This is a genomic window from Bartonella sp. AA78NXGY, assembly GCF_042197005.1.
Lineage (GTDB): Bacteria > Pseudomonadota > Alphaproteobacteria > Rhizobiales > Rhizobiaceae > Bartonella.
In genome coordinates, this window is the sequence record NZ_JBHIRI010000010.1 from 1 (window position 1) to 57,671 (window position 57,671).

Below are 57,671 nucleotides of genomic sequence, written 5' to 3' on the forward strand. Positions count from 1 at the left end.
ACTTTCCATGGTTGAACGCAATGAGAAAGGACGTCAAGCACGCCGTTACTTTATTGAATGTGAAAAGAAACTGAGAAACCAAGCTGTTGATTATGATAATGATACACGCTTTGATGATTTTAACTATCTTCGCCAATATGTTTTGACAAATTATCCTAAAATCATGGGTATCATCTTTGGTTATCTTTTGAAAATAGATGAAATCGAAAAAGAACTTGATCATTACAAATCAGTTACAAAAGAAGCTAAGCGCGTTTTAGCAAGATCTGTCGTAAAAGCTGCTTAGATTTAAAACACATCTCCCCTCCCCGTTCTCAAAATGGGGAGGTGGTTTAAAGATCAAGTTTTGAATGGGAGCCCAGACGCGCTAAAATCAATCGATCTTGACCAATCAAGCGATAAATCAACACTAGGTAAGGTCGAATATGGCAATCTCGATAATTGCTCCAATTCCCAGTCAATGCATGATCATGATATCGAGGTTCTAAGGGTTGATCATTTGCTAATGCTGCAATGATTTGGCGCAAATCAGTATCTAAAAGATGCCGATACCGTCCTTTCATTTCACGCTTGAAATCACATTTGAAGATAGTGGTACGTTCAATCGTCCGCATAGAGATCATCAAATAATTCGTCTACGGAATGAAACTTTTTTAAGTTACCTTCCTCTAGTTCTGCAAAAGCCGCTATAGTTTCTGCATTAGGTTGAAACAAGAAGGACGGAATAGCTTTATCTTGTGCAATACGCGTCATCAACACTCTCACAACATCACTTACTGATAAACCTGAAGCTTGAATAACTTGACTAGCGATATTTTGAATTTCTTCTGGTACACGCGCTTGAACCATGCGACTGGCAGCCATAATGAGCTCTCCTCTTGTAATTGTACTTCAATGTAATACAATTGAAGTTTAATTTCAACTGTAAAGCACATTTTTTAGAGTGGCGAGATCGTTTGGCTTAACAACCACTTGCTTTTTTTAAGACTTCACCCATACGTGTTCGCCAGTCTTTTCCTTGTTTTTTAAAAGAGGCAATAACATTTGGGTCAAGGCGTAGAGTAACCGCTTGTTTGGGAGATTCAACCGGTGGACGCCCACGTTTACGGCGTTCTTCTGTTACATATTTAAAAAAGGAGGCTGGTAAAACATCTTTAGCTGGCTTTAAGCGTGCAAGTTCTTCATCTGTCAATGGTGGGGAATCCACAGCGTCCCAATCTTCTTTTGTGTAGCCACATCCTGTTTCAAAGTTTTTTTTGATAATCATTGAAAACCTCTCTTTCTTTTTTATTCGCTTGACGAAAACTGATAATGGATATCGCTTCATTGCCAAGCTTTGCAAAAACAATAACTGTTGTGCCATCAGCAAAATGTCCAATAGCCTTCATGCGGTTTGAATGTGTTGCATCAATAAGAGCATGTTCCCAGTCAAAGTAAATAACATCAGCAAAATCAAGCTTATGTTTATCAATGTTTAAAGCTCTTTTTGGTTCATCCCACACTATCTTCATATATTTTATGTACACGAAAAATAAAACCTTGTCAACAATTAAAGTGTACAATAATTCGTATATACCATTCAAAATGGAGCAACTATGAATAAGAAAACGCGTAAGGGTTTATCGGTTCGTGCGTTTGCGAAGAAGATGGGTGTTTCACATAATGCGGTGGTTTCTCGGATAAAGACAGGTAAATTTGATAAGGCTCTTTTTGAAGATGGTTCTGTCAATGAAGCCGTTGCAACAGCCATCTGGAATGAGAATCCAACAAAGCGCCCTGCTCCATTTTTAGCGCCTGATGGTCAACCGCGGACAAAGATCAAACAAGCCTCTACAGATGGAGCCAATGAATACAAGATAAAACTGGAGCGAATGCAAGTTGCCCTTGAAAGCGAAAAGATTGCACTTGAACGATTGCGCGAAACCACTGTTGATCGAGAAGAAATGAAAAAGGCAGCTCGTGAGTTTGGAAGAACGCACCGTGATGCTATGTTGAATTTTCCTCATCGTTTTGGTGCAAGCATTGCTGCACAAGTTGGATGTGATGCGGCCAGCCTTATTGGTGCTATTGATTACACTATGAGAACCGCTTTGCTTGAGGCGGTTAATATTCCAGTGCCTTTTCATGATCCTCATTCTCCAGAGTTAGAGAACTTGCAAGAAACGAATAATGGATGACAATGCAGTCGAAGAATTTTTCGCCCATGCCAATAATGCAAGACAACCGGACCCACCGTATACGGTTTCGCAATGGGCGGATAAGAATAGATACCTTAGCACCGTAGCAAGTGCTGAATCTGGATTGTGGAGAACAAAGCGGACCCCCTATTTGCGCGAAATCATGGATAATCTTTCCTCTCACAAACCGATTGAAACAACTATTGTCATGAAAGGGGCGCAGGTTGGCATGTCAGAGGCAGGATTAAATTTCTGCGGTTATGCTATTCATTATAGTCCAGGACCTGCCCTTTATGTGATGCCAACGGTTGAGACAGCCAAAAAGCTTTCAAAGACGCGGCTTGATCCTATGATTATGGCAAGCCCTGCTTTAAGCGAACGCATTGCCCCAGCGCGGGCACGCGACAGCGGGAATACCATGTTTTCGAAAGAGTTTGATGGTGGTGCACTGATGCTTACAGGGGCAAACAGTGCTGCTGGTTTGCGTTCCATGCCTATTCGTTATCTGATTTTGGATGAAGTGGATGGTTATCCTCTCAGTGTCGATAACGAAGGTGATCCAGTGATGATTGCGGAAAAGCGCACATCAACCTTTGTACAACGAAAGATCTTTAAATTGTCCACACCCACCCACCGTGACACAAGCCGTATTGCCAAAGATTTTGTACTAGGAGACCAGCGATATTACAACGTGCCTTGTGATGCATGTGGTACACTCCAGCCGATTGTTTGGTCACAAATCAAATGGCCGAAAGGGGCTCCCGAAAAAGCTGTTTTTGTTTGTGCGCATTGTGGTCATGAACATGCCGAGCACCGAAAAACAGATCTCATGTGTGAAGAAAGAGGCGCATGCTGGGTCCCAACCAGTGAGTCAAGCAGACCCAATTTGCGTTCTTATCATATTTCGGCACTCTATTCTCCTTGGCTTACATGGGGGGAATGTGCAAGAGAGTTTTTAAATGCCAAAGAAGACCCTGCTCTTTTGCAAGTTTTTATTAATACAGTTCTTGGAGAGCCATGGGAGGACAGAACAGGCGAAGTTATTGATCCTGATAGCCTCTATGCAAAACGCGAAGATTATCCATTGGCACCAGAACAATCCGTCGTGTTGACAGCTGGTATTGATGTGCAAAATGACCGCTTGGAACTTGAAGTGGTGGGATGGGGGCGTAGTGAAGAAAGTTGGCATATTGATTATCAAGTGATCCTTGGTGATCCCTCTTCTTTTGAAGTATGGGACCAATTGGATGAATATCTTGCAAAACGCTGGCCACATCCAGGCTATAAAGAGGGGATTAGGATAACAGCTGCTTGTATTGATACCGGTGGTGGACATACACAGGCGGTTTATAATTACGTGCGCCCCTGTGAGGAGCGGCGTATCTGGGGGCATTAAGGGGCAAGCGAGATGGCGTGCAGTATGGCAAAGAAAATCTTTGGGGGTGTGCAATGAATACCAGTATCGATTTTTTGTGCGATTTATGAATAGCATTGTTTCAGTTTTCCAATCATCACAGCATTGGAGATGAGGATTGCACTGCCATAATTGAGATTATGGGCATGGTGGAAAAAGCTTTAGTTTTTAAACTTCAAGATGAAGTGCCTAATATTACAAAGATTTTGGCAGCTCTTACAGATTTTGGCGATTCAGAGTTTCCTACAGTTATGTTGCCTTTATTGCGAGCTTACGAACCAGATCTAGAAAACCCCATTAAAAAGGTTGCTTAAGTACCTCCCTTCCCCATCTTTAAAGGTGGGGAGAAGATCAAGAGGCTTCTTTAGGTAAGAATTCAAAATGAACAGATTTAAAATCAGTTAAGTCATAATCAGTAAGGTTGCAGTATCAACAAAGTTTTCTGCTTCTTCATCCGTCTTGAAAACGGGTATTTGTTTAATTTAGAGGTTTTCATAAGAATTAATTTTCTTTTAGTACGTATAGATTTTTAAAAGATTCAAAGCTTAGAAGAAATGTATCTGTTTAAACTAACACCATTTTCAGCGGCTTGTATTGAAAGTTTTCTATGGAGTTCTGGTGGTATTCTTAATTGAAACTTGCCACTATATTTACCATGAGACAAAAGCAGAGGAACTTCTTCTCCATTATGTTGCATGTCCTCAACAACTTCTGAAACAAGGTCCATAATACCTTTTAAAGCTTTCTCTGCTTGAGCATCTAACCATGAAAGGGATGGGAATTCTGCACACAATCCAACATATTCCTCATCTTCTTGCGACCACAAAACACGATATGTATAATGATTATTGTTCATGTTTCATCCTTTCTATCGCTTGTAAGACTTGTCTGACTTGATAAGCTTTTGCTTTGTTACCAGAATCTTTTTGAATATTCATACGGGGGTCACCAAGCCACGGGGTTTTAAAAACAAAGCGGCTTTTACCATTGTTCCGCGGTTCTCCAAAAAAAATGTACACACACACACAGCCAACAAATCTGAAAACTTGATGTTCTTTGGTGATGCTTTCATCAAGCTGATTATTTTTTCAACCTTATTGTTTATAACCAATAATAGTATCATTATTAATCCTAATCAATCATTTTTAGAAATAGCGTCAACTAACAAGAGCCTTTTGTAACTCGACACTGTTAAAAAAGCTCAATCAAGGTGAATATGAAGCTGTCCCTGCCGAGCTACAGAAATGGACCAAAGCAGGCGGTAAGCGTCTTGAAGGTCTCGCACACCGGCGTGCGGCAGAAACAGGCTTATGGGCGAAAGGGGCTTTTGTTTCCTCCAATTATCAAACAGTAGAAATGCAAGCATCAACGGGGGTTTTCAAAGCCGAAGCCCTTGCACCGATTATTGGTTCTTTTTCTGGGCTTGGAGGCTTATTAGCAGGAAATGGACCAATCCAATGGGCTTTGGCCACCATTATGATTTTAGCCGCATGTACTGGCATTTTCTTTGTTGCTAAACGCTTTCAGGAGCATCGTCTATGATCTTATGGATGAAAAGAAATCTGATGCTAACAGGTGCGGCTTTAGCCGCTTTTTTTATGATTTTAGCAAGAGCTTTTACTCTTGGGAAAAAAGCAGAGCAACAAAAGCAAACAGAAAAAGCTTTAAAAGCAGCCACAACACGGCTTGAGGTAGAAAATGAAATTAATCAAAAAAGTGATGCTGATGTGCGTGCTGCTCTCTCTGACTGGTTGCACGACAAATAAATATGCTTCTTCTTGTGTTGGCTGGTTGCCAATTTATTTAGACAAGAAAGATCTGAACGCCATCAGTTCCAATTTAGCAAGAGAGATCTTAAAGCACAATAATCTAGGTGAACGCTTGTGTGGGTGGAAACATGGTTAGAAAAAAAACACAAGACGATACAGAACTTACAGAAGCAGAAAAAAATGCTTCAAGAAATGATCATCACCTATCAAAGTGTGAAAATGATGTCTCGTTTGATGAAGTGGATAGCATTTTTTCTTTTTTGCTTATCCTTGATTTTGCACGCCTTATGGATGCGATAGACAATATCTTTGCACATTATAAAACAGTGGCTAACCAAAAACTGAAAGCTTTACCCCCTTCCCGCTTTTAAAGCGAGGAAAGAGAGATTATATCGTAATCTATCCGCTAATCGCTTAAATGTTTCTTAGACACCTGACGCGACAATAGACATAACAATTATCAAGCCTCTCCAGATATAAAAGACGCCCATTGTTCTGAGAGAACACGGCGCTATTCTAAAAAATCCGTCCGCATGTAAGCCTTTGTCACTGAGTTCCCAACTGAATACGCAAGAACAGATTCTGCAATTTCAAATGGTGTTGACGTTGTCTCTGCTATACAGTCCCGCAGAATCGATCTGAAACCATGAAGTCTATAATTAAAACCTTTGTTTTTCATGAATTTAGAAAGTGCTACATCAGATATAGGCTTTCCAAAACTCTCAACAAATAAAAAACCATTTTTTGCTTTTTCAATAACAGCAAGCGCTTCAGCTGTAAGCGGCACATGAAAATCAGAAACCTTTCCAACAATTCTCTTCATATTTTCTTTTGGGATAATCCATATTGATCCATAAATCTCTGAATATGCCTGATTGGTATAAAAAAACCGTCAAAATAAGAAGTTTTAAAGCTAGATGTGATACAAGCTCATCATTTTAAGATTGAAAAAACTTAGGCATTTCTTTCCATGGCATAGCTGGAATATTTTGGGTATTTTGAATAAACTTTTCTAATAAAGCTTTTGCTTTTAATTGCATATCCACATCTATACCAAATGCCACCGCATGTTTTATAGCTATATTCAAGCGGGATAGAGCTTTACTTGCTGTTTCGTTTTTTGTCTTCCAAATAGGAAAAATGCATCCTTTTATATCAATTTGCGTCAGTTCAATGATTGGCGTATCATCAAGTTTAGAAAAAACATGTAACTCAAGAGGTGTTAACCAGCTTGCTGCTTTTCCTTCATTTTTCAATTCGTTTTTTGGCTTCAAAAGCACTAGAGGCAATTTCTCGTAAAGAAATACCCCCTGCCCGACGCAAATTTTCTTTTTGTTTTCGGCGAATCGGGTCAATTCTTTGATCTAAACGATCACGACAAGCTAAAGCTTTGAACAGTGCTTCTTTTAAAGATACATTGCGACAAGAGCCTAATCCCATTTCTCGTCGTCTTTTATTGAGGTCAAACCTAAAAACCCATCATCCTTGATCTGGTGTAGTTTTGATAAGCCATAAACCAGCTCTGTCAGCATATTTTCCTTTAGATAGATTTTTTACAGATAAGATAGACAGTCTATCACGTTCTTCGAACCACCTTTTAAAAACCACCTTTTGAATTGCACTTGGAGCACTTTCATCTGGTACCAAGATTATATATAAAAGGCAATTTAATAAATAAAATAAAATAAAAACAATTAGTTATTAAACAGAAAAAAGATAAACTGTGCTATCAGGTGATATTGTAGAGAGTTCTAAGGGAAGAAAAAATTGTTGCACAAACGTACACGCCGTCCGCACCACTCTATGTAAATTTTCTTTATTTTCTCATTACTTAGATAGTAAAAACTCTCTTTAAGTTTACTGTTTGCAACTCTATAACGGTATTATAAAGTGATAACTGTAATAATATGAAAGACGAAGCAATCCTTCTTTGCCAACAAATGTTTCAACCACACCTCGTGAACTAAAAATTTTTTATTCTTAACAATTAAGAATCTGAGTAACTCTTCCTTACCTCCTCATTCTCACTCAAAGTCAAAGCCCCCTTTTTTTCACCATAAAATAGTGTTTACAATGCATAAAATTAAAAAATAAAGGCCCTATCAAAGAAATAGGACCTCTTAAATTTAAGCTCCTTTATCCTACAAAATTAGAATTTGTAAGCTATTCCTGCGCGAAAATCATTCGTCTTATACTTAACTTCAATCTCGTCTTTAAATTTCCTTTTACCAAAATCTGAGTAACGATATTCCGCACGCACAACAAGATGGTCTGTCATTGCAAAATCAACACCACCACCGAGAGTATAACCAATCATCGTTTTTGTTACATCCGATGTCCTATTAAATGGCTCACCTCCCGTAATTACTGTCGACAAAATATCCTGAAACTGTCCATAAGCAACACCACCAGCAATATAAGGCATCACACGCCCTGCAGAAAACCCAACACGCACCCGTGTAGCACCTGTCCATTTTTGTTTTAACGTATGATTAAACGTTAAACTGTCTTTCTCTTCTTTATCCTCTGCAGAAGAGCGAGAAAAGCCTCTGCCCTGTCTCCTGACAATTTTTGCCTTTTTTCGACTTTTTTCTTCTGTATCTAATTCCTCAGTATCACTACCCGATCCTTCAGTGCCCGATCCTTTAGTGCTGGATCCTTCAGTTCCACCAGCACTCGATTCATCTGCATGAAATCTTGTTTTTGTATCCTTTTTTTCCGTTAAAATGATATCCGTATCAATCCCCATAATAAAATTATTACCGAGATCAAAATTAACACCCGCATAAAAACCACCTATAAACCCAGAAAGATCGGGCATTTTCTGTTTCTCGACAGGTATCCATGGTTTACTTTTACTCCCCTCATCAGGATAGAGAGGAATATTAACATCAGGCACTGTTGCAGAAATCTTACTTGAAAAGCCACCAACTTGCCCCCCGAAATAAAAACCTGCCCAAGAAAAAGGTGAAGAAGCAACAACTTCTGAGGCAACATGTACTGGCTCTTCGTGAGCCACCACATCTGCAGCCTGTACTATAGAAGGTGAAATCAAAGAAAAAACAGATGCTGTTATAAATTTTGTATTCATAAAATTATACCCCATTGCTAAATTTAAATATAATCAAAAATCACATTTAGAAAAACAAAGTTTTATAAAATCTTATGCCGCAAAATCGCATGTACTCCTTTATAATTACATTTAAATCTATTACTATATTAATATATCATTACATCAAAATTTAATATTATCAAATAAATTTTAAAATGTTATAATAATGATTACTTCAAATAATAAATATTTAATAAAAATACCTATTATCTTGTCAAAAGGAGGAAATATAAAACATTTTGTATTAAAATTACCGCAAAAAAATCACAAAATAGTATATTTTATGCCTTTTTTCATGAAAAAATTCTAAAAATGATGTAATTATTTTTAGAAAATCGATGTTCATTAACAATACTATAAATACCTCAATATTCTTACATCCAAAATGCATACTGTAGATTCTACATAGTATAAAAAAACATCCATTTTATACTAAAATCATACTTTTTTTTTACCATTTTCTAAAGGATGAGATTATTAATTACACACAATATCATTATCCTTCTAAATCTTGTCCCAAAACAAAAATTCTCAATCATTTTATTTAAAAATTGCTCTTCCCCTACTGATTTCTATATTATCATCTGCCTTTATTGCAAAACGGTCTTTATTAGGAAAAGTTATAAAACATCCCTTCATACAAATTGTAATTGTTTGATGAGTATTTAAAGAAATTTTTGAAGGTATACTTCCTTCAACAACAATAAGAGATTGTATCTTTAAATCAGTATTCTTCACTGTTGCAGCAAAAGCTGTTATGGTAAAAATACTTAATAGAATAACTGTAATCAAAATATAAGTATATTTCAGCATTCTAAGATTCCTTCCTCAGAAAAACGCTTATATAGGCTAAATCGAAGAGCATTGGTTACATGAGAAGATGAGGTAATATTAGGCACATAAATAGCCAAATTAAAGGAAAAACTCTTACGATCAAATGCTGTAAAACTTACCTGTGGGATAGGATTTTTTAAAACGCCTTCTGTCGCAGAAGCAATCTCTAACAAAATTTTAGCAACATGCTCTGGAGCAACCTTAGATGATACAGTAACTGGTACATCAATTCGTCCTACTTTATTATGTCGTGTCCAATTACTAACGTTGTTATTAATAAGGCTTGAATTGGGAATAATAATCGTCTTACGCTGAATTGTCTCAAGTTCCGTTGCACGCACACTAATACGCTTAACAACACCCCCTACTGATCCAGATTCTATATAGTCCCCTATTTTAAATGGTCTTCCAACTAAAATAATAAGTCCAGAGACAAAGTTTTGGACAATATTCTGTAAACCAAAACCTATACCAAGTGAAAGTCCTCCAGCAATAAGAGCGAAATTTCTAAGATCCAAACCTGCCATTGATAATCCGGTCAAAGCAGATACAACAACGCCTCCATAACTTATCACTGTTTTGATAGAATTACGTATACCAGAATCGAACTCTCCATGAACCAACACCACATTATCTAACCAACCAATAAATCGGCGAATAAGAAACCAGCAAACACAAAAAGAAATAATTCCTGTTACAAGAGAAATCAAAGAAAGACTAATATTTCCAATCTGAAAACCGGTCACCGATTGCCACAAAACTGCTTTTAAATCAGAATAGGAAAATCCAAACTGGACAGCAATTGGCATTGCACAAAATATAACAACAAATAAATTGAGAAAAACGCTCACAAAAACTCCCAATTGATTCATCGTTTTTTCTTCTAAATGAAACCTCTGCATCAAAAGATGACCAACCGTTGTTTTCATAAATTGGTCTTTAGTTCCAAGTGCTTGAGCGCTTTGTATTCCTAAATACATGAGAACTAAAAATGCTCCATCAATCATAATTTGCTGCGTAATAAAACGTGCAAGTCCAACGTAACCTAAAAAATTCAATACAAAGAGCAGTAACCCCAAGCCAATAAGAGGAATGCGTATATAAAATGGCCAAAAGTATGGCTCTTTTTTTTCTTCTTGAACACGCCTACGTCTAAACCGCAAAGGTACAAATGATATTATAAATAGCAATATCGCTACAAGAAAAACAGCAATAAAACTTTTAGCAATTGTCAAAGATAGAGGCGCTGAAATGATTTGATAAATACTATCAAGAACAGCGTCAAATGCCAAAATACCCCCTAAAGAAGTGAGTAAAATCACTAATTGATAAGCAGACGATGGTGCAATACTGAGAAGACGCACATGGGGCCGATTCGATGATAGAAGAACAACAGCTAATCGATTGATTAAAAATAATAAAATAATTTGACAACCTATCATATCAAAAACTGTTGTAAGCTTACCTAGATCTAAGTTAAAACTACGAAACAAAAACAACACAAGGTAAACGCAAAAAATACAGATAAGTGAAGGTAAGAGAACTGAAATAAAGGCGATCAATAAGCGTTGTAAATAAGATATTTCCTCATTAGACTTCGTAAAGTGGCAATACACATGAACAAGAACTTTTTGAGAAAAATACGAAAGTCCCAAAGTAATAAAAAGTGGAATTAAAAAGCAAAGAAATAGTTGTAAAAACTTGAAGTAAAATATAAAATTCCACCAAGAATTTAACAACACAAGAAAATCTGATGAAGCCTCTTTTGTTTTTTGGGCGAGATGTTTAACCATCGGAATCGAAAACTCAAGCCTATACGTAAGCGTGCGTTTAAAAAGCTCCCGAGATTGAGAAATAGAAAGTTCAGCTATTCTATTTGCCGCTAAGAAAATTGCTTCAAAACGAAGCATGATACTGTTAATTTTAGCTTTTTGCTCTATCAAGTAGGAATATTCCTTCACTGAGCTTTTCAGTTTTTTCACGTCACGATGGAGCTCCATTAATTGATCAAGAAGTGTATTAATCTCATTAAGAGGAGGACGCAAAACAAATGCTGCCTCAATAGCACGTTCACTGATATCTTGTGCACGTAACCGTAATTCTTCTAAAGCACGCTCATCTTCTGGCTTTCTGTCAAAATCTCTTTTTAAAGTTTCAGTATTTTCTTCAAGAGTCTCAATAATCAACTGTTGTTGCTGAATAATTTCATCAACTGAATAAGAAGCTATCGTTTGTTCGACAATTGTATTTTGTGCCCCCCTATTACCCCATGCACCAGAATTAAATACAAAGATAATCCCCAAAAGAAGGAAAAGTATGTGGATGTTTTTTCTACAAAATGAATACATATCTACCTTATGAGCACAAAAGGGATTTTATTTTTCTCTTTTAAATATGGTATAAAGTAGATATTTTCAACTTTTATAGAATAATCTTATAAAAGCTTTCCCTTATCCTATAATACTGGTAATAAGATAAAAGAATGATAAATAAGCTGAACTCAATAAGTTTAAAGAAGGCACTCTAGCATGTTTTTTTTGCACCTTTATTGCAAAAAAGAAGATTTTCTTCCTTTGACAACCTGGATTTTTCTATCCAGTTTAGGTGTATTCTTGACGAGCAACCTAGAAACACGTGCTTATTTAATCAAACAATCACACATCAATAATGTCATTAAAACGAATAGACTTGATTTACATCATAAGTGTGACCATGTGAATGTTACCACAACTGAAAACAAAAAACTTGTAACACTCCATACAGAATCTATTTTTATCAGGACCTTTCAAAAAATCCTAACATTGGATTTCTTTTTAATAAAGCTTCCAGCTGTTGACACACGATTTCGTAACGTTAAAACACAATATTTCTCAAATAAACGCGCTCCTCCCAATGAACATACTTAATTCTCTTCCTTGAATATAAAAACGATCATCTTATTTTACTTGTGCTTTTAACTTTGAATAACTGTTAGATTGCCTATTTACGGAATATATCATGCGTACACCTGGTTGGTTAACTACCCTTTATTGTTTTATTCTTTTAAGCAGCATTTATGTTGCCTTACCCAATTTATTTTCACACGAACAAGTTAACAACTCGAAATTTTTACCCAATACCCGTGTGGCACTTGGTCTTGATCTTCAAGGAGGCTCTTCTCTTCTGCTCGAGGTTGATAGCAAAACGTTAAAACGCGATCAATTACACATCGTTTTAAGCAATGTGCGCAATGTATTGCGTGAAAAACAAATCCGTACATCAAATGTGCGTATTGTTGAAGATAGCGTTGTCGCGCTTATTTCTGATCCCTCACAAACTGAAAAAGCACTCTCTGCTTTGAAAACATTAATAATCCCCATACACAGTAGCTTTGGCACGACAGAACATAACATCACGATCAGTGCTCAAAATGAAATGTTTCGTATCACATTAACGGAAGCTGGTATAAAAGATCGTATAAGCAATGCTATTGAACAAAGCTTAGAAATCATCCGGCGCCGTATAGATCAAGTTGGTGTTTCAGAACCAGCCATCCAAAAGGTCGGAAATGACCGTATTATGGTCCAATTGCCTGGTTTACAAGATCCAAAACAATTACGTGATCTTTTAGGAACAACTGCCAAAATGAGTTTTCATCTTGTTCCTTCTAATGTGGATCCCAATAATCCACCGATAGGTGTTTCAATTCTTCCTGGATATACTGATGAAACGCAACGCTATGCAATTTATGATCAAATTGCTTTAGATGGAAATGTCCTGAAAGATGCCCGTGCAGGTTTTGACCCCCAAATACCAGGACGTTCCATTATTTCATTTACGCTAGATTCCGCTGGTGCAAAAATATTTGCCGATATAACACGACAAAATATTAACCGTCCTTTTGCCATTGTTCTGGATAATAAAGTTTTAACCGCTCCGACCATCAATAGTGTCATTCCCAATGGACAAGGTCAAATTACAGGAAACTTTGACTCCAAAGAAGCCTCAACTCTGGCTGCTCTGCTTCGTGCTGGTTCCCTCCCCGCACCACTCACGGTCATTGAAGAGAGAACCGTAGGTCCAAATCTTGGTGCTGATGCCATCCAAATGGGACTTTACACCGGCATAATTGGCTTTATTCTTGTTGCAATTTTTATTTTTCTTCTCTACCGTATTTGGGGATTAATTGCCAATATAGCACTAGCTCTGCACACGATTTTAACATTTGCTGCACTGAGTCTTTTGGGAGCTACGCTTACGCTGCCTGGTATTGCTGGTATTATTTTAGGCATCGGTATTGCCGTTGATGCTAATATCCTTATCAATGAACGTATCCGTGAAGAAAGTCGAAAAGGTGTGGGTGCTTTTGCAGCCCTAGATCGTGGATTTAAACACGCTTTTGCAACCATTGTTGATGCAAATGTTACGGCAATTATAGCGACTGTCTTACTATTTTGGTTCGGCACCGGTCCCGTTCGTGGTTTTGCCGTAACAATGTTGCTTGGTATTATCATCTCCATGTTTACAAATATCACCATTGTACGCATCATCATGATTTGGATCGTTCGTAAATGGAAAATTAAAAAGTTGCATATTCACTCTGCTTTCAACATCATGCCACAAAACACAACTTTCCACTTTATGAAAGCACGTTTCATTGGTATTGGCGTCTCAATTGTTTTATCAATGGCTTCAGTTTTTCTCTTTTTTAAGCCTGGATTGAATTTTGGTATTGATTTCATTGGCGGAAGCCAAATGAGTATTACCACGAAAGGACCAGCAGATCTAGCAACTCTGCGTTCCAAGCTTTCTACTCTTAATATTGGTGAAGTTACCTTGCAAAATATTGATAACGAAAATACCGTATTAATTCGCATGCAGAAACAAAGCGGTGGCGAAGCACAACAAACCACCGCCATTGATAAGGTCAAAACAGCTGTACAAAATATCTATCCCGATACCACATTCGATCAAATAGAAGTTGTTGGTCCCAAAATTTCAGGTGAGCTTGCCACAGCTGCTTTTACTGCTGTTATTCTTGCGGCTATTGCCATGTCTCTCTATATATGGTTACGCTTCGAGTGGTTCTTTGCCATTGGAGCAATTATCACTCTCATTCTAGACACCACAAAAATGATTGGCTTTTTTGCTTTATTTCAATTTGATTTTAATTTAACGGCTATCGCCGCACTCTTAACAATTGTTGGATATTCTATAAATGATAAAGTTGTCGTCTATGATAGGATGCGCGAAAATATGCGTCTTTATAAAAAAATGCCGTTGCGCGAGCTGATTGATCTGTCAATTAATCAGGTTCTTGTACGTTGTTTTTTTACATCAGCCACAACAATTCTTGCGATGCTCCCCATGGCGATATGGGGTGGAAGTGCTGTTCATAATTTTGCATTACCCATGGTCTTTGGGATTATTATTGCAACATCATCCTCTATCTTTATTGCTGCTCCTATTTTACTCCTGCTAGGAAATTGGTGGCGTGAGCGAAATAATCGTGCAAATATCAAAGTGAAATAAAAATGCCCTTTAATGCGTATGGTACATCTCGCCTCTCTTCTCATAGAAATATAGTCGTTTTCATTCATTCGCTTTTTGATCAAGAATAGTAAATAATCCATGCTCCACGACACACCACTTATCACAACTATTGTTGCAGGCTTATGTTTAGCATTTCTCTTGGGAATGATTGCTAGCCGTTTACGTATTTCACCCCTTGTAGGCTATTTGTTAGCTGGTGTTATTGTGGGACCCAATACAGGCGGATTTAAAATAGATTCCGTCATCATTAATCAACTTGCTGAAATTGGTATTATTTTGCTGATGTTTGGTGTTGGGCTCCACTTTTCATTAAAAGACCTTTTATCTGTCAAAGCTATTGCTGTCCCCGCTGCTATTGCACAAATGGCATTTTCTACTTTTCTAGGTTTGTGCCTTGGTCTGATTATGGGATGGGGCTTTAGTGGTAGTTTGATTTTCGGTCTTGCTTTATCCATAGCAAGTACCGTTATCCTGCTACGTGCTTTGCAAGAGCGTCATCTTATTGAAACAGAAAAAGGACGCATTGCCGTTGGATGGTTGATTATTGAGGATTTAGCAATGGTCCTTATACTTGTCCTCATCCCTTCCTTGGCAAGTGCCCTCAGCAATACCAAAAAAGAAGCGTTGGATCCTCTTGTTCAATGGTTGGATTTAAGTATTTGGGGTATTTTTGGTCTCACCATCCTGAAGGTAATTGTATTTATTGCACTTATGCTCGTCATTGGGCGACGCGTTATCCCATGGCTTTTAAAAATGAGCGCACAATCGGGATCACGTGAATTATTTCGTCTTAGCGTCTTTGCTATTGCATTAGGAGTAGCTTTCGGAGCCGCTCATTTATTTGGAGTTTCTCTTTCTCTTGGTGCTTTTTTTGCTGGTATGGTCATGAGCGAATCAGAATTAAGCCACCGTGCCGCGGAAGAATCTTTACCACTGCGCGATGCTTTTTCTGTTCTCTTTTTTGTTTCTGTAGGCATGTTATTTGACCCCGAGAAACTCTTAACTCATTTTTTCCCTCTCTTAGCAACCTTATTCATTATCGTAATCGGAAAATCTGCTGTTGCCTTTTTCATCGTTAAAGCTTTTCGCTATTCTAATGCGACAGCTTTGACTATTTCTGCAAGCCTTGCCCAAATCGGAGAATTTTCCTTTATCCTTGCTGGTTTAAGTTTAAGCTTAGGACTTTTAAACAATGACGCTCATGATTTAATTCTTGGAGGAGCAATTTTTTCTATTTTGCTCAATCCTCTTGTTTTCATTGCCTGTAATAAAATTAAAAAACGTCTAGAAAAAAATTCTGCATCTTCACAAAATACCCAAACAATTATTGATATTGATCCACAAGATCCTGACCAAGATTTTTTACCGATGACCTTAAAAAACAACCATATCGTAATTATTGGCTATAGTCGTATCGGTAAGTGTGTTGCATTATCTTTAATAAATAGAGGTGAACCTATAGTGATCGTAGAAGAATCAAAACGCCTCTCTGATAAAGCGATTGCAGATGGCTTTGAGGCTATTTGCGGCAATATCATTCAACAAGAAATAATGAACGCAGCAAATATAAATAATGCACATAAAGTTGTTATTACAATGCGAAGTACCATTGAAGTAGGAGAATGTATCGTGAATATCCGTGATATGAAGAAAGATATCCAGATAATCACACATGCATTATCCGACACAGAAACAACATATCTCATTGATTTAGGTGCTGATGTTGTAGTAACAGATGATGAAGAAATTGCCAATGGCATTATAGAGTATATAACAGAACGAAGATCTGTAAGGAATATGCTCAATCATGAAAATTTACAGAAAACATAAAATGGATACAGAATCGTGAAAATAAAGCAATTTATATGGCCATTGATTGGTATCTTAGCAATGCTGGTATCTATTCGAATTCTTTACATGAAGCTCTCTGTCATTTCATTTGGGGATGTATTGGAGCGCTTGAGCAATTTAAATGCACAGCACTGGTTATTAGCCTGTTTATGTTCTCTCCTAGCTTATGCTGCTCTTGCTGGATATGATCGAATTGCTTTGCAACATCTAGGCCATAAAATTTCTTGGATTTTTATCGCTATATGTTCATTTACAACCTACGCTCTTTCACACAATATCGGTGCTTCAGTTTTTTCTGGTGCCGTTGTACGCTATCGCGCCTATAAAATGAAAGGATTAAATGGAACAGAAATCGCGATATTAGTAGGTTTTTGCTCTTTTACTTTTGTAATCGGCACAATCTTACTTTTGGGAATCGTTTTGGTGCTGCAACCCGAAATTATCACCCTCATTCATAAAGAACTTCCTGAATGGCTCGGAACAACGGCTGGAGCAATTTTACTCAGCTGTATAGCACTTTATACGTTTGGCAGCTGGCTTCAGTTAAAACCCTTACGCTTGGGTAAAAAAATTCAACTCTCCTATCCACAGCTGAAAATTGTTATTCAACAGCTTCTCATTAGCCCTCTAGAGCTTTTAGGAGCAGCAGGAATTATATATGCTGTTCTCCCACATAACGCAGATATTCATTTTATATCTGTTCTTGGTGTTTTCCTAGCGTCTTTTACGATAACTCTTCTCTCTAATGCTCCAGCAGGAGGAGTAGGAGTTCTTGAAGCTCTCTTCATAACAGGCATGCCCAATATAAATCCAACCGATGTTATTGCAGCACTTATTGTTTTTAGAATGTTTTATTTGATTATACCGCTCATCCTTTCATTATTTGTGGTCGTCATTTTTGAGGCGCAACAATATTGGAAAAGAGCCCCCAAAACACCACCTGAATAAATAAAAGGCTATCAATTACTTCTTTTTGTGTGCCTATATAAGAACAGAACACCATCGTGTTACCAATTTACATATCTTTTTTAAGAAAACTCTCTCAGTGCTCTTCCCCATTACACAACAATACCCGTGAATGGTATAATAGTAAAGCTATTGTTGCACCATTATCTTTATACTTAATAAAAGAGCAAGCCTGCGCCATTATACTATTTTTCCAATGTTATGATAACTTTTAGCACTTAAGAACATTAATGAGAATTATTTTTATGCCTTTCTTCAATAGTCTTTATCCACACGTTAATCCCATTTATGATGCAAAAATGAATGATTTTAATTAATTCATTATAAGAGGGATTGAAACAAAAGAAGTTTATGATAGTAAAGTTTTTTTTAAATAAAGAATAATCAATTCTTTATAAATAAATATATTATAATGAATCTGTGTGGCTTTCTTAATATTTATATTTTTAGAGGTTAAGCTAATGGAAAGACAGCATAGCGTAACCACGCAGCTTAATATTTTAAAACTTTAAGCCTCATTAAAGCCTATTGTCTTTCGTTTAACAGGTATTAGCTTTAAACAATTAAACTGATCTAATTTTATTACTTGTATGTCCAGCTAACTACTTTATTTTATCTTGATTTACCCTCTTGGAATACTGATGATTATTACAGAAGTTTTTTGTTTAAGCGGGAGAGTTATCAAAAAATATCCACGCTGCTGACACAACTAAAGTGTAAAGTTTCTTCTGTCGTTAAACAATATGTTAAAAATCCAAAAAAAAATTAATCAATTTATATTAAAAGAAGTGAAAACTGTTGATTTTTATACCCCTTTAAATAACACAATTGTCGGTAAGAGGCTTCTCCTTACCAATTGCAACTTAAAAAAAGAAACAATACGCATTAAAAGATCTTTAAATGTCCTTTGGAAGTTTTTTGAATCCCCTAAAAAGTACAAAAACCGATGACTAAGCTATATCAACAATCTTCACTTTTAAACAAACAGATATGGGGAAATCCTACTGCCCAATTTTATTTAGCAACTCGTACCTTAAAAAAAATTACGCAATCAATAAGTTATTTACGGTATAAAATAAAATGGTGGGTGATGAGGGGATCGAACCCACGACCCGCTGATTAAGAGTCAGCTGCTCTACCGACTGAGCTAATCACCCATAAGCTTCTCAAAAGACGAGAATGAGCGTTTCTATAACGCTCCTAAGGATAGATGTCCAGATATTTTGTTGTTTGTTATATAAACTCATTGTCTGTAAGGTTAAAAATATGATATTCACCACTTGATCTTATATAAAAATAAACCCATTATAAGAGGCTTTATAAATAAATGTTCTGATTGTTATACAGAACCTATAGTTAGAGGATTATCGAGCATAATGCCCGAGCGAAAATTAGAGGAACCTTCTTGTGGTTGTAAGCGGGATGGGGCATCGTTTTGTTTTATCAACAATAACATGCATTCAAGCAATATTGTGCTGTTTTTTTCTTTGAATATAAGTTTTTTATATTCAATGTTCATGATCCAATATACGAATAAAAGCCTATGAATTTTTTTTGTCAATCGCGCGCTTTTAAGCTTCTAAAAGGTAATGAATGATGGAATGGATCACTGATCCCCATGCGTGGTTTGGTTTGATCACGCTGGTTTTTCTCGAAATTGTTTTAGGAATAGATAACCTTATCTTTATTGCAATTTTAGCTGAAAAATTGCCACTGCATTTGCGTGACCGCGCACGCTTTATAGGTCTTACTTTAGCATTAATTATGCGGCTTTTCCTTCTTACCGTTATTGGATGGGTTATGAGACTCGATAGGGTAATTCTTTCACTTTCATCTTTTGTATTTAGTTGGCATAGCTTTATTTTAATCGGTGGTGGAGCCTTTTTGCTCGCAAAGGGAACGCTAGAATTACATGAAAGGTTAGAAGGAGTATCACATGAAAGAAAAACAGGCGTTGGTTATGCTGTTTTTTGGCAAGTAATCGTCCAAGTCGTGGTGCTGGATGCTGTTTTTTCACTAGACAGTATTATTACCGCAACAGGTATGATTGCAAAAGAGCAGGCAGCAGTTATGTATATCGCAGTCATAGCTGCTATGGGAGTAATGATGTGCGGATCTGGTGCTCTTATGCGTTTTATTAATCGTCATCCCACTATTGTAATCCTTTGTCTTGGTTTTTTGATGATGATTGGTTTTACTCTCATTGTTGAAGGATTTGGTTTTCATATTCCAAAAGGGTATTTGTATGCTGCTATTGGTTTTTCTGTTCTCATCGAAGCTTTTAATCAAATTGGACGTCGTAACCGTGAAAAAATGATTAAAACGAATAATCTACGCAGTAGAACAGCTGATGCTGTTTTGAGGCTCTTAGGAGGAGGAAGCAAAGATAGTCACCTTGCTGAGACTGTAGATGTTATTGCTGAACAGGCCGCAGCTTCTGAGTTGTTTAGACCAGAAGAAAAGGAGATGATTCGTGGTGTTCTCGATTTAGCTGATCGCCCTGTTCGCTCTATCATGTCGCCGCGTAATGAGATTGAGTGGTTAGATTTAAATGCTGATGAAAATGAAATGCGTGAAGAATTACAAAAGGTTAAACATAGCCGCTTAATTCTTGCGCGTGAAAAAGTGGATGAATTTGTTGGCGTTGCGTTGACAAAAGATCTTCTTTTGAATTTGGCTGAGGGGAAAAAGATTAATTGGAAAAAAGCTATGCGAGAACCCCTTGTTGTTCATGAAAATACAAGTGTTTTACGATTGATGGAGCAATTACGTCATTCTTCGATTCAGCTTGCAATTATTGTTGATGAGCATGGATCTTTTGAAGGAATTGCAACACCAACCGATATTCTTGAAGCTATTGCAGGAGACTTTCCTGATGACGATGAAGAACTCATGATCGCAGAACAACTTGAAAATGGCAGTCTTCTTGTTGAGGGATATGCTGATATCCGCCGTTTAAGTGGTTATCTTGGGCGTAACCTTGTGGATGAAGCAGATCGTTATACGACTCTGGCAGGCTTTATGCTTTGGCAGTTTGGTCATTTACCAAATGAGGGAGAAAGCTTTGAAACTGATGGTTTACACTTTAAAGTGATTGAAATGGAACGCAGAAACATATCTAAAATCCTTATTTCTCCACTTGTATCACCAGAAAAAAGCTAGTTCTTTTTACAAGCAAAATGAATAAAAAGATTTTTTTATGATTAAAAATTGAAAAGAATAAGCAGTTGATAACTCAATTGCATTTCATTATTTTTATATTTTTTTAAGCGTAAAATAATGACATACAAAAGTTATATTATCAATGAACTTTCCATTATAAAAAATTTTCATTGATGATTGACGAAAAGCTGGGAGAGAGAAAATGGTGCAAAATTATTTGTCAATGGTCATTAATCTCAAAACAATGAATATATACAATATATTGATTTATAATAATTATTTATTACAATATTACCTTCACATCAAGAAAGCCTCTTTCAAACATCAGATTTCCGCCAATGGATAAAACTCCACCATTGTTGAGTTCACTCAACTGATGATGGCATCTTTAAACCAGACTCTGGCTCCTATAATCTTTTTAGATCTTCTTGATATTTCTTAAGGAGCTATTCCTTAGCTTTTGTTTCGATAAATTTAGCTATTTTTTTCCTTGCAAGAATGAAACTCCACCTCTCTGGAAAGGCCCTTATTAAGAACTTTGTTTTTCTTCTAGATAGCTCATATTTTTGCTACTTTTTAATTAAAGCGTAGCTGAGCTGCTTAGATTTCACCACTTCTTTGACTAAAGCCAATGCACGTTCAGATGAATCTGTTGGGTATTTTCATCAAAGCCTAAATGATCCTCTGCACTGAAACTTTGATAATAAGATTGTAAGGTTGCAACATCACCCAATAAAGACAGTGCACCAATATGAAGTAAGCTATAATCTGCATCATATACCTTGATAACCTTTATGTGCCTCCAACTTCATTCTTTCGCCAAGATGGTGCTCCATATCTGGAATAAAAGCATTTATGAAGATCAATTCTTTCTATCGCCTATTTCAAGACATAATCAAGCTTAATTCCAACCAATCTGCATATATTCCTTCTTCACAAACTCTCAACCCCTTTTTATAAAAATCAAGTTGTAGATCTTGTAAGTGCTGAGAATTGATAGGGATCAATTGCAGATAAAATACCAGTACTAATCGAAACTCCAACATCAAATTACGGATAACCTTTGATAATTGCGTCATTATAAAGAATTTGTACTTCACAATCTGGTAGTTGATAACGTGCTGAATAATTATCTACCTCTTTAATTTTTTCAACAGACCAATCAAGATTTTGAAGAGCACTGTTGCACTCTCCATGATTAAAAAATTCTTTGCTCTAGCTCAAAAGAGGTTTTATCCATATCAAAAGTCAAAAGCGAAGCAGATTTTTGCAAACAAAAGTGATAACGCCGTGTAAGAGAAGAATCTTATCAATAAGGCCTTTGGTGATTTCTTTTGTAACGTCTAAACGAGATGGAATCTTATTCATAAAAAAATATAATAAAGTCAATAGTTTGTGTGCAATTATTTTATATGAATCCCATTTAAAATCTACACTTTTATACGTGATTTAATTAACCATTTTTCATAAACAATTACCATGTATGGATAGACCATAAAACGCATGTAAACATTCAAATGAAGTGAACGCAGCTATCATTCATAACAGTTCATAAATTTTATGATACGTTTTTATCACACACAAATCGCATTATTAAAAACGTAATCGTTTGAAATTATCGATAACATAAATTGCATGCGTTTAAAAAATGGTATGGGGTTTACTCTTTTTTTGAGCTAAACCTTAAAAGAAATAATCATTTGAAACTATCATAGAATAGGTTTTAATTCATTAAGGGCACATAAAAGGATTTAAAGACAAGTCGATTTTAAAGCGCCGCTTACTAAAAAGTTAGTCAATAATAAGCAGACATTATATAGATACTATCATCACAACAGGTAATGAAATTGATAATGTTATGTCGTAGAAATCAAAAGATTTTTAATGATATAACGCAGGCAAACAAGCAAAAAACGTTTTAAAAGTTATAGTTTAAAAATACGAAACCAAATGAAATCCCCTCAAATTTGAGGATACTTATTAAGACAAAGATAAGTAGATAAATTTCAAAAGGATTGCAATCATATTACAAAGGCATGGTGTTTTACTCAATTTTGAGTCAAAAGCGACAATGTTTAAAGAATGCTCTATTCTAAAGTTAACGAACTCGAATTTGAGCTGGTTAATTTTGCCAGCCCAAATATAGAGCGGCTTATTTGAAAAGAAGTTATGTTTAAATGCAAAGTGAAAATACGCTTATGAGAACCTCACTAAATGAACGTTTAAACGTTTAGAGACATAAAATGATATCTCTATAAATACGTTTGAAACCTAGATTTATAACAGTTTAAAAGCCTTAGATTTTATAAAAAGCGGTTGTTTATTGTCTTATGAAAAGCTGCTTTTAAAAACCAATGTTCGTAAATGTAAACAACGGGTTTTGTTACAAATATTTACTTAATACGCATTTTCTCTTGATTGTCTTGATATGAACCTACCAAGCGTTGAGACATTTTGATAATGTACTTTGTGTCAAATGACCACTTCAAAAATGCGAGCGTTATTCTTAATACGCTTTATAGCCATACATAAAGTGTTTATAGGTTCTGTAATTCAAATGAGTGATTAAAGATCATATCTGTCATTTACGTTCCTTTTGATCAGTTTTAATCAATAGAATAGAGCGTTTGCAATATGATACGTTTTGTATACATACATTCATTATTGACTTCTTTTGTATGATCTGTAGTACCTCTATTTAAAAGCAGCGTCATATCAATTGGCACAGCTTTCTTTTATGATGCGTTTATAACCATCAAAGAAGCACCCTCCACGTCTGTCATTTATTCTGTTTATCAATCTTGATAACATCATCACTTTCATAAACCTCTCAATTTATGGGAACCGAATATAAATCGCTATGTCTTTTTATTCTTGCATTGCCATATACATTACTTCTAATCACGATATAATCAGGAGATCTTGGCATTGCCATAAACAGAGCCGTAGACCTTAGTATGACACCCCACGCTAGCATTGCCGTAAACCTTGCCTAACAACCGCATGATCATAAACCGCGGCATTGCTATGAATACGTGCACTACCGGATAATTTTGCATTCCCATAAACCCGCGCTTAATGATAAACTCAAACGTTATAAGAAAGATGAGCATTGTCATAAACATGAACACCAAAATACACATGGGTTTTATCACATATAAGGGTATTGCCATACACATAGCCACCAATGGCAGCATTGCCATAGCCCCTTATATTTTCATAAACACAACCAGATTTTACAACACAGACATTATCAGCAACCCAGCAATTACCATCATGAGAGAGATTGCTTTCACTTTCAATAAAAGCATCCAGATCGCCTTTTTTTACATCACCAGAATCGTTTAAAGCACGAATGCGATATAAGATATATGACCAGTCACGAAATCTATTTGATTGGTCAATTCATATTTTTGGGATGGTTTTTTCTTATTAACAGGAGCGGTTTTATTTGCAATGGAAGAAATAACGGAGATGTTTTTGATATAGTTGTCATATTCAAACTAATAATAACATATTCATTACCTAGTAGTAGAATACTAACTCCTACACCTGCATAAAGCGAAGCAATAACCCGCCCATATGGCTATGCTGTATGACTATAATAGAACCCAAAACCATCATTGCTACACTCGCAACACCAGCAGCAAAACGGATCAAAAGGACTAAGTGTTAACGCCATGAAAATAATTAAGTGCACTCATCACTATAGCTGCACAAGATAGTATGCTAGGAGCAAGAAATATAATCCCAATTCTGCCAAACGTAAAGAACATACTCCCAACTAAATAACCACCATAATTAGCGTTCAGTATATAAGAAAGTTGATTAAAAGTAAACAATCCCTCATCCAACATAACTGGCAATATTGGTGTATAGAGAAATCACCAGATACCCATATCAAAACCATATCGAATACAGCATTTTGAAACAATTCAAATCTTAACGGTTGTTTTTTCCCCCTTATTATTCCTTTAACTGGTGATATTCCTCATCCGCGTTCCATATCACCATAACAGCCTTTAACTCCAAAAATAGAATAAAAGCAAATTTAGCTATCTATTTTAATGCTCAAAACAATATATTTAGCGATCTACTATCAACATCGCCAGATCAGTTTTACAATAACATATTGAATTAATATGTATTTTTATGTTATAAATGTTTATAGTTAAATTGAAAGCATATTTAGATAACCTTGCTTTTTTATCTCGATATTCAAAATGACTAACCGAAAAATTATATACGCAGCCGTAAATTTTACTTCTCTTAAAATCATTTGCTTATTCGCTGCAAAACTTAATAAACAACTCAAATAACCATTTTCATAAAAGAGGAAATTGGCTTCTTTTTAGATAATATTGTTATTTAATATGATATAAAGTTGAAAAATTTGGTGCACCCGACAGAATTCGAATCTGTGACCTCTGCCTTCGGAGGGCAGCGCTCTATCCAGCTGAGCTACGGGTGCTTCACACTGATTATTAAAATCAGTTATGGTCTTTTAACTAATCATACCCTTAGCTTCAATGCTAAATTATCATTCTAATAAAAAAAATTACTCGTTTGTAATTTATCTAACGACGCATTCCTTTTACTTTTTAATGATACTTTACCTTGAAATAACTTCTCTTTATTCAATGCTCTTTTTATTATAAAAAGAGCATTTATTACAACTTCAAAACTCTCAAAAATAAGTTACAACATAAATTATAAGTATCAGGATAATTTTTAAATGGCTACATTACCAAGTCGCTTTCATTTTATTTCCGCAGAAACTGAGGAGGCTATCAAAGCTACCCATAAATTAATTTCCGTTTATGGTCATTCTTCTCTGGAAGAAACTGATATTGTTGTTGCAATCGGTGGTGATGGGACAATGTTACAAACCGTACGAGATATCATGAACACAGGCAAACCTATTTATGGTATGAATCAAGGTTCTGTAGGATTTCTTATGAATGAATTTCATGAAAAAAAATTGCCCAATCGTATTGCTGCCGCACATAAAAAAGAAATCCATCCCCTGCGCATGATTGCAAAATCTGAATGTCAAGATTCTATCGAGGCGCTTGCAATTAATGAAGTATCCCTTTTTCGGCAATCTTATCAAGCGGCAAAAATTCGCATCACCATTGATAACAACGTACGCATGGAACAATTAAGTTGTGATGGTGTCCTCGTTGCTACACCAGCTGGATCAACCGCCTATAATTTATCAGCACAAGGACCTATCTTACCTCTTATGGCTCCCCTTATGGCCCTCACTCCCGTTAGCCCTTTTCGCCCTCGGCGTTGGCATGGAGCTTTGCTTCCCGATACAGTAACAGTGCGCTTTGATATGCTTGAACCTAACAAACGCCCTGTAAACGCTGCTGCAGATAATATTGAAGTTAAATCTGTCCATTCAGTTACTATTTCAATGGCAACAGAAGTAACAGCTTCAATCCTTTTTGACTCAAATCATTCATGGGATGAGCGCATTTTATCAGAACAATTTCGCTATTAATGATTGTATTATGCGTTTTATATGTATATGATTGTTATAGTTAGTTTTTTTTGTGAAAACATCTTAACACTTTTAAAGAGTGTAGAATATTGGTTATAATCATCATTAGATAGCGCAGTTAAAATCACAGAGCAGTTGATAAAAAAATGATACCATCTTTAAACAGTTTTGATGATTTAGGTCTTTCCGCAAAGGTTATTAATGCGGTGAAATCAGCGGGGTATACAGCTCCGACACCTATTCAAAGTGAAACAATTCCGCATGTCCTTCAAAGAAAAGACGTTTTAGGAATCGCCCAAACGGGAACAGGTAAAACCGCCTCTTTCGTATTGCCTATGCTCACTCTCCTTGAAAAAGGTCGTGCAAGAGCACGAATGCCCCGTACACTCATCTTAGAACCAACAAGAGAAATTGCAGCTCAAGTTGAAGAAAATTTTGATAAATACGGAATAAATCATCGTTTAAATGTTGCTCTTTTGATTGGTGGAGTTTCTTTTGAACTCCAAGATCGCAAACTTGAACGGGGAGCTGATGTTCTTATAGCAACACCAGGGCGCCTTCTTGATCATTGCGAGCGCGGTAAACTGCTCCTGATGGGCGTTGAAATCCTTGTGATTGATGAAGCTGATCGCATGTTGGATATGGGCTTTATTCCTGATATTGAACGTATCTGTAAGCTAACCCCTTTTACGCGTCAAACTTTGTTCTTTTCTGCAACAATGGCGCCAGAAATTACAAAACTAACGAAACAATTTTTACATTCTCCCGTATCTGTTGAAGTTACAAAAGCTTCCTCAACAGCTACCACAATTACACAACGGCTTGTCAAATCTGGAAATAAATCATGGGATAAAAGAGCGGTTTTACGAGAGCTTATCCAAAATGAAGGTGCAGAGCTTCAAAATGCAATCATTTTCTGTAATCGAAAGAGAGATATTTCTGAACTTTTTAGATCGCTCATCAAACATAACTTTAATGTAGGGGCACTTCATGGAGATATGGACCAATATTCGCGCATGAACACTCTAGCTGATTTTAAAAATAATAAACTTACACTTCTTGTTGCTTCTGATGTTGCTGCCCGTGGACTCGATATTCCAGCTGTAAGTCATGTATTTAACTATGATGTTCCTACACATGCTGAAGACTATATCCATCGAATTGGTCGTACAGGGCGTGCAAATCGTAGCGGAAAAGCCTTTACAATCGTTACAAAAGCTGATCAAAAATATATCAATGCCATCGAGGAAATGAGTAATGAAAAAATTGAATGGCTCAATGGAGATCTCTCAACTTTAATAGCCGATGATCAAACAGAAGATATTGTTGTAAAGAAAAAATCTTCAAAACCATCAAAGAAAACTACTCCAAAAGAGACTGTTGCTCACACTAAAAAATCTGTAGAAGAGAATAAAACAGAATATATCAAAAATGCAAATAATAAGGAGAAGCCATCTGAGCAACAACGCTCACGAAAAAATAAGAATTACACACCTATTGGATTTGGTGATGATATTCCTGCTTTCATGCTTATAAAAACGTGTAAATAAACCCGTTCTCTACTCTCTTTTAGAGTGAAATGAACGAAATACTTTTAAAAAATCCGCTCTTATTTCCTAGAGAGCCTTTCCGTTACCTTTTCACGCCCTAAAAGCTGCAAAATTTTTCCCATTTCAGGTCCATGATCCATGCCCGTAAGTGCCTGACGTAATGGCATAAATAAAGCTTTTCCTTTTCGACCTGTTTTTTCTTTTAATGCTGTTGTCCAAATTTTCCAACTTTCCTCATTCAAAGCACCTTCAGGTAAGAAATCGAGTGATTGGTGCACAAAAGCACGATCCTCTAGTGCTACTGTATCAAAATTCTGTTCATCATGAATGATTTTCCACCAAAAAACAGCATCATTGACTTTATTAATATTGCTTCTTATCGCGTTCCAGAAATATTCCGCCTTATCTCCCTCAATAGAAAGTTTTTTAAGGCGCATTTTTACTTCCTCATAGGTTAACTCATGGACAAGATGACTATTCAAAGCAAGAAGATCAGCAATATCAAATTTTGCAACGGATCTTGACGTATCTTGGAGATTAAAATGCTCTAAAAGCGCAGCTTGATTGGGATAGGGATGCACATTTTGCGATGTCCCAATCAAAACGGCAAGGCATTGAACAGCTATAGATTCAAATCCTTCTTCCCGTAGAGAACGAATAGAAAGATCATTATTACGTTTTGAAAATCCTTTTCCTAAAACTGTCGCCAATAAATTGGTATGAGCAAAAACCGGTAATTCTGCATTAAGAGCTTTAAAAAGAGCAATTTGAGCGCCTGTATTTGTAATATGATCATCCCCACGAATAATATGCGTAATAGCCATATCTACATCATCAACAATAGACGGCAATGTATAAAGATAGGTTCCATCTTCACGAATAAGAACAGGATCTGAAAGAGAAGCTAAATCAATCGTCTGCTTTCCCTTTATTGCATCATTCCAGCAAACTTCTGTTCGCTTTGTGTGTAAAGGATCACTTTCAAAATTAGGAAGAAGAAAACGCCAATGGGGTTTACGACCTTGTGATTCAAAGTTTTTTCTCTCTTCTGTTGTCAACTTCAATGCTGCACGGTCATAAACAGGAGGCAATTTGCGTGAAAGCTGGATTTTACGACGCCGCTCTAATTCCTCTGTTGTCTCATAACAAGGATAAAGAAGGCCACGTTGTTTGAGAATTTCTGCCACTTCATCATATCGATTAAATCGCTTGGATTGGTAATAAATTGCATCTGGTTGAATACCAAGCCATTCAAGGTCAACAGCAATAGCATCGATATATTCTTGTTTAGAACGTTCAATATCTGTATCATCATAGCGTAAAGTAAATTCTCCCTTATACGCTTGCGCATAAAGCCAGTTGAAAAGCGCAATACGGATATTGCCAATATGAATATAACCTGTTGGAGAGGGAGCAAAACGAACTTTAACCATAAAATAATACTCAATTTTTATCGCGAAAATGATTGACTATAGGATAGCGACGATCGCGTCCGAAATTTTTGTAACTGATTTTTACACCAAGCGCAGATTGACGCCTTTTATATTCGGCACCATAAAGAAGCTGTTCAACTTTCGCAACAGTTTCTCGTGAATGTCCACGTTTAACAATATCACAAATACTCATGTCATTTTCTACAAGATATTGTAATATATCATCTAAAATAGGATAAGGCGGAAGAGAATCTTCATCTTTTTGATTTTCCCGCAGCTCTGCAGAGGGTGCTTTTTCTATAATATTGGATGGAATGATCATTCCTTCTGGTCCTCTCAAATTGTGCAAGTGATTTTTATTGCGCCACTCCGCTAATGCATAAACCTGCATTTTATAAATATCTTTAAGAGGATTAAACCCGCCATTCATATCCCCATACAGTGTTGCATATCCCACAGCCATTTCTGACTTATTGCCTGTCGTTACCACCATTGAGCCGAATTTATTTGAAAGCGCCATTAAAAGTGTACCGCGTATACGACTTTGAAGATTTTCCTCTGTGACGTCAGAGGGTAACCCTGAAAAAACAGATGCCATTGTCTTTAAAAAAGCCTCAACAGGTTGTGCAATCGGTATGATTTCATAACGACATCCCAAAAGATCAGCACATTCTTTGGCATCTTTTAATGATTCTTGCGAAGTATAATGATAGGGCATCATAATGGTGCGAACCCTCTCAGCACCAAGAGCATCCACCGCCATTGCCGTACACAGGGCTGAATCAATTCCTCCTGAAAGACCAAGAATAACATCCTTAAAGCCGTTTTTATTAACGTAATCTTTCAACCCCAAAACACAAGCTTGATAATCAGCCGCTAATCCATTGAGAAGACTTTCATTAGGACCTGAAATACAGTGCCATCCCGTCGTTGTTTTTTGCCAATGGCTTAAAGCAATATGGCTATCAAAGTGTTTCATTTGAAATATCTTTTTGCCTTGTCCATTCAAGGCAAAAGACCCACCATCAAAAACGAGCTCATCTTGACCACCTACTTGATTAGCGTAGATAATTGGCACTCCAGATTGTAGAGCCTGTGTATGAACAACGTCTATACGTTTTAATGTTTTATTACGATAATAAGGAGATCCGTTAAGGACAAGAATAATTTCCGCTCCTTTATCTTTAAGCTCTGTACTAAGAGAGGAATCATTCCAAAGATCCTCACAAATGACTATTCCTAATTTAATTCCATGATAGACAATAGGCTGAGGACGTGGACCTGAAGAAAATAAACGCTTTTCATCAAATTCAGCATAATTAGGTAAATCAAACTTCAAACATTCGGCAATGACTCTCCCTTCATCAAGAACCATGACAGCGTTGTAAATATTACCATTGCGCCTTAATGGAAGACCAATGACAATTCCTGGTCCGCCTACGGTTATCTTTGCTAATTTCTCAACAGTCTCTTCACATGTTTTTGTAAAAGCAGGTTTTAGAACAAGATCTTCCGGCGGATAAGCACTTATAAAAAGTTCCGTGAATAAAACAAGATCAGCCCCCTCTTCTTTGGCCTTTTGATGCGCCATGACAGCTAAAGAAAAATTCCCCTCAATATCACCGACAATAGGATTTAATTGGGCAATTGATACCCGAAAATCATTTTTCATAAGCCTTTGTATCATTTCATCAGTTTAGCAACCACAACTTTATTCTTCATCATCGGAAACATCATTTTTTAAAATTCTTTTCTGCCATAATGACCTAAAAATATTAGGCAAATTTTTGCCTACCCCCCAGCAGCAATTGCTAACGATTCAGTCACGCGATTTTTTTTAAGGAGTTCAGCAACAAGAAAAGCCAATTCTAACGCTTGATCTGCATTTAACCGTGGATCACATTGCGTATGATAACGATCAGATAAATCGTCCACAGAAATGGCGTGCGCCCCTCCTGTACATTCAGTAACATCACGACCTGTCATCTCAATATGAATGCCTCCTGGATAAGTTCCTTCTCCACGATGCACTGCAAAAAAATTCTCTACTTCTTTTAAAACATAATCAAAAGGACGCGTCTTATAACCATTGGCAGTAATTGTATTGCCATGCATTGGATCACATGACCATATAACCGCACGCTTCTCGCGTTCAACAGCACGGATGAGTTTAGGCAGATAACTTTCAACTTTATCATAACCAAAGCGCGTAATGAGAGTAAGCCGCCCCAACTCGTTTTCAGGATTTAAAATATCAATTAATTTTAAAAGCTCATCAGGTTCAATGGAAGGACCACATTTTAATCCTATAGGATTCTTAATGCCGCGACAATATTCAACGTGAGCATGGTCAATCTGACGCGTACGGTCACCAATCCATAACATATGACCAGATGTTGCATACCAATTTCCTGAAGTTGAATCAATCCGAGTCAAAGCCTCTTCATAACCAAGCAACAGTGCTTCATGACTGGTATAAAAAGATGTTTCACGCAATGAAGAATGTGTTTTGGATGTAATCCCTATAGAACGCATAAAATCAATTGCTTCAGAAATACGCTCTGCCAATAATTCATAACGTTCTCCCTGCGGACTGTTAGAAACAAAACTCAACATCCATGTGTGAACATTTTCTAAATTAGCATAGCCACCTTGTGAAAAAGCACGCAATAGATTAAGTGTTGCCGCAGATTGGCGATAAGCCATAGACATCCGTTGCGGATCTGGAATACGAGAACCGGCTTCAAATTCAATGCCATTAATAATATCCCCACGATAAGCAGGAAATTCAACTCCCTCTTTTCTTTCAATATCAGAAGAGCGAGGCTTTGCAAATTGACCAGCAATACGACCAATTTTAACAACCGGTTTAGAACTACCAAAGGTCAAAACAATCGCCATTTGCAAAAATACACGAAAAAAATCACGAATATTATCAGCTTCATGTTCTGCAAAGCTTTCGGCACAATCACCACCTTGCAATAAAAAAGCTTGGCCTTTCGCAACGGCTGCTAATTCATTTTTTAAATCACGTGCTTCACCGGCAAAAACTAAAGGAGGATACCTTCTCAGTTTTCGCTCAACATCTTCTAACATAGACTTATCCGGATAAGTCGGAACTTGTTTAATTGGCCTTGTTCTCCAAGTGTCAGGCGCCCATTCTTTTATCATTACACTCTCTCTAAAGATTAATCTTACAGATTAGCATATCAAAAGCTTTTTACCGCAATATATGCTGTTTAACTTTCTATTTTCTTCCCATTTTCATATATATAACTTGGTTTATACATCGTTACTAATTCTTCTGCCATCGTTGGATGCACTGCCATCGTCTCATCAAAGATATCCTTCGTCAGCTTACCCTTGAGAGATATCCCTATAAGCTGAGCCATCTCACCAGCATTTTCCCCTAAAATATGAGCGCCCACAACAATACGGCTTTCACCATCAACAATGAGTTTCATAAGCATTTTCTCTGAACTACCAGAAAGAATATTACGCATAGGACGAAAAACTGTACGATAAATTTCAAGACGCTTATAACGCTTTACCGCCTCCTCTTCTGAAAGACCAACCGTTCCAATCTCTGGCTGTGAAAAAACTGCTGTTGTAATTAAATCATAATCAGGTGTTGTTGGAATATTTTCAAATGCTGTCTTAACAAAACACATTGCATCATGAATCGCAACGGGTGTTAATTGAATATGACCTGTTACATCACCAACAGCCCAAATATGGGGGATATTTGTTGTCATTTTCTCATCAACAACAACTGCACCAAATTCATTCACCTTAACACCTGCCCGCTCAAGTCTTAAACCCGTTGTATTTGGTACACGCCCCGTAGCCAACATAATCTGATCGGCTCTGATTATTTTCCCATTTGATAAAACAACTTCATAACAATTTTCTGCAGCCTGCACTTTAGAAATTGTTATGCCATAGAGAATAGAAATCCCTTTTTCAATCATTGCATCGCTGAGCAATTGCCGCAAATCATGATCAAAATTACGAAGGATTAAATCACCACGATGAAGGAGTGTTGTTTTTACACCTAATTCATGAAAAATATTAGCAAATTCAACACCAATATACCCTCCACCAACAATCACTATTGATTTTGGGAGTTGATTAAGGTCAAAAATCTCATTAGAAGTAAGGCAAAATTCACCGCCTTCTATGGACGTATTTGGTGCAAGTTTTGCCCCTGTTGCAATCAAAATTTTTTCTGCACTTACCCGCTCACCCGTGGCAGAAAGCTCTAATGTGTGATCATCTATAAAAGTAGCACGACTTTCATAAATATGCACATTGTTATTTTCTAATCCCTTACGATACAACCCTTCTAACCTTGATATTTCTTTATTTTTAGCTGCAACCAACTTTTCCCAGCTAAAAATTGGATCCGCATATTCCCACCCAAAACCAACACTTTTCTTAAATTCTTTTACATATTGTGATGCATAAACATAAAGTTTTTTGGGAACGCAACCACGAATAACACAAGTGCCCCCTATACGATATTCCTCTGCTATAGCGACCCGCTTGCCAAGACCTCCAGCAAGCCGTGCTGCACGCACTCCACCAGAACCACTTCCAATAACAAATAAATCAAAGTCAAAAGAGCCCACGAATTATTCCTTCTTATACATCTGCAAGAGTAGGCTAAGATCTTTTATTATCAAATGAAAGTCTTTTTTTTGAAGAAGCCTTTTTTATAAAGCAGTATTCTAAAAAGACTTATTCTCATTAAAATATTTAAAACGGCGGGAAAACCGCCGCTATTAAAAAAATCAGAAATTGCCTATTGTTGTCATGATATCGATCAAGCTATTTTTTATTTTCTGAAGATTCTGATTTTATAGGCATATTTGTAGGCATAGTAGAATTATTCAAATTAAGTGTTTCAGACATCTCTTTTTTCACATTTTCTACAAGATCCCGCATAAGAGCAGTACGCCATATATCAAATGCTGAATAAGAATCACGTGCAATATTGGGGACTTCTGTCAAAAACTTTTTACCGGTATCAGAATTATAAAATGTTGTTATCGCATCAAGCTCTTTTTGAGTAAAATATTTTGCATATACATGAGCAATCTCTTTTTCTAGATCAGAGCGCCTTTTAATTAAAGCAAGCGCCTGCTTATCAACAATATCAGAAATAGCTGTTGCCAAATTCGGATCATCGCTAATCAGTTCATTTTTGAAATCATGGACCGCATTTGGTAAAAAGCTATCAAATTGATCCGTTGCATGAATAGCTCTGATTGCCTTTCGCGCTGAATCTAAATGTTGATCACTCACACCTTGTGCATAAGCCATGCCAACATTCACAACAAAAATAGCAATTGCACTAAAATATACGACAAAACGCTGAAAAGAAAATATTATTTTCATTTAATGATTACCCCGATCGCTAATTATAATTTTAATTCGTTATTCTACCTAAAATCTTTAAGACCCTTTTTTACTGTGCTAACATATCATCATGTAAATGCCTTTTCTAAAAATCAAACGGTTCTAAAACTTTTATTTGACCATCAGCCATAGCGACAATTGCACGTGAAGCCAACCCCAAAAAAAGGCCATGCTCAACAACACCAGGAATAGCAAGAAGTGCATCTGATAATGGTTTTGGTTGCAAAATGCAGCCCCAAAATGCATCAAGAATAAAATGGCCACCATCTGTTTCAAAAGGATTTTTTCCATTCATTCGCAATGCAATTTTTCCAGAAAGCCCTAAATCATCAGCGACTTTTTCAATGGCTCTGCATGTTGTGTGGATACCAAATGGATTAACTTCAATTGGTAGTGCAAAAGCACCAAGTCTTTTTACCACCTTTGTTTCATCCGCAATGACAAGCATTGCACGAGATGCCGACGCTACAATTTTTTCATACAACAATGCTCCCCCTCCCCCTTTAATGAGCATCATCTCAGGACCAATTTCATCTGCTCCGTCAATATCAAGATCCAGCTCAGGTATTTGTTCTAAAGTGCTAACAGGCACTCCAAACTTATGACAGAGTTGTTCAGAATATTTTGAAGTAGCAACACCAGTCACCCGCAAACCATCCGCAACACGCTCACCTAGAAGACGAATAAATTCATTGACTGTCGAACCAGATCCGATACCAAGCCGCATACCATCTTCAACAAACTCAAGCGCTTTAATAGCTGCCATTTTTTTTAACTGCTGAACATTCATGAATGACTTTGCCTTCTATCCGTATAAGCAGCATTTATCACCCCTATTACCACCGATAATAATGATAATAAAAGATAACCTCTTGACGCAATCTATTTAAATTGACCATCATCTCTTGCTTGAAGAGATGTTACTCGTTATAGAAATATATGATAAGAATAAAATAGAATAATCAACAATTATCTTTTTTATTTCTTTGAGAATATTTGTTAGCATTTTTCTCATTCAATAAGAATTTTTGATTTATTTTGTGCTATCAATAGGATGCACAAAGATGCACATATCAATTTTTTTGAAAAAATTAAAATGATCAGATATAAAAAATCATCCATTTCTAGAAAACTGTAGATTATTATCTCATTTCAATAACGTTGATAAACTTACCAATTTAAATACCGTAAAATATTATGAGAAAAGTCTTCTGTTATTTTTTGTTTTGTCATTATCCAAATGTGAAGCAAAATATGACTGATTATATGTTTTTATGAATGCTGTCTGTGCATATTCCATGGTCTATGAAACCCTAGCGAAGACCAAATAATATCTCCACCTTTGGTCATCATAACGCTTCCTCGTGATAACAATTGTTGAGGTATAAATACCATTTTTGCCTTCTTGTAACAAGTTGGATTATGCATCACAAATGTCTGAATGAGAATATCTGCCTCTACACATTGATCTGTTTCTCTCTGTAAAACGATCACTTTTAATCCATTATCCAATAAAGATGTACATACATGATAATCACAAATAAATTGTCCGTGCAACGAAGGACCATATTTTGTTGGTTTAATCGTTTCATTCACACGAAATGACTTTTTCCATATGGATGTCGTGAACTTAGAAATATGGTAACGATCAATATATAATTTTTTATCATGAATAACGCCCACGAGGCGCATATTATCTGCTATAATCAGTTGTACAGGTGAATGCAATACACAAATAGAAATACCTGCCAAAATAAACAAACTAAAAAAGAGCCGGATGGGTGTTTTGCAAAAAGTCAGTCCAACCAAGCCTATACTCAATAAAACTAACGCTGATAACGGCATAAAACCAGGATTCAAATCAGGAGAAATAGCCTTGATAGCATGTGCAATCTTTATTACAAGATCAACTCCAAAACCCATAATTTGAAGAGGAAGCCATTCGAATCCTCCTAACATTGCAAGAACTGCGATTAATCCAAAGGGAATGACAAAAATTGAGATGACAGGCAAAGCAAAAGCATTACTGATAATGCTCAACGATGCCATATTAGAAAAATGATAAGCAGCATAAATTCCACTTGCACTCCCTGCAACAAAGGAAGAAGCACATGTTGAAAGCATCGATAAGAAAACAAAATTTATCACTCCTCCTCCAACATAAGAGGGAGTTGTTTTTCTTTTACGAAAAAATGATCTTCCACTCCACCAATCAAAAAAAGCGATCAAAGCAGCAGTCGCAGAAAAGGACATTTGAAAGCTAGGACCTAATATTTCATGGGGTGTCATCGCCAGAGTTATCAACCCTGCAATGGAAAAATTACGCATTGTTATAGCAGAGCGATTACACAATATAGCAACCAACATAACAGCAATCATCACAAAACTTCTTTGCGCTGATATTGCTAAGCCCGACAATAACAAATAAAAAGCTGTTATCATAAAAGCAACGATAGCAGCAAATTTTTTACTGGAATAATAGGAAGAAAAAACTGGAAAAAATGCTAAAAAACTACGGATACTCAAAAGAACTATGCCGCTTAACAACGCCATATGTAAACCTGATATTGATAAAATATGAGCTAATCCAGCTGTACGTAATGCTTCATTTGTCTCATTTGAAATACCAGCACGCTGCCCTGTTATGAGGGCAGCTGCAACACTCCCCTTTTCTCCTTCAAGGGCTATACGGATTCTTTGTGTCATCTTCGTGCGTAAATTTTCAATTTTCTGTAGAATGATAGCGAATATTCCATCAGGCTGCGAAACGGATATTTTTCTTGGTTTTCCTAAATAAACGCCTTGTGCTCCAATTCTTTTAAAATAATTATGAAAACTAAAATCGTAGCCTCCTGGACGCACCGGCCCAGAGAATGCACGAATCTTAACTTTTCCATGCAATCCATCACCAATCGCTAAGCCAGATGGCAAATATCTTGCCGATAAACGAACACGATGAAGACTATGGCGTAATACGGGATTTTCTGTATTCAAAATATCCAAAACTAAACGAAATCCTCCTTTGGCACCTGACTCAATAGAAACAATTCTTCCCGTCAATGTAGTGACAATGTCACTGCTTAGCATGGGTGTTGCAATACGCCACGTTTCTATTTTTGCCGCTAAAGCACCCAATATAATACAAAACAGAAACCCCACGGGAATCGATATTTTTCGATAAAAACGTGCTACATAGAATATTCCCAGAAAAATACTGACCAACGCCCCCAATTGTCCCCAACTTGGTTCCCACTCTAAATGAAAATAGAAAATGATTCCTAGGGCAAAAAAGACTAAAATCAGCGAAAAAAGGATACCAAAAGAAACTTCTTTATTAATACAATCTTCTAACCATTTGCGAAAAAAAATGATTACTTCTTTTAAGAGTGTCAATAAAAAAAGTTTTTGTTGATTATAGCTACTGTTCTTTGCATCATCATACCTAGAAAAAACACTCTGCCCTATCTGACATGGCTTTTTTCTTTCTGTAACAGATTTTTCGGATAAACCCTCTTTACTTTTATAAAACATCAGTCCCCCACTTTAACTCGCAATACGGCTATTGCACGCCCCATCACTTATGCTAACATGACTTTTCTATAAAATTCCATAAGTAATATCTTAGTTTAAAGGAAAATATTCGTGTCTGTTATTACTCGTTTTGCCCCTTCACCCACTGGCTTCCTTCACATTGGTGGTGCTCGTACTGCTCTTTTTAATTGGCTTTATGCAAAACATACCGGTGGAAAAATGCTTTTACGAATTGAAGATACAGACCGAGAGCGTTCAACCGAAGCAGCTGTAAAAGCCATTATAGATGGCTTGCACTGGATGGGTCTTAGTTATGATGGCGCCCCTATTTCGCAATTCGAACGAGCAGAACGTCACCGCCAAATCGCTGAACAGTTGGTCAAGAATGGCAAAGCATATTATTGTTATGCTTCACCTGAGGAGTTAGCTGAAATGCGTGAAAAAGCCCGTTCAGAAGGGCGCCCACCACGTTATGATGGACGTTGGCGTGACCGTGATAGTTCTGAAGCTCCTAAAGGTGTTAAGCCTGTTATTCGCATCAAAGCCCCTCAAGATGGAGAAACGATTGTACATGATCGTGTTCAAGGTGATGTCCGTTTTCCTAATAAAGATCTCGATGACTTCATTATTTTGCGTTCTGATGGTTCGCCTACCTATATGCATGCTGTTGTCGTTGATGATCATGATATGGGCATCACACATATTATACGTGGTGACGATCATCTTACCAACGCAGCCCGACAAACGATTATCTTTAAAGCAATGGGATGGGACATTCCTGTTATGGCCCATATTCCTCTTATCCATGGTGAAAACGGTGCAAAATTATCAAAGCGACATGGTGCGCTCGGTGTTGATGCCTACCGAACAATGGGATATCTTCCTGCTGCTTTGCGCAATTACCTTGTCCGTTTAGGTTGGAGTCATGGTGATGACGAACTGATGTCACTTAAAGATATGATTTCTTGGTTTGATATTGAGGATATTAACAAAGGTGCTGCTCGTTTTGATCTCAAAAAGCTCGATTCCATCAACGGACACTATATGCGTATGAGTAATGATCAAGAACTTTTTGATGCCGCTCTTAATATTCTACCAGAAACCGATAGGGGAGCACAAATTATTGAAAGACTTGATGAAAAACGCCGTGTTCAATTTTTAAAAGCAATCCCGCATTTGAAAGAACGTTCAAAAACACTGTGCGAACTGATTGACAATGCCTCCTTCATTTTTACGCAACGACCTTTACAACTTGATGAAAAAGCTCAAAAGCTCTTAGATAAAAATGGACGAACCATTTTAAACGATCTTTATCTTGCTCTGAAAGCGTGCCCCTCTTGGGATACAAAAACTCTAGATGAAACACTTCGCTCTTTTGTCCAAACACAGAATCTCAAATTTGGATCTATCGCCCAACCACTTCGCGCAGCTCTTACAGGATGTGCAACATCACCAGGTGTTTTGGATATTCTTATTTTATTAGGACGCAATGAATCCCTTCATCGCATCAAGGACCAACTTATCACAACAATATGCCCATGATGTGCACTGAGTATATTTCCTCAAATAAGGATCTATACAGATATCTCAACGCGCCCTAAAAGAGTTTTTTATGTTATATCATTGAAATACATTTCTTATTGAGTAATAATGATCAATAAGGAAATATTTTTAGATTGCATGTACTCACTTTTAGAGGCAATCTACCCTTAAATAAGTAAGAAAAGCTTCAGTTATACATCCCCCACTCTGATGAAGCAGAGTCTTAATTTTTAGAAGTGAAGGATCTGAAAGGAATACCGAATGTCTGAGAATAACGCATATATTATTGTGAATGATAAAAAAGTAGAGCTTCCCTTGCGTAAAGGCACGAGTGGACCTGAAGTCATTGAAATTGCTTCTCTCTATAAAAAAACCGATATTTTTACTTATGATCCTGGTTTTACTTCAACAGCTTCTTGTGAATCAAAAATTACTTATATCGATGGTGATAAAGGCATATTGCTTTATCGTGGTTATCCTATTGATCAATTGGCTGAAAAAGGAGACTTTCTCGAAAGTTGTTATCTTTTACTTTATGGTGAACTCCCAACACAGCAAGAAAAAAATGAATTTGATCGATGTATTATGCAGCATACCATGGTCCACGAACAATTTGCACGCTTCTTCCATGGCTTCCGTCGTGATTCTCATCCTATGGCCGTCATGGTTGCCTGCCTTGGCGCTATGTCTGCGTTCTATCACGACTCTATTGATATTACAGATCCTCACCAGAGAATGATTGCTTCTGTTCGTCTTATCTCAAAAGTTCCAACGCTTGCTGCTATGGCCTATAAATACAGTATTGGACAAGCATTTGTTTATCCACGTAATGATCTTAGTTATGCTGCAAATTTCCTCCATATGTGTTTTGCTGTTCCTTGTGAAGAATATAAAACAAACCCTGTGCTTGCTCGGGCGATGGATCAAATATTTACCCTTCATGCAGATCATGAACAAAATGCTTCTACATCTACGGTACGTCTTGCTGGATCCTCAGGTGCTAATCCGTTTGCCTGTATTGCAGCAGGTGTTGCATGCCTTTGGGGACCAGCACATGGTGGTGCCAATGAAGCATGCCTAAAAATGCTACAAGAAATAGGTTCTATTAAAAGAATTCCTGAATTTATTGCACGTGCAAAAGATAAAAATGATCCTTTCCGCCTTATGGGCTTTGGGCACCGTGTCTATAAAAATTATGATCCACGTGCAAAAATCATGCAAAAAACCTGTCATAAAGTTTTAAAAGAACTCAACATTCAAGATGACCCTCTTCTTGATATTGCAATAGAGCTTGAAAGAATTGCCTTAAGTGATGAATATTTTATTGAGAAAAAGCTTTATCCCAATGTTGATTTCTATTCCGGCATTACATTAAAAGCTCTAGGTTTTCCAACTGAAATGTTTACTGTCCTTTTTGCATTGGCGCGCAGTGTCGGGTGGGTGGCACAATGGAAAGAAATGATTGAAGACCCTGCACAAAAAATTGGTCGTCCTCGACAACTCTACACAGGCTATGCTATGCGTGACTATGTTCCTATAGATGAACGTGCAAATTAAAAAAAGAAATCAATAAAGCTTCAATTTACTGAAGCTTTATTGAGAGTAATCAAAAAACATCCTTTAAAAATTTTTATAAAACGTGATTTTAAAACTCTTTCTACAGAGATAACATCATCATAAAAATTTACTAAAAAATTCTAAGTTTTAGCTCTGTAAAGAAATTGAGAATACTCTTCTGCAAATTAGCCAAACATTTAGCAAAAAGAAATTGAAAATTTTACCTTATAATCCTCATTATCTTTAATGGAAATGTATTCCCTATCATTCCCCCATGTTTAAAAGCCTTATTACATATTAAAATCTAGCAATGTCAGAATTTTTCTTTCTATCTTCTTCAGATAAAATTGCAAAAAGCTTACATTAAGTGCTTCTCTAATTAGAATAAAAACACTTTTACATTTTGTCCTGTTAAAAGCTGAAATTTTCTTTGTATTTAAGTTGATAGTTTTTCTTTTAAAGATAAATTATTGATTTTTAAATAAAATTATTAAAAATCACCCTATAACCAATAAGAGGTGACTTTCTTTCATATATTTTTTATTCCCATACTTTATAAAAAGAAATTATTTTTTTGATAATGATATTCAGCATAATGATAGCAAAATGAACACAGATAAATTTTTTACATTGCTCCAAAAGAGCTTACAGATTATAAAAATTCATGATGGTTTCATATTTGCCAGCTTATCTAATAGGAGAACATAATGAAATTATTAGCAGGAGCTCTTATAATAAGCGCGACACTGTTTACCCTATCGGCCAATTCTCAAACGCTGAAAATTGCAAGCGATGCTTCTTATCCGCCATTTAGTTATATTGACTCAAATAACAAACTGCAAGGGTTTGATATTGATATATCTTATGCGCTTTGTAAAAAAATGAATGTTGAATGTACTATTGTCACACAAGACTTTGAGGGGATGATTCCCGGTCTTCTTGCCAAAAAATATGATGCTATCGTTTCTTCCCTTTCTCCTACAAAAGAGCGCTTACAAAAAATTGATTTTACAGATCCTTACTACAACACAGCACTCGCTGTTATCGTTACCAAAAATTCGGAAATTAAAGAAATCTCAACACAAGCCTTTAGAGGTAAAAACCTTGGTGTACAATCAAATACAACACAAGCTGCATATGCGGAAGATCATTATGCCTCTGAAGGAGTTAATATCAAACTTTATCCTACAGCAACAGAAGTTAATCGTGATCTTTTAAGCCATAGGCTTGATATCATCATCTTTGATAAATTAAAAGCATTAAATTGGCTTGAAAATGAAGGAAAAGACTGCTGTCTCCTCTTGGGAACTCTAGAAGAAACAAATTTTCCTATTGCAATTGCACTCCGTCAAAATAATAATGATCTTAAAAACAGTTTTAATAAAGCAATAGAAGAAATTCGCGCCGATGGAACCTATGAGAAAATTATGAGAAAATATTTTACTTTCGATATCAATTAGATATCACTATGAATTAAAACTCAATCTGTATATTTAAGGGGTATCTTTAACTTTTTATTGGACATGCGGGTATAATTGGAAATTCGGCATTTTTATAAGAAAATTTACATTTATCAAAATAACTTTTAATTGCTCCTTGAGATCTAAACATTTTGTAGAATCTAATAACAACAATAAGGTTGTATTTTTATCGTATCAAAATCTAATTTTTTCTTTATGTTCAAATTGAATAGCCTTATTTTCAAAAAAAATCTCAGTTTTGACTCATGAAATGATTCAAATCAATCATTTCGTGAAAATTAAGCTATCATACAAGCAATAAGATATTTATTCTTTTTTTATCAATAATGCCCAACATAATGATCTAAAATAAACATCAATAAATTTTTGAATTGCTCCCAAAAAGCTTACAGATTATAAAAACATAATGATTTCATATTGCCCGCTTATCCAATAGGAGAACATCATGAAACTATTAGCAGGAGCTCTTATAATAAGCGCCGCACTATTCACCCAATTGGCTGATGCGAAAACATTAAAAATTGCGAGTGAAGGCACCTATCCTCCCTTCAGTTATATTGACTCAAATAATAAATTGCAGGGACTTGATATTGATATATCTTATGCACTTTGTAAAAAAATGAATGTTGAGTGTACTATTGTTACACAAGACTTCGAGGGAATGATCCCTGGACTTATTGCAAAAAAATATGATGCTATCATTGCTTCCCTCTCTCTCACACAAGAGCGTTTACAAAAAATTGACTTTACAGATCCTTACTACGATACAGCACTGGCTGTTATTGTTACCAAAGCTTCGGAAATTAAAGAAATCTCGACAAAAGACTTTAGAGGTAAAAATCTTGGTGTGCAATCAAATACAACACAAGCTTTCTATGCAGAAGATCATTATGCCTCTGAAGAGGTGAAAATAAAACTCTATCCTTCCACAATCGAAGTGAATCGTGATCTTTTAAATCATCGACTTGATGTGATTATTGTTGATAAATTACAAGCATTAAATTGGCTTAAAAATGAAGGAAAAGATTGCTGTTTTCTCCTAGGAACTCTAGAAGAAACAAGATTTCCTGTTGCAATTGCAGTCCGTCAAAATAATAATGATCTTAAAAATAAGCTCAATGAGGCGCTAAAAGAAATTCGTTTGGATGGAACTTATGAGAAAATTATGAGAAAATATTTTACAAGTGATGTTTATTAAATATCAATATGATATTTAAATGAAACCCGTTGGTTATTGCTAAAAAATATTATCTAACTCTTTCATGAGGAACACAAGAATGATTGAAAATTTAGCATTGCTATCATTTAGCAATGGGGGATGGGGAGCGGTTATACTTTCCAGTGCAGGAATGACATTGTCATTGGCGTTATGTTGTGGCCTTCTAGGATTTCCTCTAGGACTTCTCAATGCAGTAATGATTCGATCCAATATTAAGATAGCTAAAGCTCTAGCACGTCTCTTTTCAACGGTGTTTCGTGGATTACCAGAGCTTTTAACTCTGTTTTTAGTTTACTACGGATTACAAAGCCTTATTCAAAATTTATTTGACTATTTTAATTTTGAAATCATGTTCAGTATCAATGCTTTTGTTGCTGGTGTTCTTGCTCTTAGTATGGTTCTTGCAGCTTTTTCTTGTGAAGTTTGGCTTGGAGCATTTAATATTTTTGATAAAGGTCAATATGAAGCGGCTAAAGCTTTAGGTCTTTCGCGAACAACCACATTTTTTCGTATTGTCTTTCCTCAGCTCATCCGAAATGCCTTACCAGGACTTTCTAATAATTGGCTTACTTTACTGAAAGATACATCCCTTGTTTCTACAATCGCGCTTGTTGACCTCATGCGACAAACGAATTTAGCTGTCGCTGCTACCAATAAACCCATGCTATTTTATTTTATAGCATGCTTACTCTATTTGTTATTTTCAGCGTTTTTTACTGCAATCTTACGCCATTTGGAAACATACACTCAAATAGGCTATAAAAAGGTGCTAGGTCAATGATTCCTGAGTGGCTTTATTTCCTTTTTAATCCTGATCTTTTAAGCCATTATGGACCAAAATTTATTAATGGCTTTATTATTACTGTTGAGCTTGTTTCTATTTCTTGTTCTCTAGGTCTTTTTTTGGGTATGATTATCGCTTTTGCACGTCTATCAAAGAATACATTTTTACAATATTTTGCAAATGCTTATGTCTATTTTTTCCGCGGCTCTCCTTTATTAGCTCAACTCTTTCTTTTTTATTATGGGCTTGGTTCAATGAACAGTTTTTGGCAACAGGTGGGGCTATGGTGGTTTTTTCAAAACGCGTGGTATTGTTGTCTTTTTATTTTTACACTCAATTCTGCTGCCTATCAATCTGAGATCTTTAAAGGAAGTTTTCTATCCGTAACAACTGGACAACGCGAAGCATCAAAAGCTTTAGGTTTAAGCAACTCTGTCACATTTTTTAGAGTTATTCTTCCACAAGCAATGATTGTAGCATTACGCCCCCTAGGAAATGAGTTGATTTTAATGATTAAATCCAGTGCTGTTGCCTCACTTATTACTGTTTATGATTTAATGGGGGTTGCTAAACTCGCTTATTCACGGACTTTCGATTTTCAAGTTTACGTTTGGGCTGCTCTTATCTATCTCTTTATCGTTGAACTCATTCATCGTTTTATTGTTTTTATCGAGCAGCGCCTCACTCGACATTTACGGTAAATAAAATGATCATAAAAAACTTTACCAAACCAAAATGTTGAATTAATCAAGTTCTTCATCAATGAAAGAATAAAATAAGATGAATTTGAAAAATAATAAATCGATCTCTCCCAGTAAAAAACCAGTGATCTCTATTCGAAATCTAAATAAATGGTATGGAAACTTTCAGGTCCTACATGATATCAACTTTAATGTTCAAGCTGGTGAACATATCGTTATTTGTGGACCATCCGGATCAGGAAAATCAACGTTAATTCGTTGTATTAATCAATTAGAACAAGCACAAAAAGGTTCAATCTGTATCCATAACGTTGATATCCATACTGCACCTATACAACAGCAAAAAAATGTTCTTCGTAAGATAGGAATGGTCTTTCAGAACTTTAATTTATTTCCCCACATGAGCGTTATACAAAATTGTATTTTAGCACCTATGACCGTTCAAGGGCTTTCCAAACAACAAGCACAAGAACGGGCAATTCGTTACTTAACGCATGTTGGTATTGAAAAACACTGTGAAAAATATCCTTTACAACTTTCTGGTGGGCAACAACAACGTGTTGCGATTGCCCGTGCACTTTGTATGGAACCCGAAGTCATGCTTTTTGATGAACCAACCTCTGCTCTTGATCCAGAAAGTGTGGGAGAAGTTTTGGAAGTGATGGCTCGATTAGCCGATACAGGGATCACAATGCTTTGTGTTACCCATGAAATGGGCTTCGCACGTAAAGTCTCAGAAAGAATACTCTTTCTAGAAAATGGAAAAATTGTTGAAGATGCAGCCTCTGAAGAATTTTTTACCAATCCTAAAAGCCAACGTGCTTGTAATTTTCTTGCTAAAATTAAATATTAATCATTAAAATATTGCTTTATTTATACAATTTTATTCCTGCTTTTTAAAAGAGTGATAATTGTTTGTGCGCCAACAACCCCCGATGGTACTTCAGTTTTCATTTTCTGTTCTACCATCTCAAAGGAATCAAGTTGTGCCTGTCGCAATAAAGGATTAGCCAAAAGTTGTTCTACCTGTCTTGCTAACATGCCAGGACGGATTAATTCATTCAAATATTCCGAAACAATAGGCTTATCAGCAATAATATTTGGAAGAGCAGCACTCCATAACATCATTTTAGGAAAAATAAATAATTTAGAAAAGAAATCAAGTTTATAGCAAAGAACCATAGGAACTTTTGCTAAGGCTAATTCAAGTGAAACAGTTCCATGTGCAGCAAGAGCAACATTTGCTTGTGCAAAAGCACGCCATTTTTCATCTTCACCAACTACAATTTCTATCTTGCTTTTCCAGCCCTGCACAAAGTCCCGGATTCTATCTACCAAATGAGGTAAGGTTGGTAAAATAATACGTAAATGAGGAATACGTTGTACAAGAATCTCTACTGTTTCTCGAAAAATAGGCATTAAGGAACGAATTTCTGAATTGCGTGATCCTGGCAAAATAACTAATGTAGGCGATAATGTTTGTGTATCGATCAAATTTCTTTGTTCTAATTGGCTTTTTTTTTCTGACTGAACTCTCAAAAGGGGAGGATATGTCAAAAGACGATGTCCAACATAAGTCGTGGCAGGGCCTCCCAAATCTTGCATAATCTTTTCTTCAAAAGGAAAAACCGCTAAAACATGATCAACAAATCCACACATAGCTTTCGCACGCTCTGGCCTCCATGCCCAAACAGTCGGTGCAATATATTTAATGATAGGAATAGAAGGCGCTAAAGCACGTACCTTTTTTGCAATACGATGCGTGAAATCAGGACTATCAATAATAATTAAACAATCAGGTTGTTCTTGTGCAATAAATTTGGATAAATTGCGAATATGTAGCAACAACAATGGTAGTTTTTTCAACACCTCCTTTAAACCTATTAAAGCAATATCATGGGAATCAAAAAAGCTTTTTAAGCCTAATGCCTTTAAATGGCTCCCCCCAACACCAATCAAATGAATATTGCATCCTATCTGTTGTGATAAACAAGAAATTAGATCGGCCCCAAGTAAATCACCAGATTCCTCACCTGAAACCACTGCAATCTTTAAGAAACAATTATTCATGACCAAACTTTTCAAATGTCTCTATAAATAAAGAATATTTGTTGGCTTTTTCTATTGTTGTTTTCACTGATAATATTAGACTTCTATTTGCCTCCACCGCAACACCAGATAAACCACTCTTTGCAATATTCATTATTGTCGCGGGCCCAATTGATGGCAAATCAACGCGATTATCCTGTTGTGGTTTTGCGCATTTTACAAGAATGCCACCTTTAAGGGGAATTTGCCCTCTTTCTCGCATTTCACAAATACGCCACAACATACTATCAGTTCCCTCAGCCCCCTCTAGAGCAACCACCCTTCCTTGGACAACGACAACGGCTTGCCCGATATCTAATTGACCTAAAAGCTTTGCTGCTTCTACTGCTAAAAAAATATCTTTTTTCTCTTTTGGAGTAGCGCGCCGTACTGTTAAATTAAATTCTATGGGAGCTAAAAGATCTGGGACTATTTCGTGAGCACCGATAACACAAAAACCGTGTGCTTCAATAACCCGTATAAAAGCTTTTAATAACGCATCGTCTCCCCTCTTCAAAGCTCCGATTAACTTAGGAAGAGCTAAAAATGTTGTCCAGTCCAGTCGCAATTGTTTAAGAAGTGGACGCTTTTTTACACCACCTGCCAAAACAACATTATATACACCAGCCTCTTTTAAAATTTTAACGAGTCGTGCTAACTCTACAATTGATAGCTCGCAATGCTCATAGCGATAAAGAACAGAATCTGCCTCACCATGCAAAAGCACAAGAAAAGGATTTTCTCCATTCTTCTCAAGAGTCTGCGCAACAGTAATCGGTAGAACACCATTTCCTGCTATAATAGCAGTACGGCCGGAAAAAAAACTTCTGGCTCCCCAAATAGGCATTTTTAATCCTTATGTTCTTTTATTCTAACACCTTCAAATTTTGGTGTACAATAAAAACGCTTTCCTTCTTCTTTAATAAAATTAACAACTTCAGAAACAGACTGAGAAGAAGAATAGAAAGAAGCAACATCACTGACACGCTCTTTAAATGGTTTGCTATGATCAAAAAGCATAGCAACCGCATGACGGAGTGCATGAATATCTTGACGCTCAAGTCCTGCACGCTTCATGCCAATAATATTGAGTCCAGCAAGTTTTGCCTGCACACCAACAGCTGTTCCATAAGGTATCAGATCACCAACCAGTGCAGATACGCCGCCGATAAATGCATGATGTCCAACACGAACAAATTGATGAACAGCAGCACCACCACCAATAATCACATAATCACCAATAGTAACATGACCAGCAATCATTGCGTTATTGGCAAATGTTACATGATTGCCTACATAACAATCGTGAGCGATATGCGCATAACAAAAAAATTGGCAATTATCACCAACAACTGTCATTCCTACACTCGAATCGGAACCCCTATGCATTGTTACACCTTCACGAATCGTACAATTCTTACCAATAAAAAGAGTTGTAGCCCCTCCTTTATGTTTATTATTTTGCGGATCTGCCCCCAAAACGGCATGAGAAAATACTTTACTCTTGGCTCCTAACGTTGTCTTTCCCATTATTACAACATGACTTGTCAAACTACATTCATCACCAATAACAGCCTCTGAACTAATATGGCAAAATGGTCCAACGCGTACATTCTCACCAAGCTGCGCTCCCTTCTCCACAAGAGCAGTTGGATGGATTTTCGTACCGGACATTTTTTAATTCCCATCAAATATCGTTTATGCTTCTTCGACAATCATCGCAGCAATTTCTGCTTCAGCGACGCGAACATCTTCTACTTTTGCAACACATGAAAAACGTCTCATACCAGATCTTTTTTTCAAAAGCTGAACATGGATTTTTAGCTGATCACCAGGCATAACCGGCTTACGAAATTTCGCATTATCAACCGTCATAAGGTAAACTAAATTTGTTTGCTTATTGCCTAAATTTAAAAGTGCTATTGCTCCTGCCGTTTGTGCCATAGCTTCTAAAATCAAAACTCCAGGCATAACAGGCTTTGAGGGAAAATGTCCCATAAAATGTGGCTCGTTAATCGTTATATTTTTAATACCAATCGCTTCTTGTTCACCATCAATATCAACGATACGATCAATTAATAAAAATGGATAACGGTGTGGTAATATTGATAATAGTTTTTCAATATCGACAGCCTCTAAGTTTTTAGTTTTTTCACTGCTGATCATATCAGCGTTTCTCCTTTTTAACTTTTCCCATACTGCGCAATGCCGCTACTTCACGAAACCATTGTTTAAATGGTCGCGCTGGACTACCTCCCCATTTTTCGCCATCCGGAATGTCATTCATAACACCACTACGAGCAGCAATCTGAACAGATTTACCTATTATGATGTGATCCGCTACTCCCACACTTCCGCCAAGCTGAGACATATCCCCTATAGATGTACTTCCCGCAATGCCACATTGAGCGGCAATAAGACAATAGCGTCCAATTTTGACATTGTGGGCAATTTGTACAAGATTATCAATCTTGCTTCCTTCACCAATAACAGTATCTTGAAATGTTCCACGATCAATTGTCGTGTTCGCACCAACTTCTACACCATCCTCAATAATAACGCGACCAAGCTGTGGAATTTTCTCGATTCCAGAAACGCCCCCAACATAACCAAAACCATCTTGCCCAATGCAAACACCAGGATAAAGCTGAACCTTATCACCTATTATAGAACACTGAACTGTTACCTTAGGAGCAATATAGCAGTCACATCCAATACGGCAATTTTCACCGATAACAGCTGTGGATGAAATAAGAGTTCCTGCACCAATCTCAACATTTTTACCAATAACAGCTCCCGCTTCAATACACACATCATGTGCCAACTTAGCCGTTGGATGAATATGCGCATGCGATGAAATCCCCTTCTGCCCCAACCAAGGCATTGGCTTGACAGAATCTGGAAACAAAATACGACCAATCTGAGCAAAGTCACGCTGTGGTGTGGATGTCACCAAAATTGCCATAGTTTCGGGAACTTTAAAAACAATCTCATTCGTACACAAAACAGCAACAGCAGAACTGTCCAGTAAAGCATCAGAAAACTTCCGATGCTCTACAAAAACAAGCGAACCTTCCACAGCACTCTCAAGTGAAGAAAGAGTATTGATAACTTTATGAGAAAACTCTGGATTAAGAAGCTTTGCACCCGTCAACTCAGCAGCATTTGCAACTGTCAATCGTCGGGACGGCGTAAAAAAAAATGTATCCGCCATCAAAACACTTTCTCTCCCAGCTTAAGCTATTCTCTTCAAGTTTTTCCTTCTTAAAATCGCTCAAATCAGAACTTCGTAGAAATACCAAAGTTCAATTGTTGCACACGATCACCTTCCTGTTTCGTTATTGGCCAAGCATAATCAAAACGCAAAGGACCAAACGGAGAATCCCACATCAAACTCACACCTGCAGATGAACGCCAAGCACTTTTGGTATTGGTAACAGACGGTTCACCCTTAAAAACGGCTTTATAATTATTGCCATAAAGCGTGGCAATATCCGCAAATAAAGCACCGCGCAACCCAAATCCCTCAGGCACGACAGGGATAGGGAACTGTACTTCAGCAGTCGCATTCATATATGTCGTTCCCCCCAAGAAATAAACCTCACCCTTACTGGAAACCTGACGCGGACCTATTCCATTATATTTGAACCCTCGAATCATATCAGAATTTACTTTAAACATATCGAAAATACGAACACCATCTCGGCCCATTCCGTGGATATAACCACCCCCAAAGGAAAGCAAACCAACGATATCCTTCTGGTCAGAAAGAGTCTTGTACATCATCGCCTTACCCGTGGTCTTCAAGAACTTTGCACTCCCACCAAGCCCTGCATATTCCTGAAGCAGATGCACGTACCACCCATCATGGGGGGATCTCATATCATCAATCGTATTATAGGTGAAACCATAACTAATTGATGAACGTTTCCAAGGGCTGTGTTTTGCAGCTTGAACAATCGCACCAGAATATTTCCCATATAATTCTATTATGTCACTCTCTTTGTCAAAATCATACTCTCCGCCAAAATCATATTCTTCCTGCACATAAGAATAAGCTACATTAGCAGATAATTGATTATTAATAGGTAACGAAAACCGCAGAGATCCACCTGTCTGCCGTACATCATAGGCTTTATCAGCACGATAAGTACTACGAAAAACATCAACACCAGCAGATAAACGATACCCTAAGAAATAAGGATCAACAAATGATAAATTATAATTACGAGATTTTTCTTGCCCCGCACCTAATCCTAAACGAACATATTGACCACGTCCCCCAAGATTACGTTCAGTAACAGAAACTTCAAGTGACATACCAGGACTTGTTCCCCCTGTTGTATACCCTCCAGAAAGAGAGAGATCTCCTGTTGAAGCTTCAACGACATCTATTACCAAAACAACTTGGTCAGATTGATCTGTAGGAACCATTGAAATATTAACGGCTTTGAAGAAACCTAAACTTTCTAGACGACGTTTTGCCCGCTGTAATAAAGTTTGATTGTAAGCATCTCCTTCGTTTAAATCAATCTCACGGCGAATGACGTAATCACGCGTTTTCTCATTGCCACGTATATCAATACGTTGAATATAAGCACGTGTACCCCGTTCAATATTATATAAAATTGAAATTGTATGATTTGCTAAATTACGATTTCCCCGCGGTTCAACTTTAGCAAAAGCATATCCCGAATCAGCAACTTTGTTATTAATAGTTGCAACAGACTGTTCAATATCTTCTGCACTATAAACATTACCTGGCTGGGTTTTAAGCATCCTTTTCACAGATTGAACGTCAATTCCATCAACATCACTTTCAACCTGAATATCGCTAATTTTATAGAGCGCACCCTCATCAAGAACGAAAGAAATTTTATACGTATTGCTTGCTGCATCAAAAGTTGCTTTAGAAGAGACTACACGAAAATCTGCATAACCACGGTTATAATAAAAGCGACGTAAAGCTTCTTCATCAACAGCGAGGCGCTCTTCACTGTAAACATCACCTCCCAACAACTTCGAAAAAATTCCTGAAGTTTTTGTTGAAATCACATCACGCAAACGACGACTTCCAAAGACATTATTTCCCTTAAAAGTGATATCACCAATCTTTGTTTTTTTCCCTTCAACGACATTAAATACCACATTAACCCGCCCTTTTCCAAGGTTAATCGTTTGAACGTTAACAGTGATATTATTACGACCAAGAGTTTTATAAGCCTCACGAATTGTATTTATATCAGCAGAAAGCTTAGCAGAATTAAAAGGCTCATTCGGTTTTAAAGAAATAAACCGCTTAAGATCTGGGTCTTTAAAAGATTTATTTCCTTGAAACAATATTTGATTGACAACCTCATATTCTTTTACGAATACAACCAATTTATCACCCACCGGATTTATTTTAACATCATAAAATAAACCCAATTCGAAAAGGTTCTTCACAGCACTATCAACATCACCACTGGAAACACCTTGCCCAACCTTAATCCCCATATTGTCTCGAATCGCCTGAGAACTTACAAACTTATTCCCACGAACCTCAATAGAGCGGACTACAGACGCTTGTATTTCTCCGACCGCAGCAATTGACATAAAAACCGTTGCTGGGGCAATCATCCCCATCTTTAACACCAATACAGATGCTGCATTTAAAAACTTTGAATTCGTAGTCATTGGCTTTTTTACCTTACTCTCGTTCCTTGGACATGATGCCTTAAAAGCTAACTGCCATAACAACCTTTTTACAGCGAGACTTTTCATTCCTTAATTACTCATTATAATGTACAACGCCACAACATTTTGTAGACATGGTAAACAACCTTCAATTTGTTTTTGCTATTATTACTTAATTTATAAAGCGTTTTCCATAATTTAATTAGCTAAACCAACAAAAATAATCATTAAAAAAGACAAAGATCATAAAAAGGAGAAGAATGAAAAAACCTAAACGAAAAACGATTCCCTGAATTTTAGCAGATATTTTCCTCCCAGTAATGACCTCAATGACATGCAATAAAAGATGCCCACCGTCAAGCGGTAGAATCGGAAAAAGGTTAATAAGCCCAACACTTATTGAAAGAAAAGCTGCCAAATTCAACAAAGAGATAAAACCTGTCTCGCTCACTTTCCAAGCAATTTTAACGGTTTTAGAAGGTCCACTTAGCCGACAACGATCCTCTTTGCCTCCTATTAAACGACTCATAAAAAGAACGGTTTGAGTGGCGATAAACACAGTACGGTCTGACGCTTTTCTTACAGCTGTTACAAAACCATAGCGAATATGTTTTATATAAGTTGGATCTAAACGTGCAGGATTATTTAAATCAACAGGAACACCTACACCTATCATAGCACTTCGTGTTCGATTACCAAATCCATCATCTCGCTCAACGACTTTCGGGGTAATCATCGTTGTAAAGACTCGCCCCATGCGTTCTATTTTAAACTCTATGGGTTCTCTTCCGTGAAAAGCTACATAATTCATCAAATCTTCAAAGCTTTCAACCCGTCGTCCATCCATTTCAACAAAACGATCACCTAATTCCAAACCGGATTGAAGAGCAGGGCTATCTTTTACCAAAGAACCAACAACGGGCTCAATGGCTACACGACCATAGATAAAGAAAAAAAATGTTAGAATAACAACAGTAAAAAGGGCATTAAAGAAAGGACCGGCAAAAACAGTTGCTGCTTTTTTCCAAGCATGCGCACTAGCAAATGAACCATCAACAATCAGAGATGATTGGGATGATTCCGTATCGATTTTTTCCTCATCCCCAACAAATTTTACATAACCTCCTAAGGGGATAAGTGCTAAACGCCACTTCGTGCCATGCTTATCTGTATAACTCGCTATTTCTGGTCCAAATCCAAGCGAAAAAATTAACGCCTTAATACCACACCACCGACCAATGAGATAGTGCCCAAATTCGTGCACAAAAATGATAATCATAATGATGAAAAGAATACTCAAACTTCTTAAAAGAAAATCACCCATAGTGACGATATGATTTAAAAGTTCCAAACTATCTTCTCCCAATTAGATCATACTAAAAAGATTAAAAGGCGCATCCATATCAGACATAAATGAACCAATTAAATAAAGAAGAAAAGCTGCCCCTACCAATCCATCTATACGATCCATAAAACCACCATGTCCAGGCAATAAAGAACTAGAATCTTTAACAGAAAACCGTCTTTTGAGCCATGATTGCCCTAAATCACTCAATTGTGAAACAATTGACAAAACAAGTGTAAGGAGTGGCACAAAAAAACTGGCTAAATTTATATCAAAAAATCCAAAAGCGACCCATATACCACCGAAAACTCCGACAAATGTACCACCAAGTGCTCCTGACCATGTTTTATTAGGAGAAAATTGTGGTGCTAATTTAGGCCCCCCTAATGCACGTCCGATAAAATAGCCACCAATATCTGTTCCCCACACTATCGTAAATAAGAAAATAACAACTTGGAACCCCAACATTTCATGATCCCGTAGAAAGCATAAAGCAACAACAGGAAAAGATGCATATAAAAAACCAGAAAAAACCCAACCACTCTTTTTTATAGATATAATAGCTAACACTGTAGCTAAAATGATTAAAACACAAAAAATCAATGAAGCAGATACACTCAATACTAAAAAAAAGCCAAAAATTAAATAAAAGATACTTGCTAATATTTTTTGTAAAATACACCATTTCTCTTTAGTAATACTCACCCACTCATAAAGAACAAAACCGCCAATACACCATACAAATAAAAAAAAGAGGTTTCCTCCCAACCATGTTAGATACAACGCAATAATGCCAAAAACAAAAGCTGTCAGAATACGATAAACCAAATTAGACAAAACAACATCCAAACAATAAAAATAGAAAATACAAGCTCTAAAATTAACGCAAGAAAAACTCCCCTACGCAGTATTTTTATCTCATACCTGTATAATTTCTCTTATAATTTATCATAAATAATTCAGTCTACTAAGATAGCGCTTATGAGACTAATAATCAATGAAAACAGCTTCAAAAATCTTCGTCAAAATTATAAAATATTTTTTAATATTTTCTCAAATATAAAATGAAAAAGCAGTTACCTCTGCCCCACACAAATTAACTAATATAGGTTTCGTATAAAAACACTTTTCTATCAACTATTCGTCATTAAAAAACGAATTACGCCACATAACATCTGCTTGATCGATTATACTTACCATGTTTTATAATGAGAAATAAGAGAACGGTTAGGCTTGTTTTTTTACATTATATTCTTTCCCCAACCTTCATCTTAGAATATTTGAGTAATTTCTAACAATGCTTTCATTATGCATTTTAACAAAGACGTGCTCAACTAAAAAACCACACCATGCTGTTAAATAGTATCTCCCAGCAAAGGGCATGATTTACCACGCAGACTAAAAAATAAAAACATCTGCCCTTTCAAATCAGTCTCTCCCATATCAAAATGATAGAATACCTTCCTGCATCACACCTTGCTACCACAGAGCACACCACTCCCTACAATTTCCCTAGAAACAATTTACAGGCTGGGAGTAAACATCCTTTTTCTAGTGACAAAATCGTCTTAAACGTGCATAATTTCAGATTCTTTTACGGCTAAAATTTTATCAATATCAGCAATAGTTTCATCTGTGAGTTTTTGAACTTTTTCAGACAAACTATGGGCTTCATCTTGTCCAATTTCACCATCTTTTTCTAACTTTTTCAAATTGTCCAGACCATCCCGACGAACATGACGTGTAGCAACACGCGCTTGCTCTGCATAGTGATGCGCAATTTTTACAAGTTCTTTACGGCGCTCTTCATTCAATTCAGGCAAAGGAATACGTAGATTCGTACCATCAGTTATGGGATTTAAACCAAGACCAGAATCGCGAATAGCGCGCTCTACAGCTCCGACCATCGTTTTATCCCATACAGAAACAGAAAGCATCCGAGGTTCGGGAACAGAAATATTAGCAACCTGATTTATATGCACAACAGAACCATAAGATTCAACGGTCAACGGCTCTAATAAGCTGGCCGATGCACGTCCAGTCCGCAAACCACCTAATTCATGTTTAAAAGCCGTAATGGCACCATCCATGCGACGTTTCAGATCATCCATAATTGATGTAACATTCATATTTCTGTCTCCTTCAATTGTCCTTTGAAGCTTACCCTTATTCCGATACTATTGTAAAGCGTCCTGTTCCATTCAAGACCTTAGCCAAACCGCCTTTTTCATGAATGGAATACACAATAATCGGTACATTGTTCTCACGTGCTAAAGTGACCGCCGTTGAATCCATAACAGATAATCCCCATTGCAAAACTTCAACATGTGTTAATTGGTCAAAACGCTTAGCCGTAGGGTCTATTTTTGGATCTGCTGAATAAATACCATCAACTTGTGTTCCTTTAAGAAGGACATCCGCACCAATTTCTGCTGCACGTAAAGTAGCAGCAGAATCAGTGGTAAAAAATGGATTTCCTGTACCACCTGCAAAAATAACAACTTTTCCCTGATTCATATAAGCTATTGCTTTACGTTGCGAGAAGCTTTCACAAATTTGTGGCATAGCAATCGCAGAGAGTACAACAGTTTCAACCCCTAATTTTGTCAAAGATGTTCGCAATGCTAAAGAGTTAATAGCAGTTGCAAGCATTCCCATATGATCACCTGTCACTCGGTCCCCACCATGCGAAGCAACAGCAACGCCACGAAAAATATTTCCCCCACCGATAACAACCGCAACTTCTATCCCCATTGTGCGCACTTCTGCAATATCAGCGGCAATACGGTCTACAACAGAAACATCAATGCCAAAATTCTGCCCTCCCATAAGAGCTTCACCAGAAGCCTTTAAAAGAATACGTTTATACGGAAGTGCTAATGCCATTCATAATCTCCCCAAAAGCACATTTATTTTCGCTTTTGACACCACGAAGGGCACCACTTTTTTCACGTGACGCCCTCTCAACAATTACATTGTTCCCCTCAGAGATTCTACAACCAACGATATGACTTTAA

General features: G+C 36.7%; 48 protein-coding genes, 2 tRNA genes and 4 pseudogenes. 21 read left to right on the forward strand and 33 right to left on the reverse strand.

The features are described 5' to 3' along the window. A pseudogene (locus tag ACFINL_RS06595) lies at window positions 1–286 on the forward strand (phage antirepressor Ant); the annotation flags it as partial. A 46-nt stretch (window positions 287–332) separates the two neighbouring features. Here the strand turns inward: ACFINL_RS06595 and ACFINL_RS06600 are convergent. The 4 genes from ACFINL_RS06600 to ACFINL_RS06615 form a co-directional block, all read right to left on the reverse strand. After that, a complete protein-coding gene (locus ACFINL_RS06600; RefSeq protein ID WP_375612165.1) occupies window positions 333–614 on the reverse strand; it encodes a type II toxin-antitoxin system YafQ family toxin in 282 nt (93 codons plus the stop codon). Continuing rightward, on the reverse strand, window positions 601–864 hold the full coding sequence (locus ACFINL_RS06605) for a type II toxin-antitoxin system RelB/DinJ family antitoxin (RefSeq protein ID WP_375612164.1): 264 nt from the start codon (window positions 862–864) through the stop codon (window positions 601–603). Before ACFINL_RS06605 ends, ACFINL_RS06600 begins: the two co-directional genes overlap by 14 nt. Window positions 865–961: 97 nt before the next feature. Further along, complete coding sequence (locus ACFINL_RS06610) at window positions 962–1,267, reverse strand: BrnA antitoxin family protein (protein ID WP_375612163.1); 306 nt, start codon at window positions 1,265–1,267, stop codon at window positions 962–964. Further along, window positions 1,245–1,511, reverse strand: coding sequence for a BrnT family toxin (locus ACFINL_RS06615; protein ID WP_375612170.1), 267 nt, complete (start codon window positions 1,509–1,511; stop codon window positions 1,245–1,247). Before ACFINL_RS06615 ends, ACFINL_RS06610 begins: the two co-directional genes overlap by 23 nt. A gap of 84 nt (window positions 1,512–1,595) precedes the next feature. On the opposite strand from ACFINL_RS06615, the gene ACFINL_RS06620 reads away from it, so the two are divergent. From ACFINL_RS06620 to ACFINL_RS06630, 3 genes and pseudogenes are all read left to right on the forward strand, one after another. Then, window positions 1,596–2,177 carry a hypothetical protein gene (locus ACFINL_RS06620; RefSeq protein ID WP_375612162.1) on the forward strand — a complete coding sequence of 194 codons (582 nt, stop codon included), beginning with the start codon at window positions 1,596–1,598 and terminating at the stop codon, window positions 2,175–2,177. Beyond that, window positions 2,170–3,610 (forward strand): annotated as a pseudogene (locus tag ACFINL_RS06625) (phage terminase large subunit family protein); the annotation flags it as partial. The gene ACFINL_RS06620 and the pseudogene ACFINL_RS06625, both read left to right, overlap by 8 nt. A 52-nt stretch (window positions 3,611–3,662) precedes the next feature. Then, complete coding sequence (locus tag ACFINL_RS06630; RefSeq protein ID WP_375612169.1) at window positions 3,663–3,905, forward strand: hypothetical protein; 243 nt, start codon at window positions 3,663–3,665, stop codon at window positions 3,903–3,905. 224 nt (window positions 3,906–4,129) lie between these two features. On the opposite strand, the gene ACFINL_RS06635 is transcribed toward ACFINL_RS06630, so the two are convergent. Continuing rightward, window positions 4,130–4,447 (reverse strand): type II toxin-antitoxin system HicB family antitoxin, encoded by a 318-nt coding sequence (locus ACFINL_RS06635; protein ID WP_375612161.1) that lies wholly within the window; start codon window positions 4,445–4,447, stop codon window positions 4,130–4,132. A 308-nt stretch (window positions 4,448–4,755) separates the two neighbouring features. Here ACFINL_RS06635 and ACFINL_RS06640 point away from each other — a divergent pair. The 3 genes and pseudogenes from ACFINL_RS06640 to ACFINL_RS06650 form a co-directional block, all read left to right on the forward strand. Further along, window positions 4,756–5,133, forward strand: a pseudogene (locus tag ACFINL_RS06640) (glycoside hydrolase family protein); the annotation flags it as partial. After that, window positions 5,130–5,357: a hypothetical protein gene (locus ACFINL_RS06645; protein WP_375651170.1), complete on the forward strand. Its 228-nt coding sequence runs from the start codon at window positions 5,130–5,132 to the stop codon at window positions 5,355–5,357. The pseudogene ACFINL_RS06640 and the gene ACFINL_RS06645, both read left to right, overlap by 4 nt. Window positions 5,358–5,488: 131 nt before the next feature. Beyond that, a pseudogene (locus ACFINL_RS06650) lies at window positions 5,489–5,705 on the forward strand (hypothetical protein). 166 nt (window positions 5,706–5,871) lie between these two features. Here the strand turns inward: ACFINL_RS06650 and ACFINL_RS06655 are convergent. The 6 genes from ACFINL_RS06655 to ACFINL_RS06680 form a co-directional block, all read right to left on the reverse strand. Further along, window positions 5,872–6,183: a hypothetical protein gene (locus tag ACFINL_RS06655; protein WP_375612158.1), complete on the reverse strand. Its 312-nt coding sequence runs from the start codon at window positions 6,181–6,183 to the stop codon at window positions 5,872–5,874. 115 nt (window positions 6,184–6,298) lie between these two features. Then, window positions 6,299–6,616 (reverse strand): phage integrase central domain-containing protein, encoded by a 318-nt coding sequence (locus ACFINL_RS06660; protein WP_375651172.1) that lies wholly within the window; start codon window positions 6,614–6,616, stop codon window positions 6,299–6,301. Further along, window positions 6,606–6,800 carry a hypothetical protein gene (locus tag ACFINL_RS06665; RefSeq protein WP_375651174.1) on the reverse strand — a complete coding sequence of 65 codons (195 nt, stop codon included), beginning with the start codon at window positions 6,798–6,800 and terminating at the stop codon, window positions 6,606–6,608. Before ACFINL_RS06665 ends, ACFINL_RS06660 begins: the two co-directional genes overlap by 11 nt. A 709-nt stretch (window positions 6,801–7,509) precedes the next feature. After that, a complete protein-coding gene (locus tag ACFINL_RS06670) occupies window positions 7,510–8,451 on the reverse strand; it encodes an outer membrane protein (protein ID WP_375651175.1) in 942 nt (313 codons plus the stop codon). A 561-nt stretch (window positions 8,452–9,012) separates the two neighbouring features. Further along, complete coding sequence (locus ACFINL_RS06675; protein WP_375612155.1) at window positions 9,013–9,285, reverse strand: hypothetical protein; 273 nt, start codon at window positions 9,283–9,285, stop codon at window positions 9,013–9,015. Next, window positions 9,279–11,654 carry a mechanosensitive ion channel domain-containing protein gene (locus ACFINL_RS06680; RefSeq protein ID WP_375651177.1) on the reverse strand — a complete coding sequence of 792 codons (2,376 nt, stop codon included), beginning with the start codon at window positions 11,652–11,654 and terminating at the stop codon, window positions 9,279–9,281. Before ACFINL_RS06680 ends, ACFINL_RS06675 begins: the two co-directional genes overlap by 7 nt. Window positions 11,655–11,834: 180 nt before the next feature. Here ACFINL_RS06680 and ACFINL_RS06685 point away from each other — a divergent pair, with 180 nt between their 5' ends. From ACFINL_RS06685 to ACFINL_RS06700, 4 genes are all read left to right on the forward strand, one after another. Further along, complete coding sequence (locus tag ACFINL_RS06685) at window positions 11,835–12,212, forward strand: hypothetical protein (RefSeq protein WP_375651179.1); 378 nt, start codon at window positions 11,835–11,837, stop codon at window positions 12,210–12,212. A gap of 91 nt (window positions 12,213–12,303) precedes the next feature. Then, window positions 12,304–14,817: a protein translocase subunit SecD gene (gene secD / locus ACFINL_RS06690; RefSeq protein WP_375651181.1), complete on the forward strand. Its 2,514-nt coding sequence runs from the start codon at window positions 12,304–12,306 to the stop codon at window positions 14,815–14,817. Between the two features lie 99 nt (window positions 14,818–14,916). Next, window positions 14,917–16,668 (forward strand): YbaL family putative K(+) efflux transporter, encoded by a 1,752-nt coding sequence (ybaL, locus tag ACFINL_RS06695; RefSeq protein ID WP_375613485.1) that lies wholly within the window; start codon window positions 14,917–14,919, stop codon window positions 16,666–16,668. Between the two features lie 15 nt (window positions 16,669–16,683). Continuing rightward, window positions 16,684–17,637 (forward strand): YbhN family protein, encoded by a 954-nt coding sequence (locus ACFINL_RS06700; protein ID WP_375612150.1) that lies wholly within the window; start codon window positions 16,684–16,686, stop codon window positions 17,635–17,637. 1,099 nt (window positions 17,638–18,736) lie between these two features. On the opposite strand, the gene ACFINL_RS06705 is transcribed toward ACFINL_RS06700, so the two are convergent. Further along, a tRNA-Lys gene (locus ACFINL_RS06705) sits at window positions 18,737–18,812 on the reverse strand. 436 nt (window positions 18,813–19,248) lie between these two features. On the opposite strand from ACFINL_RS06705, the gene ACFINL_RS06710 reads away from it, so the two are divergent. Beyond that, a complete protein-coding gene (locus tag ACFINL_RS06710; RefSeq protein WP_375651183.1) occupies window positions 19,249–20,817 on the forward strand; it encodes a TerC family protein in 1,569 nt (522 codons plus the stop codon). A gap of 622 nt (window positions 20,818–21,439) precedes the next feature. Here the strand turns inward: ACFINL_RS06710 and ACFINL_RS06715 are convergent. The 4 genes from ACFINL_RS06715 to ACFINL_RS06730 all read right to left on the reverse strand — a co-directional run bounded on the left by ACFINL_RS06715 (window position 21,440) and on the right by ACFINL_RS06730 (window position 25,288). After that, entirely contained in the window at window positions 21,440–21,613 is a 174-nt protein-coding gene (locus tag ACFINL_RS06715; RefSeq protein ID WP_375631244.1) for a DUF6990 domain-containing protein, read from the reverse strand. Between the two features lie 2,116 nt (window positions 21,614–23,729). Further along, window positions 23,730–23,936 carry a hypothetical protein gene (locus tag ACFINL_RS06720; RefSeq protein ID WP_375620801.1) on the reverse strand — a complete coding sequence of 69 codons (207 nt, stop codon included), beginning with the start codon at window positions 23,934–23,936 and terminating at the stop codon, window positions 23,730–23,732. Window positions 23,937–24,482: 546 nt separating this feature from the next. Then, complete coding sequence (locus tag ACFINL_RS06725) at window positions 24,483–24,674, reverse strand: hypothetical protein (protein WP_375651185.1); 192 nt, start codon at window positions 24,672–24,674, stop codon at window positions 24,483–24,485. 537 nt (window positions 24,675–25,211) lie between these two features. Next, window positions 25,212–25,288 (reverse strand) — tRNA-Arg (locus ACFINL_RS06730). A gap of 264 nt (window positions 25,289–25,552) precedes the next feature. On the opposite strand from ACFINL_RS06730, the gene ACFINL_RS06735 reads away from it, so the two are divergent. Together ACFINL_RS06735 and ACFINL_RS06740 are read left to right on the forward strand one after the other, a co-directional pair. Further along, window positions 25,553–26,326 carry an NAD kinase gene (locus ACFINL_RS06735; RefSeq protein ID WP_375651187.1) on the forward strand — a complete coding sequence of 258 codons (774 nt, stop codon included), beginning with the start codon at window positions 25,553–25,555 and terminating at the stop codon, window positions 26,324–26,326. A gap of 146 nt (window positions 26,327–26,472) precedes the next feature. Beyond that, on the forward strand, window positions 26,473–27,876 hold the full coding sequence (locus ACFINL_RS06740; RefSeq protein ID WP_375612144.1) for a DEAD/DEAH box helicase: 1,404 nt from the start codon (window positions 26,473–26,475) through the stop codon (window positions 27,874–27,876). Window positions 27,877–27,935: 59 nt separating this feature from the next. Here the strand turns inward: ACFINL_RS06740 and gltX (ACFINL_RS06745) are convergent, their stop codons facing one another. The 7 genes from gltX (ACFINL_RS06745) to ACFINL_RS06775 all read right to left on the reverse strand — a co-directional run bounded on the left by gltX (ACFINL_RS06745) (window position 27,936) and on the right by ACFINL_RS06775 (window position 38,261). Next, entirely contained in the window at window positions 27,936–29,309 is a 1,374-nt protein-coding gene (gene gltX, locus ACFINL_RS06745; protein WP_375651189.1) for a glutamate--tRNA ligase, read from the reverse strand. Window positions 29,310–29,319: 10 nt separating this feature from the next. After that, entirely contained in the window at window positions 29,320–30,981 is a 1,662-nt protein-coding gene (locus tag ACFINL_RS06750; RefSeq protein WP_375651191.1) for an NAD+ synthase, read from the reverse strand. A 119-nt stretch (window positions 30,982–31,100) separates the two neighbouring features. Then, the gene (locus tag ACFINL_RS06755; protein WP_375612142.1) at window positions 31,101–32,480 is read right to left on the reverse strand and encodes a class II 3-deoxy-7-phosphoheptulonate synthase; all 1,380 of its coding nucleotides are present in this window, start codon (window positions 32,478–32,480) and stop codon (window positions 31,101–31,103) included. Window positions 32,481–32,548: 68 nt separating this feature from the next. Then, window positions 32,549–33,940, reverse strand: a complete 1,392-nt coding sequence (gor, locus tag ACFINL_RS06760; protein WP_375612141.1) for a glutathione-disulfide reductase — start codon at window positions 33,938–33,940, stop codon at window positions 32,549–32,551. 199 nt (window positions 33,941–34,139) lie between these two features. Continuing rightward, window positions 34,140–34,709: a DUF2059 domain-containing protein gene (locus tag ACFINL_RS06765; protein WP_375612140.1), complete on the reverse strand. Its 570-nt coding sequence runs from the start codon at window positions 34,707–34,709 to the stop codon at window positions 34,140–34,142. Window positions 34,710–34,815: 106 nt separating this feature from the next. After that, window positions 34,816–35,520, reverse strand: coding sequence for a ribose-5-phosphate isomerase RpiA (gene rpiA / locus ACFINL_RS06770; protein WP_375612139.1), 705 nt, complete (start codon window positions 35,518–35,520; stop codon window positions 34,816–34,818). Between the two features lie 482 nt (window positions 35,521–36,002). Continuing rightward, window positions 36,003–38,261, reverse strand: coding sequence for a ComEC/Rec2 family competence protein (locus ACFINL_RS06775; protein WP_375612138.1), 2,259 nt, complete (start codon window positions 38,259–38,261; stop codon window positions 36,003–36,005). A gap of 111 nt (window positions 38,262–38,372) precedes the next feature. Here ACFINL_RS06775 and gltX (ACFINL_RS06780) point away from each other — a divergent pair, with 111 nt between their 5' ends. The 7 genes from gltX (ACFINL_RS06780) (at window position 38,373) to ACFINL_RS06810 (ending at window position 46,398) form a co-directional block, all read left to right on the forward strand. After that, window positions 38,373–39,803 (forward strand): glutamate--tRNA ligase, encoded by a 1,431-nt coding sequence (gene gltX, locus ACFINL_RS06780; protein WP_375651193.1) that lies wholly within the window; start codon window positions 38,373–38,375, stop codon window positions 39,801–39,803. 261 nt (window positions 39,804–40,064) lie between these two features. Further along, the gene (gltA, locus tag ACFINL_RS06785) at window positions 40,065–41,360 is read left to right on the forward strand and encodes a citrate synthase (protein WP_375612136.1); all 1,296 of its coding nucleotides are present in this window, start codon (window positions 40,065–40,067) and stop codon (window positions 41,358–41,360) included. A 707-nt stretch (window positions 41,361–42,067) separates the two neighbouring features. Beyond that, complete coding sequence (locus tag ACFINL_RS06790; protein ID WP_375612135.1) at window positions 42,068–42,820, forward strand: transporter substrate-binding domain-containing protein; 753 nt, start codon at window positions 42,068–42,070, stop codon at window positions 42,818–42,820. Between the two features lie 466 nt (window positions 42,821–43,286). Beyond that, on the forward strand, window positions 43,287–44,039 hold the full coding sequence (locus tag ACFINL_RS06795; protein WP_375651195.1) for a transporter substrate-binding domain-containing protein: 753 nt from the start codon (window positions 43,287–43,289) through the stop codon (window positions 44,037–44,039). Window positions 44,040–44,118: 79 nt separating this feature from the next. Further along, complete coding sequence (locus ACFINL_RS06800) at window positions 44,119–44,841, forward strand: ABC transporter permease (protein ID WP_375620789.1); 723 nt, start codon at window positions 44,119–44,121, stop codon at window positions 44,839–44,841. After that, window positions 44,838–45,545: an ABC transporter permease gene (locus ACFINL_RS06805; protein ID WP_375620788.1), complete on the forward strand. Its 708-nt coding sequence runs from the start codon at window positions 44,838–44,840 to the stop codon at window positions 45,543–45,545. The genes ACFINL_RS06800 and ACFINL_RS06805 overlap by 4 nt, the downstream gene beginning before the upstream one ends. A gap of 79 nt (window positions 45,546–45,624) precedes the next feature. Continuing rightward, entirely contained in the window at window positions 45,625–46,398 is a 774-nt protein-coding gene (locus ACFINL_RS06810; protein ID WP_375651197.1) for an amino acid ABC transporter ATP-binding protein, read from the forward strand. Between the two features lie 20 nt (window positions 46,399–46,418). On the opposite strand, the gene lpxB is transcribed toward ACFINL_RS06810, so the two are convergent. The 10 genes from lpxB to pyrH all read right to left on the reverse strand — a co-directional run bounded on the left by lpxB (window position 46,419) and on the right by pyrH (window position 57,540). Further along, complete coding sequence (gene lpxB, locus ACFINL_RS06815) at window positions 46,419–47,615, reverse strand: lipid-A-disaccharide synthase (RefSeq protein ID WP_375612130.1); 1,197 nt, start codon at window positions 47,613–47,615, stop codon at window positions 46,419–46,421. Then, window positions 47,608–48,480, reverse strand: coding sequence for an LpxI family protein (locus ACFINL_RS06820; RefSeq protein WP_375651199.1), 873 nt, complete (start codon window positions 48,478–48,480; stop codon window positions 47,608–47,610). Before ACFINL_RS06820 ends, lpxB begins: the two co-directional genes overlap by 8 nt. Before the next feature lie 2 nt (window positions 48,481–48,482). Then, a complete protein-coding gene (gene lpxA / locus ACFINL_RS06825) occupies window positions 48,483–49,307 on the reverse strand; it encodes an acyl-ACP--UDP-N-acetylglucosamine O-acyltransferase (protein WP_375609506.1) in 825 nt (274 codons plus the stop codon). Window positions 49,308–49,331: 24 nt separating this feature from the next. Continuing rightward, window positions 49,332–49,799: a 3-hydroxyacyl-ACP dehydratase FabZ gene (gene fabZ / locus ACFINL_RS06830; protein WP_375612128.1), complete on the reverse strand. Its 468-nt coding sequence runs from the start codon at window positions 49,797–49,799 to the stop codon at window positions 49,332–49,334. Between the two features lies 1 nt (window position 49,800). Next, complete coding sequence (gene lpxD / locus ACFINL_RS06835; protein WP_375612127.1) at window positions 49,801–50,847, reverse strand: UDP-3-O-(3-hydroxymyristoyl)glucosamine N-acyltransferase; 1,047 nt, start codon at window positions 50,845–50,847, stop codon at window positions 49,801–49,803. 65 nt (window positions 50,848–50,912) lie between these two features. Beyond that, window positions 50,913–53,309, reverse strand: a complete 2,397-nt coding sequence (gene bamA / locus ACFINL_RS06840) for an outer membrane protein assembly factor BamA (RefSeq protein WP_375612126.1) — start codon at window positions 53,307–53,309, stop codon at window positions 50,913–50,915. A gap of 202 nt (window positions 53,310–53,511) precedes the next feature. Next, window positions 53,512–54,660, reverse strand: coding sequence for an RIP metalloprotease (locus tag ACFINL_RS06845; protein ID WP_375651201.1), 1,149 nt, complete (start codon window positions 54,658–54,660; stop codon window positions 53,512–53,514). Window positions 54,661–54,675: 15 nt separating this feature from the next. Further along, window positions 54,676–55,491, reverse strand: a complete 816-nt coding sequence (locus ACFINL_RS06850; protein WP_375651203.1) for a phosphatidate cytidylyltransferase — start codon at window positions 55,489–55,491, stop codon at window positions 54,676–54,678. A gap of 731 nt (window positions 55,492–56,222) precedes the next feature. Then, a complete protein-coding gene (frr, locus tag ACFINL_RS06855; protein WP_273790667.1) occupies window positions 56,223–56,783 on the reverse strand; it encodes a ribosome recycling factor in 561 nt (186 codons plus the stop codon). Window positions 56,784–56,820: 37 nt separating this feature from the next. Beyond that, the gene (gene pyrH, locus ACFINL_RS06860) at window positions 56,821–57,540 is read right to left on the reverse strand and encodes a UMP kinase (RefSeq protein WP_273790666.1); all 720 of its coding nucleotides are present in this window, start codon (window positions 57,538–57,540) and stop codon (window positions 56,821–56,823) included. Window positions 57,541–57,671 lie beyond the last annotated feature (131 nt).

What these genes read in the sequence shown, in the direction of transcription:
- ACFINL_RS06600 (WP_375612165.1), bottom strand. Translation starts at nt 614, where the DNA reads ATGCGGACGATTGAACGTACCACTATCTTCAAATGTGATTTCAAGCGT.
- ACFINL_RS06605 (WP_375612164.1), bottom strand. Translation starts at nt 864, where the DNA reads ATGGCTGCCAGTCGCATGGTTCAAGCGCGTGTACCAGAAGAAATTCAA.
- ACFINL_RS06610 (WP_375612163.1), bottom strand. Translation starts at nt 1,267, where the DNA reads ATGATTATCAAAAAAAACTTTGAAACAGGATGTGGCTACACAAAAGAA.
- ACFINL_RS06615 (WP_375612170.1), bottom strand. Translation starts at nt 1,511, where the DNA reads ATGAAGATAGTGTGGGATGAACCAAAAAGAGCTTTAAACATTGATAAA.
- ACFINL_RS06620 (WP_375612162.1), top strand. Translation starts at nt 1,596, where the DNA reads ATGAATAAGAAAACGCGTAAGGGTTTATCGGTTCGTGCGTTTGCGAAG.
- ACFINL_RS06635 (WP_375612161.1), bottom strand. Translation starts at nt 4,447, where the DNA reads ATGAACAATAATCATTATACATATCGTGTTTTGTGGTCGCAAGAAGAT.
- ACFINL_RS06645 (WP_375651170.1), top strand. Translation starts at nt 5,130, where the DNA reads ATGATCTTATGGATGAAAAGAAATCTGATGCTAACAGGTGCGGCTTTA.
- ACFINL_RS06655 (WP_375612158.1), bottom strand. Translation starts at nt 6,183, where the DNA reads ATGAAGAGAATTGTTGGAAAGGTTTCTGATTTTCATGTGCCGCTTACA.
- ACFINL_RS06665 (WP_375651174.1), bottom strand. Translation starts at nt 6,800, where the DNA reads ATGGGATTAGGCTCTTGTCGCAATGTATCTTTAAAAGAAGCACTGTTC.
- ACFINL_RS06670 (WP_375651175.1), bottom strand. Translation starts at nt 8,451, where the DNA reads ATGAATACAAAATTTATAACAGCATCTGTTTTTTCTTTGATTTCACCT.
- ACFINL_RS06675 (WP_375612155.1), bottom strand. Translation starts at nt 9,285, where the DNA reads ATGCTGAAATATACTTATATTTTGATTACAGTTATTCTATTAAGTATT.
- ACFINL_RS06680 (WP_375651177.1), bottom strand. Translation starts at nt 11,654, where the DNA reads ATGTATTCATTTTGTAGAAAAAACATCCACATACTTTTCCTTCTTTTG.
- ACFINL_RS06685 (WP_375651179.1), top strand. Translation starts at nt 11,835, where the DNA reads ATGTTTTTTTTGCACCTTTATTGCAAAAAAGAAGATTTTCTTCCTTTG.
- secD (WP_375651181.1), top strand. Translation starts at nt 12,304, where the DNA reads ATGCGTACACCTGGTTGGTTAACTACCCTTTATTGTTTTATTCTTTTA.
- ybaL (WP_375613485.1), top strand. Translation starts at nt 14,917, where the DNA reads ATGCTCCACGACACACCACTTATCACAACTATTGTTGCAGGCTTATGT.
- ACFINL_RS06710 (WP_375651183.1), top strand. Translation starts at nt 19,249, where the DNA reads ATGATGGAATGGATCACTGATCCCCATGCGTGGTTTGGTTTGATCACG.
- ACFINL_RS06720 (WP_375620801.1), bottom strand. Translation starts at nt 23,936, where the DNA reads ATGACAATGCTCATCTTTCTTATAACGTTTGAGTTTATCATTAAGCGC.
- ACFINL_RS06725 (WP_375651185.1), bottom strand. Translation starts at nt 24,674, where the DNA reads ATGTTGGATGAGGGATTGTTTACTTTTAATCAACTTTCTTATATACTG.
- ACFINL_RS06735 (WP_375651187.1), top strand. Translation starts at nt 25,553, where the DNA reads ATGGCTACATTACCAAGTCGCTTTCATTTTATTTCCGCAGAAACTGAG.
- ACFINL_RS06740 (WP_375612144.1), top strand. Translation starts at nt 26,473, where the DNA reads ATGATACCATCTTTAAACAGTTTTGATGATTTAGGTCTTTCCGCAAAG.
- gltX (WP_375651189.1), bottom strand. Translation starts at nt 29,309, where the DNA reads ATGGTTAAAGTTCGTTTTGCTCCCTCTCCAACAGGTTATATTCATATT.
- ACFINL_RS06750 (WP_375651191.1), bottom strand. Translation starts at nt 30,981, where the DNA reads ATGAAAAATGATTTTCGGGTATCAATTGCCCAATTAAATCCTATTGTC.
- ACFINL_RS06755 (WP_375612142.1), bottom strand. Translation starts at nt 32,480, where the DNA reads ATGATAAAAGAATGGGCGCCTGACACTTGGAGAACAAGGCCAATTAAA.
- ACFINL_RS06765 (WP_375612140.1), bottom strand. Translation starts at nt 34,709, where the DNA reads ATGAAAATAATATTTTCTTTTCAGCGTTTTGTCGTATATTTTAGTGCA.
- rpiA (WP_375612139.1), bottom strand. Translation starts at nt 35,520, where the DNA reads ATGAATGTTCAGCAGTTAAAAAAAATGGCAGCTATTAAAGCGCTTGAG.
- ACFINL_RS06775 (WP_375612138.1), bottom strand. Translation starts at nt 38,261, where the DNA reads ATGTTTTATAAAAGTAAAGAGGGTTTATCCGAAAAATCTGTTACAGAA.
- gltA (WP_375612136.1), top strand. Translation starts at nt 40,065, where the DNA reads ATGTCTGAGAATAACGCATATATTATTGTGAATGATAAAAAAGTAGAG.
- ACFINL_RS06790 (WP_375612135.1), top strand. Translation starts at nt 42,068, where the DNA reads ATGAAATTATTAGCAGGAGCTCTTATAATAAGCGCGACACTGTTTACC.
- ACFINL_RS06795 (WP_375651195.1), top strand. Translation starts at nt 43,287, where the DNA reads ATGAAACTATTAGCAGGAGCTCTTATAATAAGCGCCGCACTATTCACC.
- ACFINL_RS06800 (WP_375620789.1), top strand. Translation starts at nt 44,119, where the DNA reads ATGATTGAAAATTTAGCATTGCTATCATTTAGCAATGGGGGATGGGGA.
- ACFINL_RS06805 (WP_375620788.1), top strand. Translation starts at nt 44,838, where the DNA reads ATGATTCCTGAGTGGCTTTATTTCCTTTTTAATCCTGATCTTTTAAGC.
- ACFINL_RS06810 (WP_375651197.1), top strand. Translation starts at nt 45,625, where the DNA reads ATGAATTTGAAAAATAATAAATCGATCTCTCCCAGTAAAAAACCAGTG.
- lpxB (WP_375612130.1), bottom strand. Translation starts at nt 47,615, where the DNA reads ATGAATAATTGTTTCTTAAAGATTGCAGTGGTTTCAGGTGAGGAATCT.
- ACFINL_RS06820 (WP_375651199.1), bottom strand. Translation starts at nt 48,480, where the DNA reads ATGCCTATTTGGGGAGCCAGAAGTTTTTTTTCCGGCCGTACTGCTATT.
- lpxA (WP_375609506.1), bottom strand. Translation starts at nt 49,307, where the DNA reads ATGTCCGGTACGAAAATCCATCCAACTGCTCTTGTGGAGAAGGGAGCG.
- fabZ (WP_375612128.1), bottom strand. Translation starts at nt 49,799, where the DNA reads ATGATCAGCAGTGAAAAAACTAAAAACTTAGAGGCTGTCGATATTGAA.
- lpxD (WP_375612127.1), bottom strand. Translation starts at nt 50,847, where the DNA reads ATGGCGGATACATTTTTTTTTACGCCGTCCCGACGATTGACAGTTGCA.
- bamA (WP_375612126.1), bottom strand. Translation starts at nt 53,309, where the DNA reads ATGACTACGAATTCAAAGTTTTTAAATGCAGCATCTGTATTGGTGTTA.
- frr (WP_273790667.1), bottom strand. Translation starts at nt 56,783, where the DNA reads ATGAATGTTACATCAATTATGGATGATCTGAAACGTCGCATGGATGGT.
- pyrH (WP_273790666.1), bottom strand. Translation starts at nt 57,540, where the DNA reads ATGGCATTAGCACTTCCGTATAAACGTATTCTTTTAAAGGCTTCTGGT.